Genomic DNA, 57,671 nt, shown 5'->3' with positions numbered 1-57,671 from the left:
TTGCTGTCCTCGGGCTGGCCCAGGAAAAAGGCCAGATCCAGCCCCTCGGTGGTCAGGTCGATGGTCCGGTCGGTCAGCCGCAAACGGATGTCGATCTCGGGATACTCGGCCAGGAATTCCGGCACGTTCGGCGCCAGCAACCGCCGCCCCAACCCCAGCGGCGCCGCCACAAAAAGCGAACCGCGCGGCGCCTCGGTCAGGTGCATGACCTGCGCCTCGGCCTCGTCCACCGCATCCAGCACCGCCACCGCCCCGGGGTAAAAGGCGCGCCCCTGCTCAGTAGGCGTCAGGTTCCGGGTGGTGCGCTGGAACAGCCGCACGTTCAGATGGTCCTCAAGCTGCGAGATCCGGGCCGAGGTCACTGCCGGCGAGATCCGCAAGTCGCGCCCCGCAGCGGACATGCTGCCCAGTTCATAGACCCGCACGAAGGTTCGGATATTATCGAGATAGGACATTGTTCCGGAAATTTTGATACAGCTTGGCAATATGCTGGAATACCGGAAAAAACGCGCTTTGCCTAGTCTGACGCAAACGGATCGGAGACCACCCTTATGTATGATCTAGCCGTGTTCTGGGATTGGCTGGCCTTTGGCGTGCGCTGGCTGCATGTGATCACCGCGATTGCCTGGATCGGATCGTCTTTCTATTTCATCGCCCTCGACCTCGGGCTGCGCAAGGCGCCCGACCTTCCGCCGGGTGCCCATGGCGAGGAATGGCAGGTGCATGGCGGCGGATTCTACCACATCCGCAAGTTCCTGGTCGCGCCCGAACGCATGCCCGAACACCTGACCTGGTTCAAATGGGAGAGCTATGCGACCTGGCTCAGCGGCTTTGCCCTGCTGATGATCGTCTATTGGGCGGGGGGAGAGCTGTATCTGATCGACCAGTCAAAGGCGGAACTGGCGCTGTGGCAGGGCATTGCGATCTCGGCGGCGACGCTGTCGATCGGCTGGCTGGTTTATGACCGGCTGTGCAAATCCGGCCTGGCCGAGCGCCCGACCCTGTTGATGGTGCTGCTCTTTGTCCTGCTGGTGGTGATGGGCTGGGCGCTGAACCAGGTGTTCACAGGTCGCGCCATGATGCTGCATCTGGGCGCCTTCACCGCCACGATCATGAGCGCCAACGTCTTCTTCATCATCATCCCCAACCAGAAGATCGTGGTGGCCGACCTGATGGCCGGACGCGCGCCCGATCCGAAATACGGCAAGATCGCCAAGCTGCGCTCGACCCATAACAACTATCTGACGCTGCCGGTCCTGTTCCTGATGCTGTCGAACCACTATCCGCTGGCCTTTGCCACCCAGTACAACTGGATCATCGCGGCGCTGGTCTTCCTGATGGGGGTGACGATCCGGCACTATTTCAACTCGCTGCATGCCCGCACCGGCAATCCCACATGGACATGGCTGGTTACCGCCCTTTTGTTCCTTGCCATCATCTGGCTCTCGACCGCACCGATGCACCAGCCGCTGGAAGAGGCCGAGGCGCAACCGATGACCGCGACCGAACAGCGGCTGGCCGCCGCGCCCGGCTTTGCCGAGGCGCATGACGTGGTACTGGGGCGCTGTTCCATGTGCCATGCCCGCGAACCGGTGTGGGAGGGCATCCTCTGGGCGCCCAGGGGTGTGCTGCTGGAAACCGAAGGCGATATCGCGCGCAATGCGCGGGCGATCTATCTGCAATCCGGCGTAAGCCATGCCATGCCCCCCGCCAATGTCACCTATATGGAACCCGAGGATCGCGCCGCGATCATCGCCTGGTACCGCGCCGCCACCCGCTGACGCGCCCTTGCCGCCCGGAAATGAAGCGACTGCGCAGGGCGCCTGCCTGCCCGTTCCCTTCCGGCGCGGCAGTTCCGCCGATCCTGGATTATGCCGTTCCGCTCCCCTCGCTCGCTGTGCTACACAGACAGCAACCGGCGAGTCATCCTTGGGGGGAGGCCCGTAATCCGTAAGGCCGAGCAGTCTGGAGCCGTGGCATGAAACTGACAGGCCCCTTGGGTGTGCTTTTGCGCGGTCTCGCCACCGCGGCCATTGCCCTTGCGCCCACACATATACTCGCCCTCGAAGCGGTGCTGACCGCGCCTGACGCATCGGAAGAGTTGCAGGATCGTCTGCGCCAAAGCTCGGCAGCCCTTTCGGCGCCGGCACGTGGCCAGGACAGCCCGCTGGAACTGCTGTCAGCGGCGCTCTCGGATTACCGTACCCTGGTTCAGGTTCTGTATGACGCGGGCCATTTCAGCCCGGTGATCCATATCCGTCTGGACGGGCGCGAGGCCGCCGGAATCGACCCGTTCTTCACACCTGAAAAGATCGGACGGATCGAGATCGCGGTCGATCCCGGCCCCGCCTTCCGCTTTGGCACAGCGCGCGTGGAACCGCTAAGTGCCGGAACGCGCCTGCCCGAAGGCTTCGCCACCGGCCAGCCCGCCACCACCGGCACCATCCGCGACGCGGCGCAGACAGGTATCACCGGTTGGCGCGAGGCCGGTTACGCCAAGGTCCGGGTCGGCGACCAGCGCATTCGGGTGCGCCATGCCCCCGCCGAACTGGACGCCGACATTCGCCTGTTACCAGGCCCCAAACTGCGCTTCGGCCAGATGTATGTGCAGGGCGACAGCGGCGTGACACCCGAGGCCATCGCGCGCATCGCGGGCTTCCCCAGCGGCGAGGTCTATTCGCCGGACCAGGTGCAACGGGTCGGTACCCGGCTGCGCCGTACCGGCGCCTTTGCGCTGGTCTCGGTCACCGAACACGAGACCCCCAATCCCGACGGCACGCTCGATTTCGACGCCACGTTCGAGGACCTGCCCAAGCGACGCATCACATTCGGCGCCGAACTGTCCTCGCGCGACGGGCTCGACCTGTCGGCGATCTGGATCCACCGCAACCTGTTTGGCGCTGCCGAGCGGCTGCGGCTTGAGGCGACCGTGCGCAACATCGGCGGCACCGAGGATATCGATGGACGCATCGGTTTCCGTCTTGACCGGCCCGACCGGCTGGGGCCGGATGACAGCATCTTTTATATCGGCGAGGCGGAACGGCGAAACCGCACCCATTACCAGATCACCCGCGCGGTGCTGGGCATAGGCGCGCGCCGCACTTTTTCGGACACGCTTTATGCCGAGGCCGGGATCGGCCTGAGCTATGGCGATGCGGACGACGCTTATGGCACCGGGCGCAAGTTCCGGTATCTGGGGCTGCGCACGGCCCTGGAATGGGACGAGCGCGACAACAAGGTCAGCGCCACGCGGGGCTTTTACATCAATGCCGGGCTGGACCCGTTCATCGGGTTGTCAGGCACAAAGTCGGGGGCCCGGCTGACCGCCGATGGCCGCGCCTATTGGGACTTCAACACCGAAGGCCGCTTCGTGCTGGCCGGGCGGTTGCAACTCGGTTCGGTCTTTGGTCCGTCGCAATCCGATATCTCGCCAGAGCTGCTGTTCTTCTCGGGCGGCGCGGGCACCGTGCGCGGCCAACCTTACGAGAGCCTGGGCCTGCCGGTCGGTGCCAATACCGCGGGCGGCAAGTCCTTTGTCGGCCTGTCGACCGAGATCCGGGGCAAGGTGACCGAAAAGATCTCGCTGGTAGGCTTTTACGATTTCGGCTCGGTGGGGGCATCGTCCTTCATCACCTCGGGATCGGACAGCCATGCGGGTGCCGGGCTGGGCATCCGCTATGACCTGGGCGGGCTGGGGCCGCTGCGGCTGGACCTCGCTTATCCGACCAGCGGCAAGACCGATGGCGGGCTACAATTCTATCTGGGGATCGGGCAGGCATTCTGATGAAACCGGTTGTGTATCCGCTGGCCTTCGCGCTCACTCTGTCCACGGCAGTGGCCGAAACCCAGAGTCTTGAAGAAAGCGGCGGCCTGCTTGTCGATTTTCTAGAAGACACCTTGTCGGGCGAGGGGCGCAACATCCGGGTGCGTGGCCTCTCGGGCGCGCTGAGTGCGCGGGCCACGATCGAGGAGATCACCGTCGCCGACGCCGACGGGGTTTGGCTGACCATCCGCTCGGCGGAACTGGACTGGAACCGGCTGGCGTTGCTGCGTGGACGCTTCTCGGTCAACACGCTCACCGCCGCCGAGATCGACATTGCCCGCCAGCCCCTGCCCGCGCCCGCCGAGGTCGAGCTTCCCGATGCCGCCGCAACCCCGTTTCAGGTGCCCGAACTGCCGGTCGCGGTGGAACTTGGAGAGCTTGGGGTCGAGACTTTGACACTGGGCGAGCCGCTGCTGGGCGTGGCAGCGACGCTGTCGATCGGGGGCAATCTGACCCTGGCAGACGGGGCGCTGGATACCGCGTTGAGTGTGACTCGGCTGGACCGGCCCGGCGACAAGATCGATCTGGTGGCGGGCTTTGCCAACGAGACCCGGCAGATCACACTGGATCTGACCCTGACCGAGGCGGCGGGCGGGTTGATCGCAACCACGCTGGGGATTCCCGATGCCCCCGCGCTGCTTTTCAATGCCAATGGCGCGGGGCCGGTCGACGATTTCACCGCCGATATCGGGTTGAGCAGCGATGCCGTCGAACGGATAACAGGACAGGTGCGGCTCCGCGGCACCGGAGATGAAAACGCCCCGGGCATCACCTTTGCCGCCGAGCTGGGCGGCGATGTCACGCCGCTGCTGGATCCCGCCTTTGACCCGTTCTTCGGCACCGACACCCGGTTCGCCATCAACGGCAGTTCGCTCGCTGACGGGGCGATGCGGATTGACCGGTTCGACCTCCGCTCGGACGCGCTCGACCTGAGCGGCGCGCTGGCCCTGGCCCCCGGCGGCACGCTGGACCGCGCCCAGATCAAAGGGCGCATCACTCCTCCCGATGGCACCCACGTGACCCTGCCCGTGCCCGACCAGCGGATCACGCTGGGCGCAGCGCAGCTGACGGGTCGCTATGACCGCAGCGAGGGCGATGGCTGGGTTCTGGACCTGAGCGCCGAGGCGCTCGACACGCCCGATCTGCGGCTCGACCGCGCCCGGATCGGTGCCAGCGGCACCCTGACCCCGGCGGCAGGTGGTCCCACCCTGGCCGGGCAGATCGACGCCGCGCTGGATGGGATGGCGTTTGCCGACCCGGCGCTGAACAGCGCCTTGGGCGAGGCCGTCACGCTGACGAGCGGTTTCGAACTGCCGCCCGAACAGGCGCTTTCGCTGACCGGTCTTGTCCTGCGTGGAGCCGATTTCACCGCCACTGCCGATGCGGTGATCGACGGGCTGACCTCCGGCTTTGAGATGGACGGAACCATGTCTCTGACCGCCGCCGATCTCGGCCGCTTCTCGGGGCTGGCGGGGCGCGATCTGGGCGGCGAGGCCGAGGCGCGGCTGACCGGGACCGGCGCACCTCTTTCGGGTAGCTTCGACTTCGTGCTGGACGTCGAGGGGCGTGACCTGAAAACCGGCATGGCCGAGGCCGATCCCCTGCTGGTTGGCACCAGTCGCCTGCATCTGGACGCGCTGCGCGACGACACCGGTATGACGGTGCGCGCGCTGACCCTCGATTCCGCAGCGGGACAAATCGAGGCCGAGGCAAAGGTGACCCAACCCGATGGCATTCTGGCGCTGGATGGCAACCTGCGGATCGACACGCCCGACCTTACCCCCTTCTCGGGGTTGGCCGGGCGGCCGCTGAGCGGCGCCGTGGTGGCCGAGATCACCGGCAGCGCCACCCGGCTGGGCGAGGAGTTCGACCTGACCGTTGATCTGAGTGGCCGGGGCCTCTCCAGTGGCATGGCTGATATCGACCCACTGCTGACTGGCGCGATCCGGATGAACCTCGACGCGCGCCGCGCCGGCGACGACCTGAGCCTGCGCCACTTCACGCTTGACGCGCCGGTGCTCAGCACCGAGGTGCAGGGCGAGGTGACCGGGTTGACCGGCGCGCCGGTCTTTGACGGCACCGCACGCATCATGGCCCCCGATCTCACGCCCTTCTCGGGGTTGGCCGGTCTGGAGCTTGGCGGGCAGATCCGCGCCGGGCTCGAGGGGCGCACCGCACTGAACGGCGAGAGCTTTGATCTGAGCCTCGCGCTCGATGGTGTCGACCTGCGCACCGGCATTGCCCAGGCCGACGCGCTGATCGCCGGACAAACCCGGCTGGAATTCGACGGCAGCCGCGATGCGGGCGGGATGGATATCCGCCATTTCGACCTGGACGGCAGCGCGCTCAGCGCCGAGGCCTCGGGCGCTTTTCGCGGCACCGGCAGCAACCTGCGCTTCGCCGCCCGGCTGGATGATCTCTCGCGGGTGACGCCCTCTGTATCGGGGCCGCTCAAGCTCAGCGGCACCCTGTCACCCACCGAAACCGGCCTGCGCAGCGATATCGAGTTGCTGGGCCCCGACAGTTCCTTTGCCCGGCTGAACGGTACGGTAGATACGAATGGTGCCGCAGATCTGGAATTTGACGCCGAACTGGCGCGGCTGGAGCGCTTTGTCCCCGATCTGGCCGGGGCGTTGAAAGCGGTCGGAACCGCCACCCGCACGGGCGGCATCTGGACGGTCAACGGCAACGCACGTGGCCCCGCAGGGATCACGGCGGATGTGGCCGGCACATTCGACGAGGGGCAAGGTACGGCAGACATGACCGCCCAAGGCCAGCTCAGCCTGGGCGCCGCCAACAGGGCGCTGGCCCCCAACAAGATCGACGGCACCGCGCGGTTCGATCTGGCGCTGCGCGGCAAGCCGGGACTGGGGGCGCTGAGCGGCACCATCACAACTGCCGAATCGGCGCTTGCGATCCCCGGTCTTGGCCAGACCATCACCGGCATCGGCGGTACTGTCACCCTTGCGAACAGTGCCGCCCGGATCGACATCCGTGGCGGCGTACGCGCCGGGGGCGGCTTTACCGTCACCGGCCCAGTCTCGCTCCTGCCGCCCTTTGACGGGCAGATCGCGGTGCGGCTGAACGATCTGGTGATGACCGACAACCTCTCCTTTGAGAGCGTGTTGGGCGGGCAGGTCACCCTGTCCGGGCCGCTCACCGGCAACAGCCAGCTGGCCGGGCAGATCGAGGTCGGAGAGACCAATATCAACCTTAACAACGCTTCGGGCGCGGTTGGCGCCGCCCCAATTCCCGAGGGCATGGTGCACCAGCAAGAGCCCGGGGCAGTCTACGCCACGCGCGAACGCGCAAAGCTGGTCGATACCGGCAATAGCGGTGGCGGCAGCTCGACCATGGCGCTGGACATCGCGATCAACGCGCCCGGCAAGGTCTATGCGCGCGGGCGCGGCCTGAATGCCGAGATGGGAGGGCGCATCCATATCGGTGGCACCAGCGCGGCGGTGGTCCCCTCGGGTCAGATCGCGCTGATCCGGGGCGATTTCAACATTCTTGGTCGCCGTCTGAAACTGACCAAGGGCGTTGTCACCCTGCAAGGCGACCTGACACCTTTTGTCGAGTTCGCCTCGACCGCAACCACCTCCGAAGGGCAGGCCACGCTCAGGATCATCGGGCCGCTGGACCAGCCCGAGGTCCAGGTGACTGCGGACCCCGACCGCCCCTCCGAAGAGGCGCTGGCCATGCTGCTGTTCGGCAACCAGTTCTCGCAGCTCTCACCCTTTGTGATCGCGCAGATGGCCGCCTCGCTGGCGACATTGTCGGGCCATGGTGGCGACGTCGCCAAAGGGGCAAGGGAAAAGACAGGTACAGACACGATCGAAATCGGTACTGACTCGGGCGGGGTTGGACGGCTGGGCGCCGGGGCCTATCTGAGTGACAATCTCTACACCGATTTCACCGTCAATATCGAGGGCGATACCGAGGTGAACCTGAACCTGGACGTGACCGACAATCTGACGCTCAAGGGCATGGTCGACAATTCCGGCGACACCTCGCTGGGCATCTTCTTCGAACGCGACTACTGAGTGATGCGGTTCACCACCCGGCCCGAGATCGCGGGCACCTTTGCCGTCGCCACCTCGACCCACTGGATCGCCTCGGCGGTCGGCATGGGGGTGCTGGAGCGTGGCGGCAACGCCTTTGATGCGGCGGCGGCAATGGGGTTTGTCCTCCAAGTGGTCGAGCCACATCTGAACGGCCCGCTGGGCGACATGCCGATGCTCATCAAGCCTGCCGGGGATGTGGTACCCACCATGGTCTGCGGCCAGGGCACCGCACCCGCGGGCGCCACTATCGCGCATTACCGCTCCGAGGGTCTGACCCGTATCCCCGGTTCGGGTCTCTTGGCCACCGTCATCCCCGGTGCCTTCGATGCCTGGATGCTGATGCTGCGCGACTATGGCACGCTGCCGCTGCGCGACATCCTGGAACCGGCCATCCACTATGCCCGGGCCGGGCATCCGGCCCTGCCCCGGGTCGCGGCCACCATCGCCGGTCTGGCGGAGTTCTTTCGCGAAGAATGGCCTAGCTCCTACGAGACCTGGTTGCCCGGCGGCAGCGCCCCGCGCGCCGGGGCGTTGATGCAGAACCCGGCTCTGGCCGACACCTGGACACGCCTTTTGACCGAGGCCGAAACAGCGCGCGGTCGCGAGGCGCAGATCGAGGCGGCGCGGGCGGCCTTCTATCGCGGTTTCGTGGCCGAGAGCATCGACCGCTACCTGCACCATGCCTGCGTGATGGACGCGGCGGGCGGACGCCGCAAAGGAGTGTTGACCGGCGAGGACATGGCCAACTGGCAGGCCAGCTACGAGGCGCCGATCTCGACCCGTTACAAGGACTGGACAGTGTGGAAGGGCGGGCCCTGGACGCAAGGCCCGGCGCTGCTGCAATCTCTGCATTTGCTCGAGGGGTTCGATCTGGACGCGCTCGACCTCAATGGTGCCGAATTCGTGCATCTGGTGACCGAGGCGATGAAGCTCTCATTCGCTGATCGAGAGGCCTATTACGGCGACCCCGAGCACAGTGACATTCCCATGTCGACATTGCTGTCGGCACGCTATGCCGAAAGGCGGCGCGCGCTGCTCGGCGGTCAGGCCTCGACCAAACAGCGCCCGGGGCTGGTGGAGGGATATGAAGGCTGGGTGGCGGCCGCGCTGCGACATGCGCAGGAAGTGTATGCCTCGGCCGGGGGTACCGGCGCGGGGGAACCCACCATGGCGCATCTGAGCCAGCGCAAGGGCGACACCGTGCATCTGGACGTGATCGACCGCTGGGGCAACATGGTCTCGGCCACGCCCTCGGGCGGCTGGTTGCAAAGCGCGCCGGTGGTTCCGGGGCTCGGGATGCCGCTGAACAGCCGCGCACAGATGTTCTGGCTGGAAGAGGGACTGCCAACCTCGCTGGCGCCGGGACGCCGCCCGCGCACAACGCTGTCGCCCACGATGGCGCGGGGACCGGACGGGACCGAGCTGGCCTTTGGCACGCCGGGCGGCGACCAGCAGGACCAGTGGCAGTTGATCTATTTCCTGCGGCTGGTGCATGGCGGGCTGAACCTGCAAGAGGCAATTGACGCCCCTTTGTTTCATACCAACCATTTCCAGAGCTCGTTCTACCCGCGCGAGGTTCAGCCCGGGCACCTGATGGTGGAACCGGCCCTGGGAGAAGCCGCAATTGCCGAGTTGCGCGCGCGCGGCCACCGGGTCGAGGTGGCCGAACCCTGGAGCGTCGGCCGCCTGACCGCCGCCAGCCGCCTGTCGGACGGCTCGCTGCGCGCGGCAGCAACCCCCCGCCTGATGCAGGCCTATGCGGTCGGACGCTGAGCGCCGGAATTCTGCAAGAATTCCGGGCCGTTTTCCGTGCCGGAAAACGGTGCCGCGCTAAGCGCGGCGGGGCGCACCCGCGGCATAAATCGCATCGATCACCTCTTGCACCCGGCGCGACATCTCCAGCGGAAAGACCTCGCCTTTTCCGCGGCTCGCCCGCACGAAAGCATCCACTTGCGCCTCGTACTGGTTCACACCCGGAAAGCGGAAGACCTGCCGCGTCTGCGCCTTCTGATCGTGCAGCACCACCTCGTCAAACCCGTAGAGACCGGCGTTGAACGGAGTTGGCACGTCGATCCAGCCGATCTCGCCAAAGAAGCGCATCGACTGGTAGGCGGCCATCTGGGTGGCCACATGGAAATCCAGATCGAACCCGTCAAAGCCAACCGTGGCGCGGGCAAGGATATCGGTGCCGAACTCGGGCGAATACGCGACCCGGGCCTCCGCCCGGCGCATCTCCCCTCCGGTCGCCAAGAGTGTCGTCATCACCGGATAGACGCCGATATCAGGCAGTGCGCCGCCCCCCAGCTCGGGCCGGTTGCGCATGTTGTCCGGGTCGGTGTTGTGATAGGAGAACCCGCCGGTGACCTGCCGCAACGCCCCGATGGCGCCGCTGGCGATCAAGTCGCGCACCTTATGCCATTGGGGGTGATACCAGACCATGAACGCCTCGGACACGACCCGGCCCGTGGCATCGCGCGCCGCGATGACGCGGTCGATCTGCTCGGCCCTCAACGCGATGGGCTTCTCGCACAACACGTGTTTGCCCGCCTCGGCCGCGCGGATCGCCCATTCGACATGCTGTGACGTGGGTAGCGGGATATAGACCCCGTCCACATCCGGATCGGACAACAGCGCATCGTAAGCGTCATACCAGCGCGCGGCCGAGAACCGCGCCGCCTGCGCCTGTGCCCTGCCAGCGTCGCGGCTGGCAATGGCTTGGATCACGCCGGTTTCCGATCGCGCAATCGCGGGCATCACCTGTTCGCGCGCGATCTTTGCCGTCGACAGGATACCCCAGCGGAACAAGGGGGCGTTCATGCGCTTTCCTCCATAAGCCGGGCCGCGCCGCTAAGCGCCGCGGCATCGTCAGCGATCAGACGTACCGGCACCCGGTCAAGGTGGTCGGCAAAACGCCCATCCGCCTCGAAAGCCGACAGGAATTCCGTCCGGGCCGCCGAACCAAGGATACCGCGCGCGGCCCCGCCTGCGAAATGGATGCCACGGAACGGCAGATACTGGAACACCAGCTCTCGTGCAAAAAGTCCCAGCAACCGCGCGGTCAGCGTCACCGTGGCCGCCGCCTGCGGGTCGCCGCCGGTGGCATAGTCCGCCAGGATGTCCTGTCCGCGCCGCTCCTGTCCTGACAGGATCTGGTGCAACCGCGACAGGCCCCGACCCGAGAACAGGCATTCGTTGGTGCGAAACCCGCCCGCCGCATCGCCAATCTGCGCGCGCAGTTCCTCGGCGATGGCCAGCGGCAGGCTGGCATGACCCAGTTCGGCCTCGACCACCGCGCCGCCCTTGAGCAGGCAGGTGTTGAAACCGGTGCCAAGCCCCGCCACCAGCGCCTGATCGTTCGAGGGCTGCGCCGCACCGGCGCGGATCACGTCAAGCTGCGCCGCCGTCAGCCCCGGCAGCGCATGGCCCAGCGCGACCAGATCGTTGATCAGCCGCGCCGGAATACCCCCCTGCCCCGGCAATGGCGCGGCCAGCTCTGCCGCGTCGAAATGCCAGTTCCGGTTGGTCAGCTCGGCCCGTCCACCCGCCACGGGTCCGGCCACCGCAACGCAGACACCGCGCAGGCCCGGCAAGGTGCAACCCTGCGCAAAGGCGGTCAGAACCTCGGCGAAAGAGCCATAAGCATCATTGGCGAACCGGGTCAGATGCACCAACTGCCCGGCGCTGGCCAGCGCGACGCGGGTATTGGTGCCCCCCACATCTGCCACCAGGACGGTCATGGTCACGCCTCGGCCTTCTCACCCGGGTGCTTGCCCAGGATGATCATGCCCAGCAGGTCGTCATCGGTCACCTTGTCCACGTCCACCGTACCCACCAACTGGCCGTTCTTCATGACGCTGGCCCGGTCGCACAGTTTCATCACGTCATGAATGTCGTGACTGATCAGGAAGATGCCGATCCCTTGTGCCTTGAGCTGTTCAATCAGTTCGGCAACCATCTGCGTTTCATGCGGGCCAAGCGCGGCGGTTGGCTCGTCCATGATCAGGATGCGGGCATCGAAATAGACCGCGCGGGCGATGGCGACAGACTGGCGCTGACCGCCGGACAGGGCCGAGACCGGCTCGTTGAACTTCTTGAAGTTGGGGTTGAGCCGCGCCATGATCTTGCGCGTCTCTGCCTCCATCGCGTCGTCATCGACCAACCCGAAGGGCGTCACCAACTCGCGCCCCAGAAACAGGTTCGAGCTTGCGTCGAGGTTATCCGCCAGCGCCAGCGTCTGATAAATCGTCTCGATATTGTAACGCCTTGCGTCGCGGGGATTGTGGATCTCTGCGCGCTCTCCGTTGATGCGGATCTCGCCCGAGTCCATGCGATAGGCGCCCGAGAGGATCTTGATCAGCGTCGACTTCCCGGCGCCGTTATGACCCAGAAGGCCCACGACCTCGCCCGGATAGAGATCGACGCTGACATGGTCGACCGCGTGCACGCCGCCGAACGAGATGCAGATGTCGCGCATCTCGACCAAGGGTGTTCCCGTTCTGTCAATCATCACCGTGCCCCCGTCTTTCTGCGATAGAGAATGTCGATCAGAACCGCCAGTACCAGAACCGCGCCGACGACGATGTTCTGCAAGGGCGCGTCGACCCCGACCATGGCCATGCCCGATTGCAGCGACTGCATGATCAGCGCGCCCAGGATGGCGCCGTGGATGGTGCCGAACCCACCCGCCAGCGCGGTACCGCCAATGACGGCCGCCGCGATCACGCGCAGCTCGTCCAGCGTGCCGATATCGTTCGAATGGTTGGTCAGGCGGGCCGAGGCCACCACCGCCGAGATGGCACAGAGCGCACCCATCAGGGCGAAAATCTTGACCGTCAGCAACCGCGTGTTGATGCCGCTCAGTTCCGCCGCATCCGGGTTGCCGCCGGTGGCGAAGATGTAACGGCCAAGCCGGGTGCGCCGCGCCAGCATGGTCATGCCCACCGCGATAAAGATCAGCAGAAGCACCGAGATCGGGATGCCATAAGCCTCGGTATAGCCCTCGGGCAGCGTCAGGCCTTGCGCGGCGAAATCGCGCTTGAGACGGGCCAGAGGCACCTCATAGGCGTTCAGGATGGCGACAAAGCCAAGGATCGCGCCCGAGATCAGTGCCGCCAGAACCCCCTCGGCCCAGAGCGGCTTGACCGGGAAGCCATGACGGAGCTTGTTCTTGCGGCTGGCCCACAGCCCGTAGAGCGCGGCGGCCAACGCCAGCAGACCGGCAACCCAGGACCAGGTGGCACCCAGCGTGCCATTGATGCCGCCGAACTTCATGAAGGTCGGGTCCAGCGGGCCGATGGTCTTGCCGCTGGTCATGTACCAGCCGACATTGCGCCAGATCAGCAGGCCGCCCAGCGTCACGATAAAGGCGGGGATGGTCAGATAACCCACCAGCCAGCCGTGAAAGGCGCCGATCAGCGTACCGACGAGGATGCCAAAGACAATCGTCACCCAGGGGATCAGCGGATGGCCCAGCCCCAGGCCCAGCATGTTGGGCAGGATCTCGGTCTGGGTCATTGCCATCACCGCCGAGCAGGTCGCCAGAAGCGCGCCAACACTCAGGTCGATATGGCGGGTGACGATGACGAACACCATGCCGGTGGCCATGATCGCGACCGAAACGGTCTGGATCGTCAGGTTGAAGATGTTACGCGGTGTCAGGAAACGGCCGCCGGTCACAAGGTCGAAGCCGATGCACAGGATCGCGAAGGCACCGATCATGCCGAGAAGGCGCAGATCAAGTTCCAGCGTCTGAACAAAGGATTTCTTGGGATGTGCCGGGGACAGCTCCGCCTCGGAATGAGTCATGGGATGTCCTGCGATTTTGGGGGTCTCACCCCAAAGGAGGGTGAGACCGGTCGTGTTGGGAAAGGATCAGTTGCAGGGTGCGGGACCGTTGGTCACGCCCTGGCACAGGGTTTCCTGGGTGATCCAGCCAGCGTCGACAACAACCGACAGGTTGTCCTTGGTGATCGGCAGCGGTTCGAGGAACAGGGCGTTCATCTTGGTGCCACCCGGCGAGGTCCAGTCATCGGCGCCGCCGATGGCGTTCATCTGGGTGCCTTCGGCCAGCGACACGGCGATGCGCGCAGCTGCACGGCCCAGATCGCGGGCGTCCTTCCAGACCGACACGGTCTGGGTGCCCTTGGCCACCCGGTTCAGCGCCGCATAGTCGCCGTCCTGGCCCGAGACCGGCAGGCCTTCCATGCCCTGCGCGGTCAGCGCGGCGACAACGCCGCCGGCGGTGCCGTCGTTCGAGGCGACAACCGCGTCGACACCGTTGTCGGTGGCGGTCAGGATCTGTTCCATGTTGCGCTGCGCGTTGGCGGGAAGCCAGCCGTCGGTATAGGCCTCGCCCACGATGGTGATGTCACCCTTGTCGATTGCGGCTTGCAGCACTTCCTGCTGGCCACCACGCAGGAAATCCGCGTTCGGGTCGGTGGGCGAGCCCTTGATCATCACGTAGCGGCCGGTGGGCGCGGCCTCGAGCACGGCGCGGGCCTGCATCCGGCCCACTTCGACATTGTCGAAGGTCAGGTAAAAGGCGCGGCTGTCTTCGATCAGGCGGTCATAGCCCACGACCGGGATCCCCTCGTCTGCCGCCGCCTGCACGGCGGGGCCGATGGCCTGCGCGTCCTGAGCCAGGATGATCAGCGCGGTAGCACCCTGCGCGATCAGGCTTTCCACATCCGAGAGCTGTTTTGCCGAGGAGCTTTGCGCATCCGCCGAGATATACTTGGCGCCCTTGGATTCCAGCTCGGCCTTGATCGCGGCCTCGTCGGTTTTCCAGCGCTCCTCCTGAAAGTTCGACCAACTGACGCCCACGACGACCTCGGCCGCCATGGCCACGGTTCCCAGCATGGCGCTGACGATCACCGCGGATGCGGTTGCATAGAGTTTCATTCTGTCCTCCCAAATCGGTTGCAGCCGCACGCCATTCCTTGCCTCGGGCGGGGCCGGTGCAGGGATCGTGTGTGATTTTAATTTGAATGTCAAATTAAATAAGTTAGGCTTGAGGCTCAGGACCTGTCGCAAAGGGCTTGGCCCGGCATCGTTCGCTGGCTAGGATCCCGAACCGGCGCTCCAAACTAACCAGGAAGGACATGCATAAATGGCTGTGATGCAACGGGAATATGGTCGCCGTACCCTGCTGCGCCAGATCCGGCACGCGGGTCGCATCCCCCGGATCGAACTGTCCGACCTGACCGGGATCAGCCGGGCCACGGTCACCACCATCACCGCCGAGTTGCTGTCGCATGGCCTGATCGAAGAGGTTCAGCGCGATGAGGCCGGACCGGATTCCCGCCGGGGTCGCCCGCGCGTCGATCTCAAGATTCGCGGCGCCGCGCATCTGGTGGCGGGGGTCAAGGTCTCGCATCATAAACTGTCGCTGGTGCTTCTGGATTTCGAGGGCGAACAGCTTGCTGCCGAGGAATGTGACCTGCCCGCCCCCGTCAACGCCCCCGAGGTGTTGGCCCAGGCAATCCGGGATGCGGTCAGCCATCTGGCAACCGTCGCCGGACGCCGCGCGGACGAGGTTTCAGGCGTCGGCATCGGCATCGCCGGCATCGTCGAGGCGACCGACGGATTTGTGCACTGGTCACCGTCTCTCTCGAACCGCAATGTCGATTTCGGCGCGCTGCTGACACGGACACTCGGCACCCCATGTTTCATCGACAACGACGCCAATCTGGTGGCGGTGGCCGAACAGACCTTTGGCCTCGGGCGCGAGCACAAGGATTTTCTGGTCGTCACCATCGAAAGCGGCGTGGGCCTTGGCATGGTGATCGGCGGCGCGCTTTATCGCGGTACGCGCGGCTGTGGCGCCGAGTTCGGCCATACCAAGGTGCAGCTGAACGGCGCGCTGTGTCGCTGCGGCCAGCGTGGTTGTCTCGAGGCCTATGTGGCCGATTACGCCCTGTTGCGCGAGGCGACGCTTGTCAGCAGTCTCTCGGCGGAGGGTGACGCTGGAACACGGGTCGAGACCCTGTTGAATGCCGCTCGAACGGGTGACGCCACCGCGCGCAGCATTCTGGACCGGGCAGGCCAGATCTTTGCCATGGGGCTGGCCAATCTGGTCAATATCTTCGACCCCGAACTGATCATCCTTGCCGGTGAACAGATGCAGCTCGACCATCTCTATGCCGATGCGGTGATCGATGCCATGCGCAAATCCATCGTGCAGGTGGACAAGGCCCCGCCCGAGGTGGTGGTGCATAAATGGGGCGACCTGATGTGGGCGCGCGGGGCGGCGGCCTATGCGCTGGATCAGGTGTCGGAACTGGCCTTGGATCGGCTGGACAAAGATGCGGCTTGAACTCCTCGCGCTGTCTCTCGCTGCCGCCCCCGCGCTGGCCGACCCGGTGTTTCGCTCTGTGCCGGTACCCGAGCATATCTATACTGGCGGATGGGAGCATTTCGTCGGCGGTGGGCTGGCGGTGTTCGACTGCGACGACGATGGTCTGCCGGAACTGCTGGCGGCGGGTGGTGAAAACCCGGCCACCCTGTTGCGCAACCGTTCTGACAACACGGCATTGCGGTTCGAGACCGAAACGCCCGAGGCGCTGGCCGAACCGGGCATGATCGGCGCCTATCCCCTGGATATCGACAGTGACGGCTACATCGACCTCGCGGTGCTGCGGGTTGGTCCGAACCAACTCTTGCGCGGCGGGTCCGATTGCAGCTTTGCCCCGTTCGAGGGGCTGGGTTTCACCAGCGGCGAGCGTTGGACCACCGCCTTTTCCGCCACATGGGAGGCGGGCGAGACGCTGCCGACGCTCGCCTTTGGCAATTATGTCGACCGAAGCAATCCGAACGGCCCGTTCGGCACCTGCGATGTCAACCTGCTCTACCGCCCCGAGGGCGACCGCTACGGCCCGCCTATCGAACTCACGCCAGGATTCTGCCCGCTCTCGATGCTGTTCAGCGACTGGGCGCGGCAAGGCCGGGCCGACCTGCGCCTCAGCAACGACCGGCATTACTATGTTTCGGACGGCGAGGAACAGATGTGGGCGATGGATGCCACCCCGCGCCTGCTCGGCCCCGCCGATGGCTGGATCAGCCACAAGCTCTGGGGCATGGGCATCGCCCAGCGCGACCTGGACCGCGACGGGAACCAAGAGGTGTTCCTGTCCTCGATGGGCGATCAGCGGTTGCAGCGGATGACCGGAAACGGCGCCGAATTCGCCGATGTTCCCTATGCCATGGGCACCACCGCCCACCGCCCCTATACCGGCGGCGACGGGCGGCCCTCGACCGGCTGGCATATCGGCATCGGCGATGTGCAGAATGACGGGCTGGACGATGTCTTCATCACCAAGGGCAATGTCGAACAGATGCCCGATGCGGCGATGGAGGATCCCAACAACCTGCTGATCCAGCAACCCGACGGCACCTTTGCCGAAGCCGGAGAGCGCGCCGGTATCGCCAGCCTGCATCGCGGGCGCGGCGGCGCGCTGGTCGATCTGAACGGCGACGGGCGGCTCGACATCGCCGTGGTCAACCGCCGCGCGCCGCTGGAGGTCTGGCAGAATGTCACCGCTGACACCGGCCACTGGCTGGCGCTGGCGCTGGAACAACCCGGCCCCAACCGCGACGCCATCGGCGCCTGGATCGAGGTCACGGCCGGTTCGGCCCCGCCGCAATTGCGCGAGATCACCGTGGGCGGCGGTCATGCCGGTGGTGCGGCGGGGTTCCAACATTTCGGGTTGGGCGCTGCACGAGACATCTCAATTCGGGTTATCTGGCCCGATGGCACCCAATCCGCCCCGCTTGAGGTCGCCCCTGGCCAATCGCTGACGGTGATCCGCGACGGCACATCCCTCGAGGCAAAGCCCTAGCCCCTTCATTTCGCCAAAAATACTCCCGCCGGAGGCATGGATTTTTCGAAGAAAAATCTATCGCGGCACCTTGAGACCGCTGGGGACAGTGTCCGGAATGCCAAGACGTCCGGTCAACGCAACCGGATCTGTCAGCGTATCGAGAAAGGCCAGCAGCGCATCGACCTCCGCTTCGGTCAGCCGGATCGGCTCCAACCGGTTCGCGTCGGCAATCGCCGCCATCTCGACCGGATCATCCAGAACCGCCTTGTCGCTGGCGAAACCACCTTCCGGCAATACCGCCGAGGCGATATCATAGGCCTCAAGGCTGGCCAGCGGGTCGAGATGGTGCTCGACCACCGCCCGCAGGCTGGCATAGGCACCGCTATGCCCATAGGGCGCGGTTGCCGCCACATTGCGCAGCGAGGGCGTGCGAAAGGCATAGGCATCGCCCGGATCACCCGTCACCCGCATCCGCCCGATATCGCGATTGTGGCGCTCGAACCGTGCCGCCTTACCCGGTCCGATCTGCGGCATGGCGATGGCGTGAAACCCGTGATCGGTCTGGAACTGGCCCGCATGGCAGGTCGCGCATTGCGCCTTGCCATAGAAGAGGTCCATGCCCGTTCTGGCCGCCTCGGGCAGCCCCCCCTGCCCCCGCAGGAAACGGTCGAACGGGCTGTCATCGGCGCGCCATTCGAACACCATGAAATCGGCAATCACATTGGCAATATCGGCAAATGTCACCGGGCGCGGCCCGATCACCGCGTCGAAGGCGCGGCGGTAGTCCGGGATCGCCTCGATCCGCGCCGCCAGGATCGCCCAGGCCCCGCCTGGGCCGGTGAGCCTGCCTTGCCGCACCGCCTGGGCCACGTCGTTTTCCGAGTAATGCCCGGCCATCTCGTCGCCCGAAAGCACCGGGAACATCGCCTGCGCGGCCAGCGCCGTGGCGAATCCCTGCTCCATATCCGCGCCCAGCGGCGTGCGGATGCCCGAGGGACGGGTCAGGTCGCTTTCCAGCCGGCCGTCGTGAAAGAAATGCGTGAACTCCGCCGCGCCGAGGTTGAACAGCGCCGGCGCGTTGCGCGGAATGCGTTGTTCGGGCGGGTTCTCCGGGTCGAGGCGCATATCGGGCCCGATCCCTACCGCGCCGTCGCCCAGGCCCAGCGACACCCCGTCCGAAGTGCCGAAGCGCGGATGGTGGCAACTGGCGCAGGCGACAGACCGGTTGCCGCTGAGGATCGGGTCATAGAACAGAAGCTGCCCCAGCCGTACCGCGTCCATCCCGGGTTCGGCAAACACAGCATCGGCGCGCGGCAGCGGATCGGCCAGCAGCGGGCTGGCCGCGATGGTCAGCAGCGCGATCAGCCGTCTCATGCCGGGTCCTCCTCGTAAATGCGCACTGTCGTGCGCTGGCGATAGGGCTGCTCCGGCGTCACCAGAGGACAGGGAAAACCCGGCGTGTTCACCGCGTTGGGATAGCCCTGCGGCTCCAGACAGAGGCCCGCAAAGGGCGCGTGGCTCTGGCTCGGCAGCGGGGTATGCTCTGCCGTCAGGTACTGGCCGGTATAGAGTTGCAGGCAGGGCTGGTCGGTCTCGATCTCCAACACCAGTCCGTTGCCGGTCACCCGCGCCTGCCCCCGGTCGAGCACGAAGTTCATGTCGAGCCCCTGTCCCTCCGGGTCCGCCTCGGAGATGCTGCGCCCGGCGCGGAAGTCAAAGGGGCACCCCATGACCGGGGCAACCTCGCCGGTCGGGATCTTGGCCGCGTCATTCGGCGTGTAGCGGCTGGCGGGCAGGGTCACGTGGAAATCGCGACAGGTCTCGGCTCCCAGCGAATAATAGGAATGCTGCGCCAGGTTCAGCAGGGTCGGACGGTCGCTGACGGCACGCATGTCATAGGTGAGCGCGTCACCCTCCAGCCGGATGGACACCGTCAGGTCAAGCCGCCCGGGGTATCCGCCCTCGCCATGCTCGGATACGAGTGTCAGGCGCACCGCGCGGGTGCCGTCCGCCTCCATATCCCACAGGCGCGCATGTAGCCCCTTCGGCCCACCGTGGATATGGTTCGGTGCCTCGTTGGCGGGCAGGTCGTACCGCACCCCGTCCAAAGTGAACCCCGCGCCCGAAATGCGGTTGGCCACCCGGCCCGCGATGATCCCCAAACTACTCGGGTTATGCGCATAGTCCGCAGGGCCGGCATAGCCCAGCACCACCGGCACCCGGGTTCCACGCAGCGGCACCTGCCAGTCCTGGGTGATACAGCCCCGGTTCAGGATCGCGACCGAAACGTCGCCATCCTCCAGCACGTGCCGCCGGATACCGCCCCGGTCAGACAAAGCGGTTCACGTGGTTTTCCAGCATCTCCTGCCGGCCCGAGCACGGTTGCGGGTCGATCTCGCCCGCCAGCACGCGGGCAAAAAGACTGTCCAGATCGCTCTCCAGGATGCCCTGACCATGGTCGCTGTCCCACCCGGCATAACGGTCGCGCAGCGCGGCCTCCAACCCGCCATCCTCGATCATCGCAGCGGCAGCTTTCAGCCCCCGCGCGCATATGTCCATGCCACCCACATGGGCCGCGATCAGGTCGGTTGCATCCAGCGACTGCCGACGAAGCTTGGCGTCGAAATTGGTGCCGCCGGTGGTGAACCCGCCCGCCTTCAGGATGTGGTAATAGCACAGCGCCACCTCGGGCACGTTGTTGGGGAACTGATCGGTGTCCCAGCCCGACTGGTAATCGTTGCGGTTCATGTCGATGGACCCCAGCATCCCCTCGGAGGCGGCCACCGCGATTTCGTGTTCGAACGAATGCCCGGCCAGGATCGCATGGCCCTGCTCCAGGTTCAGCTTCACCTCGCCCTCCAGCCCGTATTTGCGCAGGAAGCCGATGCAGGTGGCCGCGTCGAAATCATATTGGTGTTTCGAGGGTTCCTGCGGTTTCGGCTCCACCAGGATCGCGCCCTTGAACCCGATCTTGTGCTTGTAATCCACCACCATGCTCAGGAACCGGCCCATATGGTCCAGCTCGCGACCCATGTCGGTGTTGAGCAGCGTTTCATACCCCTCGCGCCCGCCCCAGAGGACATAGTTCTGCCCGCCCATCCGGTGGGTGGCGTCCACGCAGGTTTTGACCGTCGCGGCAGCATAGGCAAAGACGTCCGGGTCGGGGTTGGTCGAGGCCCCCGCCATCCAGCGGCGGTGGCTGAACATGTTCGCGGTGCCCCACAGCAGGCGGGTCTTGCGGCTTTCCATTTTCGCAAGGAAATAGTCGATGATTTCCTCGAAATTCCTCAAGGACTCGGCGAATGTCGCAGCTTCGGGGCGGATATCGGCATCGTGCCAGCAGAAATAGGGCACGCCCAGGATATCGAACATCTCGAACGCGGCATCGGCCTTCAACTTGGCGCGCGCCATGTCATCTTGTGGCTGCCAGGGCCGGATCAGGGTCTGGCCGCCAAATGGGTCGCCCCCCTCCCAGGCGAAGGAATGCCAATAGGCCACGGCAAAGCGCAGGTGATCCTCCATCCGCTTGCCCATGACCATTTCGTCAGGGTCATAGTGGCGAAACGCCAGCGGATTGGCGCTGTCTGCCCCCTCGTAACGGACGGGGGCGATATCGGCGAAGAACTCGGTCATGGCATGGCTTTCAGCTTGGGGTACGAAGCGGCGTAGTCCGCGTGGGCCTGGGCGTAAGCCTCGATCAGGTCGGTGCGGGGGTCGATGGTTTCGGCAATTGGCGGGTGGGTCATCACCTGAGCGGGATCGGCCCCGGTGACGCCGCAAATGGCGAGACGCGCGGCGCCCAGCGCGGCGCCGAAATCGCCCTGTTCGGGCAGGTCGAGCGGCAGGCCCAACGCTGTAGCCAGCAGTTCCACCCAATATCGCGAGCGGGTGCCGCCGCCGATGGCCAGAAGGCGCGGCAGATCGGCGCCGGTGGCTCGCAGGGCATCGAGACTGTCGCGCAAGGCGAAACTGACGCCTTCGACCACGGCGCAGGTCAGGTCGGTTCGGTCCTGCGCAATGTCGAGATGCAAAAAGGCGCCGCGCACAGCGGCATCGTTGTGCGGGGTCCGCTCGCCGGAGAGATACGGCAGGAAGCGTACAGGACCGGGCGCGCCCAACGCGCCCAGCTCGGCGGTCAGGGTCGCGGGCTCGGCGCCGGTGATCCGCGCCAGCCAGTTCAGGCTGTCGGTCGCGGCCAGGATCACGCCCATCTGGTACCAGCGCCCCGGCACCGCGTGACAGAAGGTATGCACGGCGCTGGCGGGATCCGGGTAAAACCCGTTTCGCGCCGCCAGCAGAACACCCGAGGTGCCCAGCGAGACAAAGCCGTCGCCCTCGGCCAATGCCCCCACACCGCAGGCGGCGGCGGCATTGTCGGCGCCGCCCGCCACCACCTGCACGCCATCGGGCAGGCCCAGGCCCGCGGCGAGGTCGCGGCGCACCGGCCCGACAATCCCAGTTCCCTCGCGCAGGTCCGGCATCTGGTCACGGCGCATCCCGCCCGCCTCGAGCAACCGGTCGGACCAATCTCGCGCGCCCACATCCAGCCAGGCGGTACCGGCGGCATCGGACATTTCGGACCCCAAGATGCCGGTCAGCCAGAACGCCAGATAATCCTTGGGCAGCAGCACCTTCGCCACGCGGGCAAAAGATTGAGGCTCGTGCTTTGCAAGCCAGGCCAGCTTTGGTGCGGTGAAGCCCGGGAACACGATGTTGCCGGACAGATCGCGCACCGCCTCCATCCTGTCCAGTTCCGCCGCCTCGGCATGGCTGCGGCTGTCATTCCACAGGATCGCGGGTCGGATCACCGCGCCCGCCTCATCCAGCAGTACCGCGCCATGCATCTGCCCGGACAGGCCCAGACCCGTCACACGTTCCATCGCAAGCGGATGGCGCTGCGCCAGCGAGACCAGCGCCGAACGCGCCGCCGCGACCCAGACGGCGGGCGCCTGCTCGCTCCACCCCGGGTGCGGGTGTTGGGCCGTCAGTGCCGCCTCGGCGCTTTCCAGAACGCTGCCGTCCGGCCTTACCAGCACCGCGCGCACCCCCGATGTGCCCAGATCGAGCCCTATGAACATGTCGCCTCCCCAGCCGTTGCCAGAGCTTTGCGCGATTTAATTTTGGTGTCAAATTAAAAAGAATGCCACCTTGCCCCGGATTGGTCACAGTCGCGTCGCAAAACCGTACCCCGGCAACGATATCGAGGCGCAAAGAGAGATTTTGCCATACCCCTGCCCGCACCCATGCTAGGACAGGGCCACCTGCGCGGATCAGACTAAGGAGAGCAGACCCGGTGCGCATCACGTTTCTCAGCCCACGCTCGAACCTTTCGGGCGGCCTGCGCGTGATCGCGATCTATGCCCGCATGCTACATGCGCACGGACATGAGGTGACCATCGTCACTCCGGCCCGGACCCCGCCCAGCCGCCGGCAGAAACTGCGCGCGCTGTTGCGCGGACAGACGCCCAACCCGCCAGAGCCACCCGGCCATCTCGACATTCTGGACCTGCCGGTGATCGAAACCGCGCGGGCCGATTTCCATGTCGACCCGGATGAAATCCCCGATGCGGATGTCATCGTGGCGACCTGGTGGGAGACCGCCTTTGCCGCCGCCGCGATGCCGCCCGAAAAGGGACGCAAGTTCTACCTGATCCAGCACCACGAAGTGCATGACTTCCTGCCCTGGCAAGTGTCGCGTGCAACCTATTACCTGCCGCTGACCCCCATTGTGATCTCGAACTGGCTGGACGGCATTCTGCGCCAAACTTATGGCCGCGACGACGCGCTGCTGGTGCCCAATGGCATTGACCTGACGCAGTTTCACGCGCCCGAACGGGGCAAGGCCACCCGCCCCACGGTCGGGTTTCTCTACAGCCCGCACCCGATCAAGGGGTCGGACACCGCGCTGACCGCCATTGCCCTGCTGCGGCAACGCTTCCCCGACCTGCATGTGGTGGCCTTTGGCGCCGAACCGGTGACGCCGGATATGCCCTTGCCCCCCGGAACCGACTATCACCTGCGCCCCGCGCAGGAGCGGATCCGCGACATCTATGCCGCCTGTGATGTGTTCCTTTGCGCCAGCACCGCCGAGGGGTTCTTTCTGCCGCTGCTCGAGGCGATGGCCTGCCGGACGCCGCTGGTCTCGACCCGCGTAGGCGCCGCCGAGGACCTGATCGAGCCGGGGGTGACCGGCTATCTGGCCGATGTGGGGGATGCGAGTGCCTTGGCCGAGGGCGCCGCAGATATCCTGTCGCTGCCCGATGGCGACTGGCGCGCCATGTCCGCACGCAATCACAAGATCGCGCAAGGGCAAAGCTGGGACCATGCCTGCGACCTGCTGGAAGCGGTGCTGAGCGGCGAGGGCCTGTCATGAGTGTCGATCTGGTTCTCATCGGCCGGAACGAGGGCGACCGGCTGATCCGCGCCCTGCGCGCTGCGCGCGGTCAGGCGCGCCGCCTGATCTATGTGGACTCGGGCTCGACCGATGGCAGCGTCGCCGCCGCCCGGGCCGCAGGCGCGTTGGTGGTGGAACTGGACATGTCCATCCCCTTCAGCGCCGCCCGCGCCCGCAATGCGGGGTTCGAAGCCGCACAGGCAACGGACCCGGCCCCCTTTGTACAGTTCATCGACGGCGATTGCGCGCTGGTGCCCGGCTGGCTCGCCGCCGCAGAAGCACGGTTGAGCCAGGACGACACGCTGGGCCTTGTCACCGGCTGGCGCTCGGAAATCGCGCCCGAGGCGAGCCTTTACAACCGCATCTGCGACCATGAATGGCGCCGTCCAGCTGGGCCGATCGTGGCTTGCGGTGGCGACATGATGGTCCGGGCCGAGGCCTTTGCGCAGGCGGGCGGCTTCGACCCCACGGTGATCGCCGCCGAGGATGACGATTTCTGCCTCAGGCTGGCGCGCGCCGGCTGGCAGCTGGAACGCCTGCCGCTGGAGATGACGCGGCATGACGCTGCCATGACTCGTTTTGCACAATGGTGGCGACGCGCCGTTCGTGCAGGCCATGGTTTTGCACAAGTTGGCCTGCGCCATCCGGGCCATTTTCGCACCGAACAACGCCGGGTGCTGGCCTGGGGCCTTGTGCTGCCACTGATCGCACTGCTCGGCGCCACGCAGAGCCCGGCGGTGCCGGTGCTGGTGGCGCTGCTCTATGCCCTGTCGTGGCTGCGCAGCGCCAAGAGCCTGCGCGCCGAGGGGATGCCCGCCACCGAGGCCCGCAAACAGGCGCTGCTGTTGACCCTGTCGAAATTCCCCAACCTGATCGGCATCGGCAAATACTGGCTGACGCATCTTGCGCGCCGCCGCCCGCGGATCATCGAGTATCAGTGAGACCGTCATGACCACGCCCCCCCTTCGCATCGGACTGATCGGCGCCGGCTATATCGCCGCCTGGCACGCGGATGCCCTGTGCGCGGTGCCGGGTGTCGAACTGACAGCCATCTGCGACCCCAACATGGCCCTGGCCGAGGGGCTGGCCGCCGCCCATGGCGCGCGTGCCTTTGGCGATCTGGACGATCTGATCGGGGCGGGCCTGTGCGACGGGGTGCATATCCTGACCCCGCCCGACCTGCATCACCCCTTGGCGCTGCAATGCCTGCGCGCGGGCCTGCATGTTCTGGTCGAGAAACCGGTGGCGCTGAACGCCGCCCAGACGCAAGAGATCGAGGAAGCCGCGCGCGCCGCTAACCGCCGCTTTCACGCCGGTCACAACTTCCTGGGCCTGCCTTCGTACACACGGCTGAAACGCGAGATCCGGCGCGGCGCACTGGGCCGCGTCTCGGGCGCCGAGATCCGCTGGTGCTATCCGTTCGGCCCGCTCAGGGCGGGACCGTTCGGCATCTGGCCGCTGCGCGATACCCGCAATCTGATGCTGGAATTCGGCCCGCATCTGATGAGCCTGGTAATCGACCTGTTCGGCCTGCCCGAGATCGAACATGTGGCGCTGTCCAAACCGGTAGCGTTGCCCGGGGCGGGCACCCGGCCGCAGGACTGGGGCATCCTGGCCCGGGCGGGCGAGGTCGAGCTGGTGCTGATCCTGTCGCTGGTCGAAACCGCGGATGACCGCTCGGTGACGATCCGCGGTTCCTCGGCGCGGGCGCGGCTGGACCTGGCCGCCGACACGCTGGTCATCGACGCCGAAAATACCGCCGATCTGGTGGCCAACCCGCTGCTGCGCCAGTTATCGCTTGCCCGTCAGCACCTGTTTCAGGGCAGCACCAACGCGGCCCGGCAACTGACCTCGTTCAACCGCAGATCGCCTTACGCGCTCAGCTTTCGTGGCCTCGCCCAAGGCATCTGGGAGCCGGTAGCGCGAAATGCCCCGGCCGATCCGCGCTGGTCGGGCAGTTCCGCCGTGGCGGTGATGACAGCACTTGATGCGGTGCTGGCCAAGGTGGACTGGCCCACGCCGGTGCCCGCCAAACCCAGCCGCAAACCGGCGCCCAGCGCGATGGTGATCGGTGGCACCGGCTTCATCGGCCGGGCGCTGACCCGCGAACTGGTGGCGCGCGGCAACGATGTGCGGGTGATCTCGCGCGGGCGGCAGGGACCCTTTGCCGATCTGCCCGATCAGGTCGAGACGGTCTCGCTATCGCTGCACGACACAGACGCGCTGACCCAAGCGATGGTGGGGATCGACACGGTCTACAACCTTGCGCGTTCCACCGACAGCAGTTGGGAGGATTGCCTGCAAAACGACGTTGCCGTGGCCGAGGGCATCGGCAAGGCGGCGCTGTCGGCAGGGGTGCGGCGGTTGGTCTATACCGGCACCATCGCCAGTTTCGACATGTCCGATCCGGCGGTGACGATCACCGATGCCACACCGCTGCCGGGCGAGATGGAGGACCGCAACCTCTACGCCCGCTCCAAGGCCGAATGCGAACGCCGCCTTTTGGCGCTGCACCGCAAGAGCGCCCTGCCGCTGGTGATCGCGCGGCCCGGTATCGTGCTGGGTGCGGGCGGGCCGCTGCAACATTGGGGGATCGGCCGCTGGCACGGCGCCGGGGCGGTACGGCTGTGGGGCAACGGGCGCAACCCGCTGCCCTTTGTGCTGATCGGCGATTGCGTCGACGGGCTGATCCGCTGCGCCGAGGCAGAGGGGATCGAAGGCCGCGCCTTCAACCTGGTCGGCCCGCCGATCCTGAGCGCGCGTGACTATTTCGACGCCATCCATGACCGGCTGGGCGCCCGTATCCGGGTGAGCGGCGGCAACCTGTCGCTGATGTATGCCACCGACTGGGTCAAGTTCCAGCTCAAGACCCGGGTTCTGGGGCGCAGCGGGCTGACCCGCCCCTCTCGCGCCGACTGGCTGTCGCGCGCGCATCAAAGCCGGTTCGACATCTCGGGCGCGCAAGCCGCGCTGGGCTGGCAACCGGTCAGCGATGCCGACGCTTTCCTGACAGGTGCTGTGGACGAGGCTGGGCTGCTGGGGTTCTGAGCCTAGCGCCCGCGCAACCGCAGCGCCCGCACCATGTGGCCGGGCAGAATCGCCGCGCAACGCGCGTAGCGCGGCGCAAGGCGCAGCGGATCGGTCAACATCCGCCACAACCATTCCAGCGCCAGTTTCCGCATCCACAGCGGCGCCCGGCGTTGGTGACCACCCAGAAAATCAAGCCCCGCCCCGACCGAGGCAAAGCCCACCCCGGGCGCCAAGGCCCGCCCGCGCAGCGCCAGCCGCTCTTGCCGGGGCGCGCCCAGCGCAAGGAAACACAGGCCGATACGCCGCGTGGCCAGTTCCATCAAGATCGTCTCGGCCGCCGCACCCTCGGGGTCGAAGCCGTATTCTGGGGCATGGGTCCAGGCAATGTCCAACCCAGGTGTCTCGGCCACAAGCACCCGCTTGGCATCCGCCAGCGCCACATCCGAACTGCCCACAAGCGCCACCGGCACCCGCTCGGCCGCGGCCAGCGCGCAAAGCGGGCGCACCAGATCCGAGCCCGGCATCAGTTCAACCGGGCACCGCGCCAGCCGCGCCAGCGCCACGATGGGGCGGCCGTCGGCCACCACCAGATCCTGCCCGGCATAGGCGCGGGCAAAGACGGGGTCGCTGCCCAGCTTGACCAGATGATCGAGGTTGATCGTCGCCAGGGCAAACCCCTCGCCCGCGCGAAACCGGCGCCCCACCTCGCCCATCAGCGCCTCGCGGGTCGGCATGTTGACCGTCACCCTGTCCTCGCCAAAACTGAATTCCATCGACCCGCCTCCGACTGCCCCTGCATTGATTAGCCGCCGGCGCGTCCTCAGGCCAGCCCCTGCTGCGAAAGCGAACCGATCCTGCCACCGGATCGCCGCATTCGCGCGCTACCCCGGGACAAGCGGGCGCTGCCCTGTTAGGCTTTGCCCATCCGCATGCGACCCATAAGGCAGGAGCAGATGCCCAATCCCGTCGCCTATCTGATGCTGATGCTGTGGCCGATTGCCTGCGCGTTCCTGTTCACGCGCCTGCCGCTGCAGCGCGCCATCATCTGGGGCATCCTGGGGGCCTATCTGATCCTGCCGCCGGTGGCCGAGTTCGACCTGCCGCTGGTCCCGTCGATGAACAAGGATTCCATTGCCGCTGTCAGCACCTTCCTTGCCTGCCTCTTTGTGGCGCGCAAGCGGGTGCCGCTGATCCCCGACAGCTGGCCGGTGCGGGTACTGCTGTTCAGCTTTGTCCTGTGCGCGGTGCCCACGGTGCTGACCAATCGCGAGCCGCTGATCTTTGAAATGGCGATGCAGGCCGAGCCGATCCGCTTTTTTACCAATTACGTGCCCGGAATGGGCCTGCGCGACCTGTTGTCGATCATCCTGAGCCAGCTGATCATCCTGTTGCCCTTCTTTCTGGGGCGGGCGCATCTGGCGGACGAGGCGGGGTTGCGCAATCTGGTGCTGGCCATGGCGGTGGCGGGCCTGGCCTATTCACTGCCCTCGATCTTTGAAATCCTGTTCGCCCCGGTGCTGAACATCTATATCTACGGCTTTTTCCAGCACGACTTTAACCAGATGATCCGCGAAGGTGGATTTCGCCCCATCGTGTTCCTGCCGCACGGATTGTGGCTGGCCTTCTTCATGACCACGGCGGTGCTGTCGGTGGCCGCTCTGACCCGCCACAGCCGCGCCAAGATGCGCGAGCGCTGGGCCGGAGCGCTGATCTACATGCTGCTGGTGCTCAACGCCTGCAAGAGCCTGGCTGCACTGGGCTATGGTCTCGCGCTGACGCCGGTGGTGCTGTTCCTGCGGCGCAAGGCGGTGCTGCGCATCGCGCTGGGTATCGCGGCGCTGGCCATCGCCTATCCGGCGCTGCGCAATATCGGGGTCATCCCGCTGGATGCGATTCTGGAACGTGCCGCCGCGATCAGCGCGGAACGGGCACAATCGCTGGAATTCCGCTTTACCAACGAGGAGCAATTGCTGGACCGGGCCCATCTGAAACCCTGGTTCGGCTGGGGCGGCTGGAACCGCAACCTGGTGCTGGATGACGAGACCGGACTGATCGTCACCATCCCCGACGGCGCCTGGATCATCGCTTTCGGCACCTTTGGCTGGGTCGGATACATTGCGAAAATGGGCCTTCTTGCCGCGCCGATTGCCATGATGACCTGGCAATCCCGCAAAATGAAATCGACCGAGATCTCGGATTTCGCCGCGCCGCTGGCCCTGATCCTGGCCGCCACGATGACCGACATGTTGCTCAATGACACGCTGACGCCGTTTACCTGGCTCTGCGCCGGGGCGGTGCTGGGATATGTGGAACAGCTGCGCCGCCCGGTGGCAGAGCCGGGGCGCCGCCAACAGGCCCGCGCGCCCGTCCTTGGCCGGCATGTCCCCAGCGACGAAACCCGGCCCGTTCTGTGACGCGGCCGCCCCAGAGCCGCCTGAAATGACCACCAATTGTCCCCATTCAGGCCACAAAATTCAGAAAGAACTGGGTTTGTTCCTAAACTTGGAGCGAACATATTCCAAACCCGCTAGACTTTGTGTCACGAATACAGGTGGTTAAGCGCGGTACGGGTGAGATTGTTAAAATTAGAGACTTTCCGCCCCCTGCGGCGCTCTCTAGATTGGGTGTGGGTAGGCGGGCTGATGTGAACGAACGGGATCGTTTGGTCTGGCCATGGCAACGCGTGAAGTAAAGTTCGAACAGGATGACATCGCCATAGTCGGTATGTCCGTCCATGTCCCCGGCGCCCAGTCGGCGGCGGAATTCTGGCAGAATCTGAAAGCCGGGATCGAATCGATCCGCGTCCTTGATGACGCGGCGCTGCTGGAGGCGGGCGAGCGCCCCGACCGGCTGGCCGATCCGAATTATGTGCGCGCGGCGGCGCCGCTGGACGGGTTCGACCGCTTCGACGCCGATTTCTTTGGCTTCTCGCCAAAAGAGGCGGCCATCCTCGACCCCCAGCACCGGCAATTCCTGGAAACCGCCTGGGAGGCGATGGAGGATGCAGGCCACCCGCCCGAGACCATCGCCGGGCCCATCGGCGTCTATGCCGGCTGCGGCATGGGCAGCTATTTCTATTTCAACATCTGCTCGAACCCCGGCCTGGTCGACGATGTGGGCATGTTCCTGTTGCGTCATACCGGCAACGACAAGGATTTCCTGTCCACCCGCGTCAGCCATGTGTTCGACCTGCACGGGCCAAGCATCAACATCCAGACCGCCTGTTCCACCTCGCTGGTCGCGATCCACTATGCCTGCAAGGCGCTGCGCGAGGGCGAATGCGACATGGCGCTGGCGGGCGGGTCCACCATCGAACTGCCGCAGGGGCGCGGGTACCTTTACAAGGAGAACGAAATCCTCAGCCCCGATGGCCATTGCCACGCCTTCGACCACCGGGCGCAGGGCACTGTGTTCGGCTCGGGCGCGGGCGTGGTTGCGCTGCGACGGCTCAAGGACGCGCTGGCCGATGGCGACCATATCTGGGCGGTGATCAAGGGCAGTGCCATCAACAATGACGGCGCCGACAAGGCCGGATATCTGGCGCCCTCGGTCGGCGGCCAGGCGCAGGCAATCAGCGCCGCGCTGCAGGCGGCGGATGTGCCAGCCGAGACCATTGATTACATCGAATGCCACGGGACCGGCACCTATCTGGGCGACCCGATCGAGGTCTCGGCCCTGACCCAGGCCTATCGCGAACAGACCGCCGAGAGCGGATTTTGCAAGATCGGCTCGGTCAAGACCAATATCGGCCATCTCGACACCGCAGCCGGGGTTGCGGGCTTTGCCAAGACCGCGCTGGCGTTGCATCACAAACAGATCCCGCCTTCGCTGGGATATGAGGCGCCGAACCCGGCGATTGATTTCGAGACCAGCCCGTTCCGCGTCAACGACCGGCTGACCGACTGGACCCCGCACAAGGGGCCACGCCGGGGCGCGGTGAACAGCCTGGGCGTGGGCGGCACCAACGCCCATGTCATCCTGGAGGAGGCGCCCGAGCGCGCCGCATCGGACGAAAGCGAGTTTCCGTTCCAGATCCTGTGCCTGTCGGCACGCTCGCGCGCCGCACTTGATGGCAATGCCAAGGCGTTGGCCGGCTGGCTGCGCGCCAATCCGGACGTCAATCTGGCCGATGTGGCCTATACACTGAAAGAGGGCCGTCGCGGGTTCGAGAAACGCCGCGTGCTGGTGGTCGAAACCGCCGAAGAGGCCGCCGACCTGCTGGAACAGGGCGATCCGCGCCGGGTGTTCACCCATGACGCGCTGGGGGCCGGGGCCGATGTGGTGTTCATGTTCCCCGGTGGCGGGGCGCAATATGCGGGTATGGCGCGCGATCTCTACGAGGTCGAGCCGGTCTTTGCCGAATGGATCGACCGGGGGCTGGAGCATCTGCAAAAGAGCCTCGATTACGATATCCGCGCCATCTGGCTGCCCGAGGGGGACACGGCCGAGGCCAATGCCCGGCTGCAACAGCCCTCGGTGCAGCTGCCGCTGATCATGATCGTGGAATATGCGCTGGCGCAGCTCTGGCTCAGCTGGGGCGTGCGGCCCGCAGCCCTGGTCGGCCATTCCATGGGCGAGAATACCGCCGCCTGTCTGGCCGGTGTGATCGGGTTCGAGGATTGCATCGACTTGGTGCTGCTGCGCGGACGGCTGTTTGACACCGTGGCGCCGGGCGGCATGCTGTCGATCTCGCTGCCGCTGGACGAGGTACAGGCGCTGATCGGCGAAGATCTGGACATTGCCAGCGTGAATGCCCCCCGCCTGACCGCCGTCAGCGGCCCACAGGCGGCTCTGGACCGGCTGGCCTCAGTGCTGAAGGCCCGCGAGGTCGAGTATCAGCGCATCCAGATCGACATTGCCGCGCATTCGCGAATGCTGGAGCCGATCCTGAAGGACTACGGCGATTTCCTGCACAGTCTCACCCTGAGCGCGCCGCAAATCCCGATCCAGTCGAACCGCACCGGCGCGGTGCTGACCGAGGCTCAGGCCACCAGCCCCGACTACTGGGTCGCGCAGCTGCGCAACACGGTGCATTTCGCCGATTGCATCGACGCGCTGTCGCAGGGCCGCGACCGGGTCTTCCTCGAGGTGGGGCCGGGCAAGGCGTTGAGTTCGCTGGCACAGATGTGCCCGGGCGTGACCCCGGGCCAGGTGCTGAGCTCGTTGCGCCACCCCGATCAGGAGATAGCCGACGATGCCTATTTCCTGGGCATGATCGGTCGGCTCTGGGCCTGCGGGGTCGAGGCCGACTGGCCCCAGATCTGGGGCGAGGCGCACCGCCGCCGCCTGCCTTTGCCGACCTATGCCTTTCAGCGCAGCCGCTATTTCATCGAGCCCGGCACCCGGCAGGTCGAGGCGCCGCGCGCCCTGCCCGCGCGCAGCGACGACCTGACCCAATGGGGCTGGCGTCCGGTCTGGCGTCCGCGTCTGGCTGATTGCGATATCGACACGGCCACCGAGCTGGCCGAGGCCGCGCCGCGCAACTGGCTGTTCTTCATGGACGAGACCGGGCTGGCCGAGGAAGCCGCGCAAAGGCTGGAGGGTGCTGGCCATCATGTCACCCGCGTCCGCTCGGGCGACAGTTATGCGCGCCTTGACGATGGCAGCTATACGCTCGCGCCCGAACAGGGGCGGATGGGCTATGACCTGTTGCTGCGTGATCTGGACGAGCAGCAGTGGTTGCCCGACCGGATCGGTCATTTCTGGCTTGTGACCGAGGCGGAGCGCTTTCGCCCCGGCTCGAGCTTTCATGACCGCAACATGGAACACGGCTTCTTTGGGCTGACCTGGCTGGCGCAGGCGCTGGGGCAGGTGGTCCTACCCGGACCGCTACATATCACCGCCTTCACCTCGGGCGCGGCGCGGCTGCGCGACGAGGGGCTGGTCTATCCCGAAAAGGCAAGCATCGCCGGGCCGATCGGAGTGCTGCCGCATGAAATGCCGGGACTGACCTGTGCGACCGTCGATATCGAACTGCCCGCCCGTCTGCGCCCGCCGCTTTTCGCGCGGCTGCGCGGCTCGGCGCCCGAACAGGACGAGGACCTGACCCCGGCGGTACTCGAAGAGCTGCTGGCCGAACCCGGCAACTCGATCGCTGCCCGGCGCGACGGCAAGCGGTACGCACGCAGTTACCGCCCCGCGCCACTGACCGATGCAGGGCCCGCGTTCCGCGATGGTGGCACCTATCTGATCACCGGCGGTTTCGGCGGTATCGGCCTCACGCTGGCCCGCCACCTGATGGACCACCACGGCGCCAACGTGATCCTGCTGGGGCGTGATCCGCTGCCCGCCGACCGCGCCGCCTGGCTGGCCGGGCACAGCCCCGCCGATCGCACCAGTCGCCGCCTGCGCGCCCTGGCCGAGCTGGAGGCGCTGGAGCGCGGCGAGGTCATGGCGATTGCCGCCGATGTGGCGAATATCGACCAGATGCGCCGCGCGCTGAGCCTGGCCGAGGACCGGTTCGGCGCGCTCACCGGCGTGATACATGCCGCCGGCCATATCGCCGACGGCCCCGCACTGGCCAAGACCGAGGCCGATCTGCACCGGGTCCTGTCGCCCAAGATGACCGGGCTGAGGGTGCTGGACGAGCTGTTCCCCGACGGGGTGCTAGAGCTGATGGTGCTTTGTGCCTCGTCCTCGACCGCCAGCCGCCCGGCGGGGCAGGTCGATTACGTGGCTGCCAACGAATATCTCAACGCCTTTGCCGACAGCCGGCAGGGCGGCGCAACCCGGGTGGTCGCGGTCAACTGGGGGGTCTGGGCCGATGTCGGCATGGCCGCCGATGCCCGCGCCGCGCGGCTGGGCACCGGTCACGACACCGCCCGCAGCCCGACCGGGTTGCCGCTGTTGCACGAGGCCGGGTTTGACGAGGCGGGCAACCGCCTGTTCGTCTCGCGGCTGAGCGCCGAGGATTGGGTGTTCGACGAACACCGCACCGCCGATGGCACCGCGCTCTTGCCCGGCACCGGCTATCTGGAACTGGCCGCCCAGGCGCTGCACGCCCAGGGCATCACGCATCCCTATGACATCCGCGATCTCTATTTCTTCCGCCCGCTCAGGGTGAACGGCACCCCGCGCGAGGTGGTAGTCCGGCTGGAAGACGCGCCGGACGGCGTTGCCTTTTCCGTCTGGAGCGCCCTGCCCGGTGGCGGCTATGCCCAGAACGCGCAGGCCCGGCTAGTGCCCGCGCCCGAAGCACAGGTCGAACCGCTCGACCTGGCTGCCATCGCTGCGCGCTGCCCCGAGGCACAGAGCGCCGCGCCCGACGTGGTGCTGCACAGCCCGCAGGAACGGCACCTGCAATTCGGCCCGCGCTGGCAGGTGCTGCGCGCCACTGCGCGCGGCACGGATGAGGGGCTGGCCCGGCTTGCCCTGCCCGAGGCCTATCGCGGCGATCTCGACAAAGGCTACCGGATGCATCCCGGCTTGCTCGATCTGGCCACCGGCTGGGCCATCGAACTGGCCGCTGGTTATGATGACACGGCGCTCTGGGTGCCAGTGTCCTACCGTGCGATCCGGGTCCATGCGCCGCTGCCTGCCGAGATTCGCAGCTGGATGCGCCTGACGGCGGATCAGGCCGCAGTGGCGGGGCATGCCTCCTTCGACATCACCCTGAGCGATGCCACGGGCGCCGTGCTGGTCGAGATCGAAGGGTTCCAGATGCAGCGCACCTCGGGCACCATCGACCTCAGCGATCCCGAACGCGCCGATGCGGATGCCGCCGCGCTGGGGCTGGAGCCCGCACGGAAATCAACGCCGCTCTCGCCCGAGGAACAGCGCCTGCACCACAACATCGCCCAGGGCATCCGCGCAGAGGAAGGCGCCGAGGCGCTGGTGCGCGCATTGGGCACCGGCCTGCCGCAACTGGTGGTCAGCTCGCTTGACCTGCCGCGGCTGATCGCCGAGGCCGATCAGGTCGCCGCCCCGGCGGAAACCGGGCAGAGCTTTGACCGGCCCGAGCTGGACACCGATTATGTGGCGCCCGCGACCGAGACGGAAAAGACCTTGGCCGGGTTCTTCGAGACCCTGCTGGGGGTCAGCAAGGTCGGCACCCAGGACAGTTTCTTTGACCTTGGCGGCCATTCTCTGATCGCGGTGCGCCTTTTTGCCCAGATCAACCGCGCCTTTGCGGTGGAGTTCCCGATCTCGCTGCTGTTCGAGGCGCCCAGTGTCGCCGCCATTGCCGAGCGGATCGACGCACGGCTGGGCCGCAGCAGCGCAGGCGACACCCCGGAAACAGCCGAAGCCGCCGCGCCCGAACTGACCCACGTGGTGCCGCTGCATCAGGCGGCGGGTGGCCATTCTAGCCCGTTCTTCGTGGTGGCCGGCATGTTCGGCAATGTCCTCAACCTGCGGCACCTGGCGCTGATGCTGGGTCGCGACCGGACCGTCTATGGCCTGCAAGCGCGTGGGCTGGTGGGCGATGCCGCGCCGCATGAAACCATCCCCGAGGCGGCGCGCGACTATATCGCCGAGATGCGTCAGGTACAGCCGCACGGCCCCTATCTGCTGGGCGGTTTCTCGGGCGGCGGCATAATCGCCTATGAGATCGCGCAACAGCTGCGCGACGCGGGCGAAGAGGTGGCGTTGCTCGTACTGCTCGACACCCCGCTGCCGCAGCGCCCACCCCTTGGCCCCCGCGACAAGGCCTTGATCAAGCTGCAACAATTCCGCCAGCGCGGCCCGCGTTACTTGGTCGATTGGGTCAAGGCGCGTTTTGCCTGGGAAGTGCAGCGTAGACGCGGCCCGGTTCAGGACGGCGGCGGCGGTGCCTTCAACAACACGCGGATCGAGGCGGCCTTCCTGCGCTCTGCTGCGGGCTATGCGCTACGGCCATGGGAGGGTGCGACGGTGCTGTTCCGGCCGCCGCTGGAACGGCTCTGGCAGGTGTCGGGCGGCAACTGGGTCAATCATGAGCGCCACTATGTCTATCCCGACAACGACTGGGGCCGCTGGATCGCCGAACTCGAGGTGATCGAGGTGCCCGGTGACCATGACAGCATGGTGCTGGTGCCCAATGTCTCGGTCCTGGCCGAGCATCTGCGCGGCCAGCTCAACGCCATCGACAGCCCCTGCGCCCTGCCGCATGCGGCGGAGTGATCCCATGACCAGCGCAACCGTCTTGACCGTCATCCTGAACTACCGCACGCCCGACCTGACGATCAGCGCCTGCGAAGCCGCCATGCGCGAGATGCAGGATCTGCCCGGCGAGATCGTGGTGGTCGACAATGCCTCGGGCGATGGCTCGTTCGAGAAGCTTTCAAAGGCCGCCACCGACTATGGCTGGCTGGCCAGCGGCAAGCTGCGGCTGGTGCAAAGCGGGCGAAATGGCGGTTTTGGCGCGGGGATGAACGTGGGCATGAACGCGGGTCTGTCGAACGGGGCCGCGCCTGATTTCTATTACCTCTTGAATTCGGACGCCTGGCCCGATCCGGGCTGCATCCGGGGCCTGCGAGATTTCCTGCTGGAAACCCCCGATGCGGGACTCGCCGCCAGCGCCGTGCGCGGCATCGACGATGATCCGCACCGCACCGCCTTTCGCTTTCCCACCGCCGCGGGCGAATTCGAGGCGGCCGCCCGGACCGGCCCGCTGAGCCGGTTGCTGCGAGACCGTATTATCGCGCCCCCCCTGCCCGAGCGGCGCACAAGAGTCGATTGGGCCTCGGGTGCCAGCCTGATGATCCGGCGCGAGGTGATTGCGGCAACCGGTGGGTTTGACGAACGCTTCTTTCTCTATTTCGAGGAAACCGACCTTTGCCATCGCGCCCAGGCCGAGGGCTGGAGCACGCATTACCTGCCTGACGTGGGCGTGGTGCATATCGGCTCGGCCAGTACCGGCATGAAAAGCTGGAACCGGACCCCGCAATACTGGTTCGATTCCCGGCTTCACTATTACCTCAAGACCCATGGGCGGGCCTATGCCGCCGGTGCCACGCTGGCGCTTGTGACCGGTGCTGCGATCTGGCGCCTGCGCCGTCTGGTGCAGGCCAAGCCGCAAGCCGACCCCGACCGTTTCCTGACCGATCTGGTCAGCCATGCGTTGCGCGCCGCGCTGGGCCGGTCAAGTACCGCCCCCACCCCAATTGCCGCCATTCCGGAGGACAGCAGATGAGCCTGACCCATGTCGTGATCGGAAACGAATCCCTGTTGATCGGATGCAGCGAGATGCTGCTCGAGCGCGGGCACCGCATCGCCGCCGTCGTTTCCACCGATGCCGAAATCGCCACCTGGGCGCGGGGCAAGGGCCTCGCCCATATGCGCGAGATCTCGGAACTGGAGCCGCATCTGGCGGGCGCCGGGTTCGACTGGCTGCTTTCCATCGCCAACCTGCGGGTAATCCCGCAGGCGGTGCTGACCCTGCCGCGTCGGGGGGCGGTCAACTTTCACGACGGACCGCTGCCGCGCTATGCCGGGCTGAACACTCCGACCTGGGCGCTGATGGCTGGTGAAACCCGCTATGGCGTGACCTGGCATCTGATCGAAGGCGGCATCGACGAGGGCGACATCCTGGCGCAACAGATGTTCGACATCACCGAGGATGACACCGCGTTCTCGCTGAACTCCAAGTGCTATGGCGCGGCGCTGGACAGTTTCGCACGGGTGGCCGACCAGCTGGAGCAGGGGCTCGAACGGCAGGCGCAGGATCTGAGCCAACGCAGCTATTTCGGGCGCGACGCCCGGCCTGCCGCCGCCGGGCGGCTGGACTTCACCAAACCCGCCGCCACGCTCGCCGCGATGGTCCGGGCGCTTGACTTCGGTGATTATGCCAACCCGCTGACCTGCGCCAAGATCGTGGCCGGTGGGCGGGTGCTGGCTGTTGGTCACGCCCTTGCCGAAGGCCGCTCGGGCGCGCTGCCGGGCACGGTTCTGTCCACCAGTGCCGACCGCCTGACCATTGCCTGTGGCGAGGGCGATCTGGTGCTGAGCGGATTGCGCCCGCTGGATGGCGCGCCGGTCGATCTGACCGCGCTGACGCCCGAGGGGCAACGCCTGCCCGCGCTTTCTGCCACCGAGAGCGCTGCGCTCGACCATGCGCTTGCCGCCGCGCTACCCGCCGAACGGCATTGGCGCCTGCCTCTCGCGGCGATGCGACCGTTGCCTGTGCCGCTGGCCAGCGGTGACATGGCCGGCACGCCGGCGCCGCACCGTCTTTCGGTTCCACACGGTCTGGGCGAAGCCGCTCTGATGGCCTCGGTCGTCGTCTGGGCCTTGCGGAGCAGCGGCGAGGACTATGGCGATCTGGCCTTGACCACCGGCGCCATGCAGCAGGCCGCCGCAAACGGCTATGTCAGCGGTTGGGTGCCTTTGCAGGCGGCGCTGACCTCGACCCGCGCCGACCTGATAGGCTGGGTCGAACAGACGGCCCAAGCCGCCCGCGCCAAGGGCGCGCCCCCCGCCGACCTGATGCTGCGCGACCCGCGCATTTCCCACCGGACCATACCACAAGTGGCGCTGGCGCTGGATGGCGCCGGGCCGGTTCCGGGGGCGGTACTAACCGTGGCGCTGGACCGGGGGCATGCCACGCTTTTTGCCGATGCCGCGCGGCTCGACCCGCGCCAGACCGAGATCCTGGCCCGGCGGCTGGAAACCGCGATGCATGCGATGGGCCGCGCGCGCGACACCGATACCGTCTCCGCGTTGCCGGTTCTGCCGGCGTCGGAACGCTCGACCATGATCAGCGACTGGAACCGCAGCGCCCGCGATTACGACCGGACGCTGACCATACACCATGCTTTCGAGGATCAGGCCGCCCGCACACCCGAGGCCCCGGCGCTGGTCTTTGAGGGGCAAACGCTCAGCTACGCAGCACTCAATGCCCGCGCCAATGCGGTGGCCGCCCGCCTGTGTGAAATGGGCGCCGGTCCGGGCAGCCATATCGGCATCTATCTCGACCGCGGCCCCGAGTTGTTGATTGCGGCGCTGGCCGCGCTCAAGGCGGGCGGCGCCTATGTGCCGCTCGACCCCGCCTATCCGGCCGACCGTATCGCGCACTACGTTAGCGACAGCCGCGCCGCGATCATCGTGACCAATGGCGCCCGCGCACAAAGCCTGCCCGACACGCAGGCGCAGATCCTCGACCTTGGCCCGCTGGCAAATGCCAGACAGCCCGAGAATGTCGATGGCGGTGCCAGCGCCGACGATCTGGCCTATGTGATCTATACCTCGGGCTCGACCGGCACACCCAAGGGGGTGATCGTCGAGCACCGCAATGTGGCCAATTTCTTTGCCGGGATGGACGACCGTATCGATCATGTCAATGGCGGCGTCTGGCTGGCGGTCACCTCGCTGAGCTTTGACATCTCGGTGCTGGAACTGTTCTGGACGCTGGCGCGCGGCTTCAAGGTGGTGCTGAGTTCCGACGAGAACCGCGCCGAAGTCTCGAAAGGCCCAATCGCGGTCAGTGACCGGCCGATCGACTTCAACCTGATGTATTGGGGCAATGACGACGGGCCGGGGCCGAAGAAATACGAACTTCTGCTCGAAGGCGCGAAATTCGCCGATGCGCACGGGTTCAACGCGGTCTGGACGCCGGAACGCCACTTCCACGCCTTTGGCGGCCCCTATCCGAACCCCTCGGTGACCGGCGCGGCGGTGGCTGCGGTGACAAAGAACCTGAGCGTGCGCGCGGGCTCCTGCGTGGCGCCGCTGCACCATCCCGCACGCATCGCCGAGGAATGGGCGGTGATCGACAACCTGACCGGCGGGCGCGCGGCACTTGGCATAGCTTCGGGCTGGCAGCCTGACGATTTCATCCTGCGCCCGGAAAACACGCCGCCGCGCAACAAGCCCGCCATGTTCGAGACCATCGAGACCCTGCGCAAGCTCTGGCGCGGTGAAGCGGTGGAGTTCCCCAAGGCCGATGGCAGCATGCATTCGGTCGTCACCCAGCCGCGACCGGTGTCCAAGGAACTGCCGCTCTGGGTCACCACCGCGGGCAACCCGGAGACCTGGCGCGAGGCCGGGTCCATCGGCGCCAATGTGCTGACCCACCTTCTGGGCCAGAGCATCGACGAGGTGGCCGACAAGATCCGCATCTATCACGCCGCCCTGCGCGAGGCGGGCCATGACCCGGCCAGTTTCAAGGTGACGCTGATGCTGCACACCTATCTGGCCGATACCCGCGAAGAGGCCGCGCGCATCGCGCGCGAGCCGATGAAGGATTACCTGCGCTCGGCCGCCGGGCTGATCAAGCAATATGCCTGGGCCTTCCCCGCGTTCAAGAAACCCAAAGGGGTGACCAACGCCTTTGAAATGGACCTAGGGGTGCTGAGCGGCGACGAGTTGGAGGCGATCCTTGATTTCGCCTTCGAGCGGTATTTCGAGGACTCAGGCCTGTTCGGCACCATCAACGATGCGGTTGCCCGCGTCGAACAGCTCAAGCGCATCGGCGTCGACGAGGTTGCCTGCCTCATCGACTATGGCATCGACCCCGCCGTGGTGCTGGAGGGGCTGAAACCACTGGCCGAGGTTTTGAGGCGGGTCCGCGCGCCCAGCGCGCTGGCCGAGGATGATTTCTCGCTCGCGGCCCAGATCGTGCGCCATGGGGTGACGCATATGCAATGCACGCCCTCGATGGCGCGGATGATCGCCATGAACGACGAGGCGCGCATGGCGCTTGGCCGGGTCAAACACCTGCTGCTGGGCGGCGAGGCGTTGCCGGGCGACCTGGTCGAGGATCTGCGCGAGGCGACTGGCGCCCGTATCCTCAACATGTACGGGCCGACCGAGACGACCATCTGGTCCACCTGCGCGCTGGTGCCACCCCGGGTAGAGGGCACGGTCGATATCGGCCAGCCCATCGCCAACACCACCGTCTATGTGCTGGACAGCAGCGGGCAACCCTGCCCCATCGGCGTGCCCGGAGAGCTGCATATCGGCGGCGAAGGGGTAACACGCGGTTATTGGCAGCGCCCCGAACTGACGGCCGAGCGGTTCCCGCGCGATCCCTTTGCCGCCGAGGCCGGTCTGACCGTGACCGCCGCACCGCAGATGTATCGCACCGGCGATCTGGTGCGTTGGCGGGCCGACGGGCAGCTCGATTTCCTGGGGCGCAGTGACCATCAGGTCAAGATCCGCGGCCAGCGGATCGAACTGGGCGAGATCGAGGCGGCAATGGCCTCTTATCCCGGTGTCACCGGCGCGGTGGTGATCGCCCGCGACATCGGCGGCGACACAAGGCTGGTGGGCTATGTCACCACCGGCGGGCCGGTCTCGGATGCAGCCCTGCGCGCGCATCTGGCCGCGCGCCTGACCGAGGTGATGGTGCCCGCCCATATCGTGACGCTCGACGCGTTTCCGCTGACGCCCAACAAGAAGATCGACCGCAAGGCCCTGCCCGAACCGGTGCAGCAGCGCGCCGCACCCAACGCCCCCTCGGAACCCGTCAGCGGCGCCGAGGCGCAGATCGCCGCGATCTGGTCGCGCATCCTGGGCGTCGGTGATATCCGGGCCGATGACAACTTCTTTACCCTTGGCGGGCATTCCCTGCTGGCGGTGCAGGCCCATCGCGAGATCCGCGCGGCGCTGAACGTGCCGAACCTTCCGATCACCGACATCTTCCGCTTTCCCACGCTGGGCGGGCTGGCCGCGCATCTGTCACAAGGCAGCACCCCGGACGCGCCGACACCGCCAACCGTCGACAGCGAGGAACGCGCCAGCACGATGTCGCGGCGGCGGGCGATGCGGGCCAACCGGCAGGAACGTGTTCGGTGACAGGGGAGGCGGCCACCGGGGCGCTGATGCTGGCGGCGCCGCTGCTGGATACGCGCGTGGCGCTGGCCGCGACCGACCCCGCCGGGCCGCATCAGGCCTATCCCGAAGAACTGGCCGCCCTGTCCCGCGCCACCGCCAAACGGCAGCGCGAGTTTGCCGCCGGGCGCGCCGCCGCCCGCCTCTCGCTGCGCGAACTGGGCGCCCCGGCTTTGGCGATCCCTATGGGAAACGACCGGGCGCCGGTCTGGCCACCGGGGCTGGTGGGCAGCATCACCCATACCGACACCGCCTGTCTGGCCACCACCGCATGGGAGGGCGAGATTCGCCTCCTCGGTCTGGACATGGAGCCCGACACGCCACTGGACACATACCTGTTGGAAACCGTGTGCACCCCCGCCGAACGCGACTGGCTGGCCAGGCAGGACATGGCCGGGCACTGGGCCAAGCTGATCTTCTCGGCCAAGGAATGCGCCTACAAGGCGCAATACCGGCTGAGCCGCGCCCTGATCGGGTTCGACGCCATCGCGGTCAGGCCCGATCCCGTCAGCCAGAGCTTTGCCGCCACCTTTCAGACCGATGTACCGCCCTTTTCCAGGGGTGAAACACTGCACGGGCGTTTTGCGCGCGGGGGCGGGCTGATTATCACAGTACTGGCCGTTGCCGCGTGAAATCCGAATGAGGTTACGCTAGAAAGCCCCCATGTTGCGCGCTGTTCTGCCCACCCTCCTGATCCTTGCGATTCTGATGGCCGGTCTCTGGTGGGGCTGGCTGCGCCCGCGCCTGCCCGACAGCGCCGTGGTGGATGCTGCCTATGCTCGACCGCTGCCACCGCCTGCGGGTGCGATGACAGTTTTTCACCTGGGCCACAGCCTGGTTGGACAGGACATGCCGGCGATGCTGCAACAGCTGGCCCCAATCGGGCATGACTATGCCAGCCAGCTGGGATGGGGCACCACGCTCAAGGCGCATTGGGAGCCGGATGAGGGGATCAATGGCTTTGAGCAGATGAACGACCATCCCCGCTATCGCCCCGCCGATACCGCGCTGCGCTCGGGCGACTATGACGCGGTGATCCTGACCGAGATGGTCGAGCTGACCGATGCGATCAGATATTTCGACAGCGACCGCTATTTCAGCAAATGGGCCGGACTGGCGCGCGAGGCCCGACCGGACGCACGAGTTTTTCTCTATGAAACCTGGCACTGGCTGGACGATCCCGATGGTTGGCTCAGCCGCCTGGACCGCGACCTGGTTGAACTCTGGGAAAACGAGATCCTGCTGCGCGACCTGGCCCGCAACCCCGACAACCCCGCCCATGTGATCCCGGTGGGTCAGGTCCTGTCCCGCTTCGTGCGCGCGCTTGAGGCGCGCGGCGGCGTGCCGGGTATCGACGGGCCCGAGGCGCTGTTCGGCACAGATGAGCAGGGTCGGCTCGACACCATCCACATGGGCGATCTGGGTAACTATCTGATCGCGCTCACCCATTACGCGGTGCTCTATCAGAGCTCCCCCGTCGGCCTTCCCCACCAGTTGAACCGGGCCGATGGCAGCCCCGCCCTTGCCCCCTCGCCAGAGGCCGCGCGCCTGATGCAAGAGATCGTCTGGCAGACCGTCACCAGCTATCCAAAGACCGGAGTCCCGCAATGAGCTGGATCACCAGCCTGATCGGCATTCTCTTCATCGGCCATTCGCTGTTCGGCCCCACCAACCCCCAGATGCTGTCACAGGTGCTGGAGGGGCGCGAGGTGCGGGTTGCGGCGCAAATCATCAACGGCGCGCCGCTGTCATATCAATGGGACAATGGCAGCGGTGCCGAGGGCGTAAACGCGCGCGAGGTCCTGCCCCGCGGTGGCTTTGATGTAGTGATCCTGACTGAAGGCATCCCGCTGGCCAACCAGATGCAGTATAACGACAGCATCGGCTCGGCCCGGCGCTATTACGATCTGGCCCTGTCCGCGAATCCCGACACCCGGGTGTTCCTGCAAGAGACGTGGCACGATCTACGATCGGGCAGCGGCATCGATATCGCCTATGACGAGGGCGACGACGTGCCGTGGCGCGAGCGGATCGAGGCGGATCTGCCGCGCTGGCAATCCATCGTCGACGGTGTCAATGCCACCCGCCCCGAGGGCGCACCACCGATGCAGCTGTTGCCCGCCGGACAGGCGATGCTGGCGCTGACCGATGCCATCGCAGCCGGGACCGTGCCGGGGGTCGACCGCATCGCGCAGCTCTTTTCCGACGATATCCATCCTAACGATCTGGGCTTCTATTTCCTGACCATGGTGCAATATGCCGTCGTGACCGGGGAAAGCCCGGTGGGCCTGCCCCGGCGGCTTCAGGATCGCTGGGGCAAGGCCTATGACACCCCCGATCCGGCGCTGGCGCAGCGGTTGCAGGAGGTGGCTTGGACCGTGGTGCAGGGGTTCGAGGCGCCCGAGCCACCCGCGCCGCAACCGGTGACCACCCCAGAACAGCCACTGAACGAACCCGCCACCGAGCAGGCAGGAGAGCCGGCCGAGCCGCGACAGGGCTTTGTCCCGCCGCCCGTGCCCGAGGGGCCGGTCCCGGTGGCGATCGGGCTGGCCGGGGTCAATGACTGGTCGGTCCAGCAACCGTTTCTTGACGTGTTCAAGACCGCCCGCCCCTGGATCGGCCACTTGCCCCGACAATGGGGTGGTGTCGATCATGCGCAGCTGCAAGAGGCCGGTTACCTTGACCCGAATGGCTGGGTGATGGCGATCCCGCCCGAACTGGGCTCGGTCGGGACGCTGATCCTGACCGACCTGCCCGAAGAGGCGGTCTCGACCGCCGGGCGCTATGTGCTGCGCTTTGCCGGGCAGGGCGTGGTCGAGGTTTCGGGCCGGGCCGAAAACGTACGCTATGGCAAGAACAGCGTCAGTTTCGATTTCAGCCCCGGTCCCGGATCGGTCGATATCCGCATCCAGCGCACCCATCGCGGCGGCGATTATGTGCGCGATATCTCGGTGGTCAAAGAAGAGCATCTGGACGCCTACCGGGCGGGCGGCCTGTTCAACCCGCTGTGGCTGGATCGGCTGATGGGCTTTCGCGCGCTGCGCTTCATGGACTGGATGCAGACCAACGACTCGCAGCAATCGGCCTGGGCCGACCGTCCCCGGCCCGACGAGTTCACCTGGGCGATGAAGGGCGTGCCTCTCGAGGTGATGATCGAGCTGTTGAACCGCACCGGCGCCGATGGCTGGTTTAACATGCCGCATCTGGCCGATGACGACTATATCCGCCGCTTTGCCGAGAGGGTGCGCGACGATCTGTGGATCGAACAGCGCGCCTATGTCGAATTGTCCAACGAGGTCTGGAACTGGCAATTCACCCAGGCGCAATGGGCCGAGGATCAGGCTCGCGCCCGCTGGAACAAGAAGGATCACTGGGTCAGCTACTATGCCGCCCGCGCGGTCGAGATGGCCGATATCTGGACAGATGTGTTCGCGGATCAGGCCGAGGCGCGGCTGATCCGGGTGATCTCGACCCAGACCGGCTGGCTGGGGCTTGAGGAGATGATCCTGGACGCGCCCATCTGGACCGCCGAGGAGCCGGGCCGCGCCAACCCCGCCAGCCATTTCGACGCCTATGCGGTGACCGGCTATTTCGGCGGCACGCTGGGATGGGAGGACCGGCTGCCGCTGGTCCGGCAATGGCTGGCCGACAGCCGCGCCGCGGCCGAGGCACAGGCCGATGCACAAGGGCTGAGCGGCGCGGCACGCGACGACTATGTCGCAAAGCACCACTATGACCTGGCCAGTGCGCTGGCCTGGGCCGAGCTGCGCGACGGTGCCGCCAGCGGCAAGGTCGAGGACACGCTGCTGGGGAACCTGAGCGAACGCCTGCCCTATCAGGCCGATGTCGCGCGTCGATATGGGCTGAATCTGATCATGTATGAGGGCGGCAGCCATGTGGTGGGCAGCGGACCGCTGGTGGACGATGCGGAACTGGCTGCTTTCCTTACGCATTTCAACTACACGCCCGAGATGGGAGAGCTTTATACCGACCTGGTCCGGGGATGGCACGCGCTGGGCGGCGGACTGTTTACCGCCTATGCCGATGTCTATCGGCCCAACAAATGGGGCAGCTGGGGTCACCTGCGCCATCTCGACGACGACAACCCACGCTGGGACGCGCTGGTGGAGTTTCTGAAGTGAGCCGCTGGCTGAGCATTATCCTCCCCGCCCATGACGAGGCAGCGTGGATCGGCGATTGCGCCCGCGCGCTCCTGGCCTCGGACCCGCTGCCCGCAGGCTGGCGGTGCGAAGTGCTGGTGGTGGCCAATGGCTGCACCGATGACACCGCCGCACGCGCGCGCGGCTTTGCGGACCAGGCGGCGGCGCGCGGCTGGGACTGGCAGGTACTGGAACTGGCCGAGGGCGGCAAACTGGGTGCGCTCACCGCCGGGGATGCGGCAGCGCGAGGCGAATTGCGCGCCTATCTGGATGCGGATGTGCATCTGGATGCTGCATTGCTGGCACAACTGGTCGCCGCGCTCGACACCGAGGCGCCCCGCTATGCAAGTGGCACCCCCCGCGTAGCCCCGGCAAAGAACCAGATCACCCGTCTTTACGCGCGGTTCTGGCAAGGCCTGCCCTTTGTCGCAACCGGCGTTCCCGGCTTCGGCCTGTTTGCCGTCAATGCTGCCGGGCGCGCGCGCTGGGGGAATTGGCCCGATATCATCTCTGACGACACCTTTGTACGGCTGAGTTTCACACCGCAAGAACGCCTGCGTGTGAAGGCTGGCTATGACTGGCCCATGGTCGAGGGTTTTGCCAATCTTGTGCGTGTACGGCGGCGGCAGGATGCAGGCGTGGCCGAGGTTGCGCGGCTCTATCCGCATCTGCCGCAGAACGATGGTACACCCACTCTGGGCCTGCACGGCCTGATCCGGCACCTGCTGCGCGACCCGCTGGGTTTCGCCGTCTATGCAACCGTGGCGCTCACGGTGCGGACGCCGCTTTACCGGCCCCGGTCCCGCTGGGACCGGGGCCGGTAAAGCGGCGGGGCGCCAGAAAATTCGACGAATTTTCTGGGCTTACTCCTCGAAGGTCGCGACCAGATCAGCCAGTTTGCGGGCCTGATCGTCGATGGCGTGTCGCGCCAATACGCGTGTGCGACCTGCCGCGCCCATCTCCCTCAACTGCACCACCGGTGTTTCGGCCAGCACGGCCAGCGCCTCGGCCAACGCGGCATCGTCGCCGGCGGGCACCATCCAGCCGGTTTCACCCGGCAGCACCAGTTCCGGCGTACCCGCCACATAAGTCGCCACCACCGGTCGCGCCGCCGCCATCGCCTCCATCACCACCATGGGCAATCCTTCGGCGAAACTGGGCATTACCAGCGCATGTGCCCGCTCAAGCGCCGCGCGCACGCCATCCTGATCCAGCCAGCCAGTCAGCGTGATATTGCCCTCAAGCCCGGCCTCGGTGATCGCCTTTTCCAGCGCCGGGCGCATCTCGCCATCGCCAACCAGGTCCAGATGTACCTGTGGATGGCGCCGCACCAGACGCGCCATGGCCCGTACCAACACCATCTGTCCCTTTTGTTCGACAAACCGACCGATCGAGACCAGGCGCAGTGGCCCCTCGGGGACCGGTTGCGGATCGTCAAAGGCGTCGGGCTCGATTCCGCAATGAACCACATGCAGCCGGTCCCAGGTGTCGAATCCCGCCCAACGGCAGAGCTGACTGCGTCCGAACTGACTGACCCCTACAGCAAACCGCGCAGCGTCAAGCTTCTCCCCAAGGCTGAGCGCGCCCGGCGCATCGAATTCCTCGGGCCCATGCACGGTAAACGAATATCCCGGCCCGCCCAGCGCATGCGCCAGCATTGCCACCGTGGCGGAATTGGTACCGAAATGGGCATGGATATGGCCCGCGCCCGCCGCCTGACAGCGGGCCACGACCTCGACCGCCTCGGCCAGATAGATCAGGTGGCGCGCCATCCCGCTGGATGAGACACGCCCGCAGCGCAGTGCCTGCCGCAAGGCCGCAAGGCTTCGCCCCGGTGCGTTCAGAAAACGGCGCAACAAGGCACCACCCAGCCCCAACGCCCCCCTGTCGAGCACATAGGTGGTCTTCGCCGCCTCTGCCCGATCTCTCGCATCAACCAGTGGTGTGTCTGCCCGGCGCATCGCCAGCCGCAAGACCTGATGCCCCTGTCGCTCCAGAGCCTGAATCTCGCGCCGGATGAAACTGTGCGAAGGCTGAGGATATGTGTTCAGAACATAGGCGATGATCACGAGAACGGTTATCCGGTTGAGAAACGTTCCGTCAGTCCTAACCCGATGAACCCATCGCTGCCTAGCGGTGGACCACAACCCGACACCCGGCAAGCCATCGCCTGTGGATCCCGGGCCACAAGCACAACGCGGCAGGGCGCGCTCCAATTGACCCGCCCGTCCCTCGTCCCTAGCGTGGCGACAATCCGGCCCGATGTGCCGCCAACAGAGATCCTGCATGTCCCGCCTTCTTTCCGCCTTTCACGGTTCCGGCCTGATGGCCCGCGTCCTGCGCAGCGCCTCGTGGCTGATGGTTGGCTATGGCGGCAGCCAGGCACTCAGGCTGGCGGCGAACCTGCTGATGACCCGGCTTCTATACCCCGAGGCCTTTGGCCTGATGACGCTGGTCACGGTGGTTGTGGTCGGCCTGAACCTGTTTTCCGATGTCGGCATCGGCCCGGCCATCGCACAGAACCCGCGCGGCGACGACCCCGATTTCCTGAACACCGCCTGGACCATCCAGGTGGGGCGGGGTATCGGGCTGTTCGCGGTGGCCTGCCTGCTGGCGGTGCCGGTATCGCGAATATACGACGAACCCGATCTGACCACCTATCTGCCGGTGGCGGCGGTGGCGCTGCTGATCTCGGGCTTTTTCCCGACCCGGATCGAAACCGCGCACAGGCACCTGATAGTCGGGCGTCTCACCGTGCTGGACCTGATCAGCCAGCTGATCGGCATTGGCGCCATGGCGGCGCTGGCGATTGCCACACGCTCGGTCATGGCGCTGGCACTGGGGGGTGTGATCACGGCGCTGGCCAAACTGGTCCTGACCCATTTCCTGTTGCCGGGTGACACCAACCGGTTCCGCTGGGAACCGGCGGCCCGGTCCGAGCTGATGCGGTTCGGCAAATGGATCTTCCTGTCCACCGCACTAACCTTTGTGATCAGCCAGGGCGACCGGGCGATCCTGGGCCGCTACCTGACGATGGAGATGCTGGGTATCTACAATATCGGCTATTTCCTGGGCAGTTTCCCGATCATGCTGGGGATGGCCGTGGTCGGGCGCATCATGCTGCCGGTCTATCGCGATCATCCTCCCGATACCGATATCGCCAACTGGCGCCGGCTGGCACGGTTGCGGGCAGGTGTGACGCTGGGTGTCGGGATGCCTCTGGTAGCAGTGGCGCTGGCCGGTCCACAGCTGGTCGACCTGCTCTATGACCCGCGCTACCAACTGGCCGGGCCAATGGTGACGCTGATTTCACTTGCCTTCATCCCGCAACTGATCGTCGTGACCTATGACATCGTCGCGCTGGCGCGGGGAGACAGCCTGTCCTATTTCACGCTGATGCTTGTGCGGGCGCTGATGCAGGTGGGCGCGATCCTGCTGGGGATCTGGGCCTTTGGTCTGCTGGGGGCTATCCTGTCGCTGGCGGCGGCGACGCTCGCCACCTATCCCGCCGTGTTGTGGCTGACTGGCAAATACGGCGCCCGCGACCTGCGGCACGACATCATCGCGATTGTGCTGGGCGGGGCCGCCGCGGCCACCGTGATCCGGTTTCATTGGGCCGAGATTGCGCCGCTGGCGGCGCTCTAAGCGCGACGCCTATTCCGCCGGGGTCTGACGGCGACGGAACAGGGACGTTACCCTAGACCAGAGCGAGGGTGCCCGTCTTTCAGTATCGAGATATGGCACCGTCACCACCGGACGAAAGCCCAGTTCACGCTCCAGCTGTGCAGCGCTGCGCAGGACCGGGTGGCGCATCTCCATCAGCACGGCAAGCGCAAAGGCGACGACGAAACTGGCGGCCGCGCCAAGAATGGCTTTTTTCTTGCGGCTTTCGGTGACGGGATAATCGGGGATCGCGGCCTCTTCGATCACGGTCAGGCGTTCAGCCTGACGTTCGGCCTCGATGAGAAAGCCCATCTCGGCCTCGCTACGGCGGGTCGAGACCTGATTCAATTGGTCCTGCAACTGCTCCAGCCGGCGATCATAGGTGCCCAGCATGCGCTCGACCTCGGGGCTGGTCTCGATCTGGGATTCCAGGTCGCGCTTGCGGCTGTCCAGCAACGCCCGCTGCGCGTCCAGCGTGGCCAGCTGCTCGCGATAGTCCTTCTTCAGCCGCTCTGCGGTGGCGGGGCGTTCGCTCTGATCGGCCAGTTGCATCGCGCGCTCGATCTCGATCCGCTCGCGCGCGATGTCGAGCAAGCCACCGTTGATGGTGGCGATTTCATCGCGCCGGGCATCCAGAACGCCGGGCAGCGCCAACTGGTTGTGGCTGCGGAAATCCTCGACCTCGCCTTCAAGCGCCTCTATATCGGCCTCCAACGCTGCGGCCTGCTCATCGAAAAAGGCCAGCGTGGCACGGGCATTCTCGATCCGCGTGCGCTTGCTTAGTTCGACGGTGCGTTGGCCGAATTCATGCGCCACCTGTTGCGCCAGTACGGCGGTTGGCATCCGGGCGGTGATGGTCAGAACCGAGATGGTGCCGTCGTCAGAGAACCCCTCGCGCGCGGCGGCGACGCCCTCGATCCGGACAGCGGTGCGCAGCATATCCACCTTGGCCTGCGGCTTGAGCGCGGGGATATCGGCATAGATACCGTATTTGTCGATGATCTCCAGCATGGTGCCACGGGTCGTCAGGACCTGCTGGATCAATTGCAGACGCCGCGCCGAGGATCCCTCGACCGTGCTGCGCGCCAGTTCGTCGGAGACCACCGGGCGCGCGATCTGGATAACTTCATAGGCCTCGTATTCGTGTTTTTGCATCATGGCGAGAACCAGCGACAGCGTGGTCCCGATCACGATGACAGCCAGCATGAACCGCGCACGCCTGCGGATCATGTCCAGGATGTCTTCCAAAGAATAGATCGGCCCCATGCCTGTCACTCAACTCGCTGATACCAAACCATGCCTGTATGCAGTGGCAACAGACCATGGCATACCGACGAAAATAAGGCAGTTCCGGGCAAAAACGAAGGTCAGACCGCGTAGTTTTCAGCGCCCGAGCCGCGCGCTCGGTTCAGGAGGACACCCAAAAGCGGTGTTGTCTCGCCGATCACCTGCTGGCAGCGGCGGATCTGCTCGGCGGTCGTCTGGGTACCGTCGGCGACCAGCAACACCCCGTCGAGCCGTGGCAGGAAGGCCGCCAGATCGTCATGGGCCAGGATCGCTGGCAGATCGCAGATCACCACATCCGGGTTCAGATCGGTCTGGATCAGATCCAGCACCTCGCCACAGGCTGGCGCTTGCAGCAACTCCGAGGCATCGCCCGAAATGCCGGCGCCCAGCCCCACGGCCAGCGTGCCGCTGCACCGGGTCAGGTGGTCGAGATAAGAGACATCGCCGCGCAGCAGGGCGCGCATGTCCCCCCTCGCAGTCAAACCCAGCGCCCCCGCCAACCCCGGCTCGCGCATGTTCATGTCCAGCAGCACGGTCCGGCTTTCCGGTACCCGCGCGATACTGAGCGCGAGATTCACGGCCGTAAAGCTGGCACCGCAGCCACGCGTGGGGGCCACCACACCAATCCGGTGCCAACCGCGCGCCTTGAGCGTCTGCAACAGGCGGGTGCGCAAGACGTCGAACGCCTTGGCCGCGGGGTCCGAGCGATGAAGATTGACCAGCGGCATCTGACCAGCCTGTCGACGCCCCAATCCCAGCGGCGTCGCGTGCAGACGATCCCACGGTTCGGGCAAAGTGGCGGGCAGCATCCCGGTCGGCGCAGGTTCGGCGATGGGCTGCGCCTTTGGGGGGAGCACCTTTTCGACCCGTGGCGCTGCCGCATCGGCCCGCAAGGCGGCCTTGCGGCGGAACGGACGCTCTGCCGCGCTACGCTTGCCGATACTGGTGGTCTGGTCGTTCATCAATGCAACCGTTTCAGTTTCCGGAGCCAAGTCCCTGTCATGATACGCCATAATTAGGCTCCCAAACTATGAATTCACACCTAAACTCAGTACCCGGTACGGCGCACCACAACCGACGTGGTCCGCAGCAGCAGGGAAAGATCGCCCGTCAGGGACAGGCTCGCCGCATATTCGGCATCGGACTTGGCCCGGTAGTCAAAGCGGGAATTGTTGCGCTCGGACACCTGCCACAGGCCGGTGATTCCGGGTCGCAGCGCGAAATAGCTGTCAGCTGCGCCGTAAAGCGGCAGTTGATCGGGCATCATCGGGCGCGGTCCGACCAGGCTCATATCGCCCTTGAACACGTTCCACAGCTGCGGCAACTCGTCGAGAGAGGTGCACCGAAGGAAGTTTCCGACCCGAGTAATCCTCGGGTCATTCTTCAGCTTTTGCGTGGCGTCCCATTCGGCGCGCATCGCCGGGTTTTCTGCCAACATCCGTTCCAGCCGGGCATCTGCATCCATCACCATGGTGCGCAGCTTGAGAATATGGAACTGCTTGCCGTTGCGGCCCAACCGGGGCTGGCGATAGAAAGCGCTGCCCCCTTCCAGCCGCAGCGCCAGCGCGCACAGCCCGATGATGACAAGTGCAACCGGAAGAGTAAGGAGAATGAAGGCTACATCCAGGCACCGCTTGCCCACCTTCGCATAGACGCCCTTGACCGGAGAAAAGGCTTCCACCCGCTTCTCCAGAGGTGCGTTCGTGTCGGCAGGCAGCAGCGCCGCTTCCAGCGCACTCCTGGCCCGAATGGGCTGGCCAGATACCACCGGCACCGGAACCGCCAGCGAAGCGGTGTGGATATAGTCCTTCATGTCCCCCCCTACGTGGGATACCTGGAGCGAGTGTCCGGCGCTGAACCCCTGCGCCGCGACCTCGCAGACAACTCTTTACTTACAGGCGGGACCAGGCAGCTGGCCCCGGTTCATTCGGCGGTGTCCCGACCCCGGCTTGCCGTGCCCTACGCACGGTCAAACCGGATATCAACTTGGCAAAGTTCCGCCATACTTCTGCCATGTTCGAACCTAGCATCTGTCTGGATAATTTTAAGAAATTCCGCGTCAACAGATTGTTTCCGCCAACAACCGCCTAGAATTTCGACTATTTCCAGTTTTGGCGCGAACCAATGGATCGCACGGATACGGATTGTCTCTAGTTTGGCAACCATCCACATCGGGAATCGGGACCAGCCCTTACAGAGATCGATCTTAGCAAATCCGTTCGGGAATGTGTCGAAAACATGGCGGCACTTTCATGCACCAGCTTTGTTTCCAGGTATTTGCCGGTACGTCACGCCCGCGCCCGAGGAACTTACCGCCACGCTCTAGGGTAGATCAGCAAGGGCCGACCGCTGGTCGCTGCCAGCCCTTTCCAGCTGCAACAACTGTTGGCATCCGGCGGCGACACTGTCGACCTCGCCCGCGTCCACAAAGGAGAGGAGCCGCGCCAGCGCCTGTCGCCGGCAAATCGGATCAAGCACCCCCACCGGGCCCGGCAAGCTGACGGGCATGATCGAGAAAGACGAGACCGTTTCGGGCTGCGCGCCAAAGCTGAACTTGTAGGCTTCGTTTCCATGGCCGAAATCATAGACCTCGTAGCCCCGGTCGATGGCCCAGCCGATTGCCTGTGAATGCAGCAGCGGACCGATGAAATTGCCGGTTACCGTTTCGTCCCTGCCGGCAAGGATGAAATGCACCCGTTTCATACGATGGTCCAGGATGTGACCCAGTGCGCCGATCACCCGCCCCTCGCATCGCAGGACCGGCAGGTAAAGCAGGCCCAGCCGGCTAGCCGTCGTAAGGACGCGAAGGTAGTTCTCCGCCAACAGCCGCGCTATCCGGGCGCCCTTGACCGGTGCCCATTTGCGCATCCACAGCCGCAGCATCGCACCAATATCCGATTTCAGCGCTGAACCCGGATCGTGGCTCAAGGTGTAGTCGCCGCTGACCAAGTAGCGCCGAGAATAGCGGCGGATTTTCTGGCGGGTGTTCTTGCCGGGACCGTTGGTCAACCAGGTCTCGTAATCCCCGGGAAGCGTCACGCGGGGACAGATGAGGGTGTCGGTCTGCCCGTTGTTGATAAGATGCTGCCTAGCGCTCACCGAATAGGCCGTGCCTGCAAAAGCGGACATGAACTTGGCCGAACGCGACCGCGAACCATCATATCGCAAGGACATCCGCGCCCAGGGCTGCCGCCGCAAGGCCTCGGCCAGCGCGTCGACCGCGATATCCTCGTATCCCGGTTCGCAGAGAAAACCGGTATACTCGCTCCGAACCAGTCGGCCACCCGCCTCGATCTCGGTCTGGAACTCTTGCCGACCGCGGCTCCAGCGCAGGCGGTAACTCAGCGGCAGTACACAGACCAGGCGCGGGCCATGCCAGACGGCCATAACCCGCCAGCGTCCTGGATTGTCGGCAAAGACCTGCGCCAACCAGTCCCAGGACAGAAATACGGTGCCTTCGGGGTCGCGCGCCTCCAGCGCACGCCATCTGTCGCGCAGGGCGAGGAATGCCTCATCCCTTTCGACCGGCTCGACCCGGAGCCTGCCGCTTGCCGAAACACTGGCCGCGAAATCCGGTGCACCATCCATCGTCATGCGCTTTTGAGCGAGCGTCCTTCCCTGAGGATCGCCCGGAAACTGTCGACGGCTGCGTCGAAATTACGTGCAAGCGGCGCGGTCACCGGCGATTGCGCGGCGAAATAGGCGCCGACCCTGCATATCTGCATGGCGAACTCGGGATGCACCCCGGCATCGTCATATCTACGGACCCGCTCCTTGGACAACCAGCCGCGTTTCCTCGCCTCTTTCACGATCAGCTTGAACCGCTGCGCGCAATGAAAGGTCAGGTAGACCGAGAGATAGTCCAGATAGGCGTCGATCCGGTGACCGCAGCCAGGATCGAAGGCATCTATCATCACATCGACCATCTGATCGGGCGCGATGGGCCAGGCCTCGTCACCGATGAGCCAGGCAAAATCCTCGGCCCCATGGCGCAGGCCGCAATACTCGAAATCGAACCACCTCAGCTGCCCGGTACGGTCCAGCGCCGCATTGCCCGAGCGGCAATCCCACTTCACGAATTGCCGGCCTGAACAAGCCAGACGCCCAGCGGCGGCCGCGCGGTCGAACCGAGCGTCGATCCCCATCGAATAGGGCTGCAACGCATCCACCGCATCGACCAGACTGGCGGCCCATCCGTCATGTGCACCAAGACGCGGTAACGTCTTGTGCAAGTCGGTACGCCGCGCCGCGCACTGGATACGAAAGATCGCCGCGACCGCCTCTGCGGCAAGGTCCAGCTGGTCCTTGCCCTCGTGCCGCACGATTTCCCGGTTCAAGCGACGACGCCCCACATCCGACTGGAACATGACTTCGCCCACCAGGCCAAGGCATTCGGGCAGGTCATCGCATTGCGCATGCAGACGCTCCAGAACGAATGCCTCCAGATGAGTACGCCGGACATCGGGGCGCAACGTTGCGATGACATCCATCTCGTCGAAATGAAGTCGAAAGCTGGAGCGCCCCTCGCCGCCGGGCGCGGTCACCTTGCGGACCGGGCGACCGAACCGCGCCTGGGCCGTTTCGACTATGCGGTTCAGCCGGTCGAAAGTGCCAGTGTCTGCCATGCCCTCGTTCCCTTTTACCCGTCCCCTCGATACATCCACACGTCTTTCAGCCGGGCCAATGCCCCCTTTCGATAACATGATGCCCGATTCGCCCGCAGCATTCGCGGCGATCGGCCCGCCATTGCAGTCTCCTCGCGCTCCAATCCCGCGACCGTGCAAGGATTGTTCCCGGACCGGTTTCAGGCCCGATAAATCTGCCTTGAATTTGCCATGAATATGCCTGTCCTTGGCATGTTTCAGCAGCACGCCGCATCCGCGAAACATTCGGCCGAGACCGGCGGTCGATGTCGGCCCGACGGCTCGCGGTCAGCGCCGCAGACCCAGCGCCGCGCCCACCGCCGGATGCACGGGAAGCACCTGATGATCCGCCTGCATCCGCGCCAGTCTCGCACGCGCCCAATCGGGAAACGTCGCACCGCGCCCTGTCTCTTGACTGACATTCATGATCAACGCTTCTTGCGTGGCGCAAAGCGCACTGTCCCGGTCCGCATACATCTCGCCGAAATAGATCAGCCGTTTGGCATCATGGTCGAGCAGGCGGAACCGCAGGTGGAACGCTTCGCCCTCAAGCAGCTCGCGTCGGAATTGAACATGCGATTGCAGAATATATGGGCCGGCCCCGGCGGTTTCGACATAGGTCTTGCCAAGCCCCAGTTGCTCTTCGAGCATCACGTCCAGGGCCTGATCGAAGGCCACGCCGTAATAGCCGACGTTCATGTGCCCGTTATAGTCGATCCACTCCGGCCGCACAACGAAGCCACGCACTTCGACCGGCGCCGGATAGGGGCCGTCATGGCCGCTCTGCGGGGTCATTTCAACCATCGCGCTCAATCCTCGAATATCGCCACCGCGCGGGTGAACCCCGCGCTTGCGCCTTTGATCTTGAACGGAAAACAGGAAATGGTGAAGCCCGAGGGCGGCAGCTGGTCCAGGTTCGCCAGCTTTTCCATGTGGCAATAGCCGATCTCCATCGAGGCGCGGTGCCCCTCCCAGATGATCGAAGCATCGCCACTTTCGGCATAGGCCCGCGCGGTCAGGGGAAAGGGGGCGTCCCAGGACCAGGCATCGGTTCCGGTCACCCGCACGCCGCGTTCGGTCAGATAGAGCGTCGCCGCGCGCCCCATGCCGCAGCCCTTGATCAGGTAATCCGGCTGACCATAGCGCGCGCCCGCCGAGGTATTGACCACCACGATATCGAGCGGTTGAAGCACATGCCCGATGCGTTCCAGCTCGGCCTCGACATCTTCGGCGCTGACAACGTAACCATCCGGGAAATGGCGAAAATCCAGCTTGACCCCGGGGTTGAAACACCACTCCAGCGGCACCTCGTCGATGGTGATCGCCCGCTCGCCGTTGTTCATCGTCGAATGGTGGTGATACGGCGCGTCCAGATGGGTGCCGTTATGGGTCGCAACGCGGAGCCGCTCCACCGCCCAGCCCTCACCGCCCGGTAGATCCTCGCGTTTCAGCCCCGGAAAGAAGGACATCACCTGTTCGGCGGTCTGATCATGGGTGAGATACTCAATCTCGGGCAACATGATCGGCGGGTCGGAAACGATACCGGTTTCCAGTGGCACGGAGAGATCGACAAAGCGACGGGACATGAGCACTCCTCTGGGCATGCCCGGCGCAAGTTAGGCGGCCCCGCAACGCCCGACAAGACGCAAAGGGGGCGCTGCCCCCTCGGCCCTGCGGGCCTCACCCCCGGAGATATTTTTGACCAGAAAGAAGCATATGCGCGGTGCCGCTTCTTTCTGGTTCAAAATACTCCGGAGCGCGAGGCGGAGCCTCGCAATGGACCTACTCTGCCGCCAATGCCTCGACCTTTTCGACCTTTACGGCGGAGTATTTGAACTCTGGTATTTTTCCGTAAGGGTCGAGGGCTGCGTTTGTGAGGATGTTTGCGGCGGCTTCGACATAGGCGAAGGGGAGGAAGACGTTGTCCTGGGCGATGGCGCGGTCGGCGCGGACCATGACCTGGACGCTGCCGCGCCGTGTGGTGAGGCGGATCATGTCGCCGGGCTCGATGCCCATGGCGCGCAGGGTGGCTGGGTGCATC

At 65.8% G+C, this 57,671-nt stretch carries 38 protein-coding genes (1 of these 38 running past the window's edge); 18 read left to right on the top strand and 20 right to left on the bottom strand.

From position 1 onward, the window contains the following. A protein-coding gene (locus tag AC2FNA_RS19150; protein ID WP_496829276.1) for a LysR family transcriptional regulator crosses the window boundary here: on the bottom strand, positions 1 to 455 show its 5' portion. The gene continues 469 nt to the left of window position 1, outside the view; the window shows 455 of its 924 coding nt (coding positions 1–455); the start codon lies at positions 453 to 455; its stop codon lies beyond the left edge, outside the window. 96 nt (positions 456 to 551) lie between these two features. Between AC2FNA_RS19150 and AC2FNA_RS19145 the strand changes: the two genes are divergently transcribed. From AC2FNA_RS19145 to AC2FNA_RS19130, 4 genes are all read left to right on the top strand, one after another. Next, complete coding sequence (locus AC2FNA_RS19145) at positions 552 to 1,781, top strand: urate hydroxylase PuuD (RefSeq protein ID WP_496829274.1); 1,230 nt, start codon at positions 552 to 554, stop codon at positions 1,779 to 1,781. A gap of 197 nt (positions 1,782 to 1,978) precedes the next feature. Beyond that, positions 1,979 to 3,784: an autotransporter assembly complex protein TamA gene (locus AC2FNA_RS19140; protein ID WP_496829272.1), complete on the top strand. Its 1,806-nt coding sequence runs from the start codon at positions 1,979 to 1,981 to the stop codon at positions 3,782 to 3,784. Further along, the gene (locus tag AC2FNA_RS19135; protein ID WP_496829271.1) at positions 3,784 to 7,866 is read left to right on the top strand and encodes a translocation/assembly module TamB domain-containing protein; all 4,083 of its coding nucleotides are present in this window, start codon (positions 3,784 to 3,786) and stop codon (positions 7,864 to 7,866) included. The genes AC2FNA_RS19140 and AC2FNA_RS19135 overlap by 1 nt, the downstream gene beginning before the upstream one ends. 3 nt (positions 7,867 to 7,869) lie before the next feature. After that, on the top strand, positions 7,870 to 9,660 hold the full coding sequence (locus AC2FNA_RS19130) for a gamma-glutamyltransferase family protein (RefSeq protein ID WP_496829269.1): 1,791 nt from the start codon (positions 7,870 to 7,872) through the stop codon (positions 9,658 to 9,660). Positions 9,661 to 9,717: 57 nt separating this feature from the next. On the opposite strand, the gene AC2FNA_RS19125 is transcribed toward AC2FNA_RS19130, so the two are convergent. The 5 genes from AC2FNA_RS19125 to xylF all read right to left on the bottom strand — a co-directional run bounded on the left by AC2FNA_RS19125 (position 9,718) and on the right by xylF (position 14,745). Continuing rightward, positions 9,718 to 10,704 (bottom strand): Gfo/Idh/MocA family protein, encoded by a 987-nt coding sequence (locus AC2FNA_RS19125; protein ID WP_496829267.1) that lies wholly within the window; start codon positions 10,702 to 10,704, stop codon positions 9,718 to 9,720. Beyond that, complete coding sequence (locus tag AC2FNA_RS19120) at positions 10,701 to 11,624, bottom strand: glucokinase (protein WP_496829338.1); 924 nt, start codon at positions 11,622 to 11,624, stop codon at positions 10,701 to 10,703. The genes AC2FNA_RS19125 and AC2FNA_RS19120 overlap by 4 nt, the downstream gene beginning before the upstream one ends. A 2-nt stretch (positions 11,625 to 11,626) precedes the next feature. Next, on the bottom strand, positions 11,627 to 12,394 hold the full coding sequence (locus tag AC2FNA_RS19115) for an ATP-binding cassette domain-containing protein (RefSeq protein WP_496829265.1): 768 nt from the start codon (positions 12,392 to 12,394) through the stop codon (positions 11,627 to 11,629). Further along, positions 12,394 to 13,692, bottom strand: coding sequence for a sugar ABC transporter permease (locus AC2FNA_RS19110; protein WP_496829263.1), 1,299 nt, complete (start codon positions 13,690 to 13,692; stop codon positions 12,394 to 12,396). The genes AC2FNA_RS19115 and AC2FNA_RS19110 overlap by 1 nt, the downstream gene beginning before the upstream one ends. Positions 13,693 to 13,758: 66 nt before the next feature. Next, positions 13,759 to 14,745, bottom strand: a complete 987-nt coding sequence (xylF, locus tag AC2FNA_RS19105) for a D-xylose ABC transporter substrate-binding protein (protein WP_496829336.1) — start codon at positions 14,743 to 14,745, stop codon at positions 13,759 to 13,761. Between the two features lie 250 nt (positions 14,746 to 14,995). Here xylF and AC2FNA_RS19100 point away from each other — a divergent pair, with 250 nt between their 5' ends. Then, positions 14,996 to 16,201, top strand: coding sequence for an ROK family transcriptional regulator (locus AC2FNA_RS19100; protein WP_496829261.1), 1,206 nt, complete (start codon positions 14,996 to 14,998; stop codon positions 16,199 to 16,201). After that, positions 16,191 to 17,723: a CRTAC1 family protein gene (locus AC2FNA_RS19095; RefSeq protein WP_496829259.1), complete on the top strand. Its 1,533-nt coding sequence runs from the start codon at positions 16,191 to 16,193 to the stop codon at positions 17,721 to 17,723. Before AC2FNA_RS19100 ends, AC2FNA_RS19095 begins: the two co-directional genes overlap by 11 nt. Before the next feature lie 57 nt (positions 17,724 to 17,780). On the opposite strand, the gene AC2FNA_RS19090 is transcribed toward AC2FNA_RS19095, so the two are convergent. Genes AC2FNA_RS19090 through xylB form a run of 4 tightly spaced genes read right to left on the bottom strand, consistent with a single transcriptional unit; the run spans position 17,781 to position 22,783 of the window. After that, on the bottom strand, positions 17,781 to 19,079 hold the full coding sequence (locus tag AC2FNA_RS19090; protein ID WP_496829257.1) for a cytochrome-c peroxidase: 1,299 nt from the start codon (positions 19,077 to 19,079) through the stop codon (positions 17,781 to 17,783). Continuing rightward, the gene (locus tag AC2FNA_RS19085) at positions 19,076 to 20,041 is read right to left on the bottom strand and encodes an aldose epimerase family protein (protein WP_496829255.1); all 966 of its coding nucleotides are present in this window, start codon (positions 20,039 to 20,041) and stop codon (positions 19,076 to 19,078) included. The genes AC2FNA_RS19090 and AC2FNA_RS19085 overlap by 4 nt, the downstream gene beginning before the upstream one ends. Next, positions 20,034 to 21,338 (bottom strand): xylose isomerase, encoded by a 1,305-nt coding sequence (gene xylA / locus AC2FNA_RS19080; RefSeq protein ID WP_496829253.1) that lies wholly within the window; start codon positions 21,336 to 21,338, stop codon positions 20,034 to 20,036. The genes AC2FNA_RS19085 and xylA overlap by 8 nt, the downstream gene beginning before the upstream one ends. Then, positions 21,335 to 22,783, bottom strand: a complete 1,449-nt coding sequence (gene xylB, locus AC2FNA_RS19075) for a xylulokinase (RefSeq protein ID WP_496829251.1) — start codon at positions 22,781 to 22,783, stop codon at positions 21,335 to 21,337. Before xylB ends, xylA begins: the two co-directional genes overlap by 4 nt. 215 nt (positions 22,784 to 22,998) lie before the next feature. Here xylB and AC2FNA_RS19070 point away from each other — a divergent pair, with 215 nt between their 5' ends. From AC2FNA_RS19070 to AC2FNA_RS19060, 3 genes are read left to right on the top strand one after another with little or no spacing between them, the layout of a single operon-like run. Beyond that, complete coding sequence (locus AC2FNA_RS19070; RefSeq protein WP_496829249.1) at positions 22,999 to 24,078, top strand: glycosyltransferase family 4 protein; 1,080 nt, start codon at positions 22,999 to 23,001, stop codon at positions 24,076 to 24,078. Further along, positions 24,075 to 25,040, top strand: a complete 966-nt coding sequence (locus tag AC2FNA_RS19065; RefSeq protein WP_496829247.1) for a glycosyltransferase family 2 protein — start codon at positions 24,075 to 24,077, stop codon at positions 25,038 to 25,040. The genes AC2FNA_RS19070 and AC2FNA_RS19065 overlap by 4 nt, the downstream gene beginning before the upstream one ends. A 7-nt stretch (positions 25,041 to 25,047) precedes the next feature. Beyond that, positions 25,048 to 27,147, top strand: coding sequence for an NAD-dependent epimerase/dehydratase family protein (locus AC2FNA_RS19060; protein ID WP_496829245.1), 2,100 nt, complete (start codon positions 25,048 to 25,050; stop codon positions 27,145 to 27,147). A gap of 2 nt (positions 27,148 to 27,149) precedes the next feature. Here the strand turns inward: AC2FNA_RS19060 and AC2FNA_RS19055 are convergent, their stop codons facing one another. Then, positions 27,150 to 27,902 carry a WecB/TagA/CpsF family glycosyltransferase gene (locus AC2FNA_RS19055; RefSeq protein WP_496829243.1) on the bottom strand — a complete coding sequence of 251 codons (753 nt, stop codon included), beginning with the start codon at positions 27,900 to 27,902 and terminating at the stop codon, positions 27,150 to 27,152. A 180-nt stretch (positions 27,903 to 28,082) separates the two neighbouring features. Between AC2FNA_RS19055 and AC2FNA_RS19050 the strand changes: the two genes are divergently transcribed. The 8 genes from AC2FNA_RS19050 to AC2FNA_RS19015 all read left to right on the top strand — a co-directional run bounded on the left by AC2FNA_RS19050 (position 28,083) and on the right by AC2FNA_RS19015 (position 46,861). Then, complete coding sequence (locus tag AC2FNA_RS19050; RefSeq protein ID WP_496829241.1) at positions 28,083 to 29,543, top strand: hypothetical protein; 1,461 nt, start codon at positions 28,083 to 28,085, stop codon at positions 29,541 to 29,543. Positions 29,544 to 29,802: 259 nt separating this feature from the next. Then, positions 29,803 to 36,228: a type I polyketide synthase gene (locus AC2FNA_RS19045; RefSeq protein ID WP_496829239.1), complete on the top strand. Its 6,426-nt coding sequence runs from the start codon at positions 29,803 to 29,805 to the stop codon at positions 36,226 to 36,228. A gap of 4 nt (positions 36,229 to 36,232) precedes the next feature. After that, complete coding sequence (locus tag AC2FNA_RS19040) at positions 36,233 to 37,240, top strand: glycosyltransferase family 2 protein (RefSeq protein ID WP_496829237.1); 1,008 nt, start codon at positions 36,233 to 36,235, stop codon at positions 37,238 to 37,240. Next, positions 37,237 to 41,841 carry a MupA/Atu3671 family FMN-dependent luciferase-like monooxygenase gene (locus AC2FNA_RS19035; RefSeq protein WP_496829235.1) on the top strand — a complete coding sequence of 1,535 codons (4,605 nt, stop codon included), beginning with the start codon at positions 37,237 to 37,239 and terminating at the stop codon, positions 41,839 to 41,841. The genes AC2FNA_RS19040 and AC2FNA_RS19035 overlap by 4 nt, the downstream gene beginning before the upstream one ends. Beyond that, complete coding sequence (locus AC2FNA_RS19030; RefSeq protein WP_496829233.1) at positions 41,838 to 42,509, top strand: 4'-phosphopantetheinyl transferase family protein; 672 nt, start codon at positions 41,838 to 41,840, stop codon at positions 42,507 to 42,509. Before AC2FNA_RS19035 ends, AC2FNA_RS19030 begins: the two co-directional genes overlap by 4 nt. 31 nt (positions 42,510 to 42,540) lie before the next feature. Continuing rightward, positions 42,541 to 43,488, top strand: a complete 948-nt coding sequence (locus tag AC2FNA_RS19025) for a hypothetical protein (protein ID WP_496829231.1) — start codon at positions 42,541 to 42,543, stop codon at positions 43,486 to 43,488. Then, entirely contained in the window at positions 43,485 to 46,019 is a 2,535-nt protein-coding gene (locus AC2FNA_RS19020) for a hypothetical protein (RefSeq protein ID WP_496829230.1), read from the top strand. The genes AC2FNA_RS19025 and AC2FNA_RS19020 overlap by 4 nt, the downstream gene beginning before the upstream one ends. Then, complete coding sequence (locus AC2FNA_RS19015; RefSeq protein ID WP_496829228.1) at positions 46,016 to 46,861, top strand: glycosyltransferase family 2 protein; 846 nt, start codon at positions 46,016 to 46,018, stop codon at positions 46,859 to 46,861. Before AC2FNA_RS19020 ends, AC2FNA_RS19015 begins: the two co-directional genes overlap by 4 nt. A 39-nt stretch (positions 46,862 to 46,900) precedes the next feature. Here AC2FNA_RS19015 and AC2FNA_RS19010 read toward each other — a convergent pair whose 3' ends face one another. Continuing rightward, on the bottom strand, positions 46,901 to 48,106 hold the full coding sequence (locus AC2FNA_RS19010; protein ID WP_496829226.1) for a glycosyltransferase family 4 protein: 1,206 nt from the start codon (positions 48,104 to 48,106) through the stop codon (positions 46,901 to 46,903). Between the two features lie 217 nt (positions 48,107 to 48,323). Here AC2FNA_RS19010 and AC2FNA_RS19005 point away from each other — a divergent pair, with 217 nt between their 5' ends. Next, positions 48,324 to 49,682 carry an oligosaccharide flippase family protein gene (locus AC2FNA_RS19005; protein WP_496829224.1) on the top strand — a complete coding sequence of 453 codons (1,359 nt, stop codon included), beginning with the start codon at positions 48,324 to 48,326 and terminating at the stop codon, positions 49,680 to 49,682. Positions 49,683 to 49,691: 9 nt separating this feature from the next. Here AC2FNA_RS19005 and AC2FNA_RS19000 read toward each other — a convergent pair whose 3' ends face one another. The 8 genes from AC2FNA_RS19000 to AC2FNA_RS18965 form a co-directional block, all read right to left on the bottom strand. Then, on the bottom strand, positions 49,692 to 50,930 hold the full coding sequence (locus tag AC2FNA_RS19000; RefSeq protein ID WP_496829222.1) for a GumC domain-containing protein: 1,239 nt from the start codon (positions 50,928 to 50,930) through the stop codon (positions 49,692 to 49,694). Positions 50,931 to 51,067: 137 nt separating this feature from the next. Beyond that, entirely contained in the window at positions 51,068 to 51,949 is an 882-nt protein-coding gene (locus AC2FNA_RS18995; RefSeq protein WP_496829220.1) for a CpsD/CapB family tyrosine-protein kinase, read from the bottom strand. An 86-nt stretch (positions 51,950 to 52,035) separates the two neighbouring features. Continuing rightward, positions 52,036 to 52,800: a sugar transferase gene (locus AC2FNA_RS18990; protein ID WP_496829218.1), complete on the bottom strand. Its 765-nt coding sequence runs from the start codon at positions 52,798 to 52,800 to the stop codon at positions 52,036 to 52,038. Positions 52,801 to 53,309: 509 nt separating this feature from the next. Further along, positions 53,310 to 54,581: a GNAT family N-acetyltransferase gene (locus AC2FNA_RS18985; protein ID WP_496829216.1), complete on the bottom strand. Its 1,272-nt coding sequence runs from the start codon at positions 54,579 to 54,581 to the stop codon at positions 53,310 to 53,312. Beyond that, positions 54,578 to 55,612: a hypothetical protein gene (locus AC2FNA_RS18980; RefSeq protein WP_496829214.1), complete on the bottom strand. Its 1,035-nt coding sequence runs from the start codon at positions 55,610 to 55,612 to the stop codon at positions 54,578 to 54,580. Before AC2FNA_RS18980 ends, AC2FNA_RS18985 begins: the two co-directional genes overlap by 4 nt. Positions 55,613 to 55,918: 306 nt before the next feature. Then, the gene (locus AC2FNA_RS18975; protein WP_496829212.1) at positions 55,919 to 56,434 is read right to left on the bottom strand and encodes a thioesterase family protein; all 516 of its coding nucleotides are present in this window, start codon (positions 56,432 to 56,434) and stop codon (positions 55,919 to 55,921) included. 5 nt (positions 56,435 to 56,439) lie between these two features. Then, positions 56,440 to 57,216 carry a cyclase family protein gene (locus AC2FNA_RS18970; RefSeq protein ID WP_496829210.1) on the bottom strand — a complete coding sequence of 259 codons (777 nt, stop codon included), beginning with the start codon at positions 57,214 to 57,216 and terminating at the stop codon, positions 56,440 to 56,442. Positions 57,217 to 57,412: 196 nt separating this feature from the next. Next, the coding region (locus AC2FNA_RS18965; protein ID WP_496829208.1) for a molybdopterin dinucleotide binding domain-containing protein at positions 57,413 to 57,671 on the bottom strand (259 nt) is incomplete at its 5' end.

It is taken from the genome of Ruegeria sp. YKSD163 (assembly GCF_059612905.1).
The sequence above is the reverse complement of the archived record's forward strand: the minus strand, read 5'-3'. Positions and strand labels throughout refer to the sequence as shown.

Coding starts and splice junctions, on each gene's coding strand:
- AC2FNA_RS19025 (WP_496829231.1), top strand. CDS start 42,541: ATGTTGCGCGCTGTTCTGCCCACCCTCCTGATCCTTGCGATTCTGATG.
- AC2FNA_RS19110 (WP_496829263.1), bottom strand. CDS start 13,692: ATGACTCATTCCGAGGCGGAGCTGTCCCCGGCACATCCCAAGAAATCC.
- AC2FNA_RS19045 (WP_496829239.1), top strand. CDS start 29,803: ATGGCAACGCGTGAAGTAAAGTTCGAACAGGATGACATCGCCATAGTC.
- AC2FNA_RS19020 (WP_496829230.1), top strand. CDS start 43,485: ATGAGCTGGATCACCAGCCTGATCGGCATTCTCTTCATCGGCCATTCG.
- AC2FNA_RS19065 (WP_496829247.1), top strand. CDS start 24,075: ATGAGTGTCGATCTGGTTCTCATCGGCCGGAACGAGGGCGACCGGCTG.
- AC2FNA_RS18970 (WP_496829210.1), bottom strand. CDS start 57,216: ATGTCCCGTCGCTTTGTCGATCTCTCCGTGCCACTGGAAACCGGTATC.
- AC2FNA_RS19135 (WP_496829271.1), top strand. CDS start 3,784: ATGAAACCGGTTGTGTATCCGCTGGCCTTCGCGCTCACTCTGTCCACG.
- AC2FNA_RS19035 (WP_496829235.1), top strand. CDS start 37,237: ATGAGCCTGACCCATGTCGTGATCGGAAACGAATCCCTGTTGATCGGA.
- AC2FNA_RS19005 (WP_496829224.1), top strand. CDS start 48,324: ATGTCCCGCCTTCTTTCCGCCTTTCACGGTTCCGGCCTGATGGCCCGC.
- AC2FNA_RS18975 (WP_496829212.1), bottom strand. CDS start 56,434: ATGGTTGAAATGACCCCGCAGAGCGGCCATGACGGCCCCTATCCGGCG.
- AC2FNA_RS19090 (WP_496829257.1), bottom strand. CDS start 19,079: ATGAGACGGCTGATCGCGCTGCTGACCATCGCGGCCAGCCCGCTGCTG.
- AC2FNA_RS18990 (WP_496829218.1), bottom strand. CDS start 52,800: ATGAAGGACTATATCCACACCGCTTCGCTGGCGGTTCCGGTGCCGGTG.
- AC2FNA_RS19145 (WP_496829274.1), top strand. CDS start 552: ATGTATGATCTAGCCGTGTTCTGGGATTGGCTGGCCTTTGGCGTGCGC.
- AC2FNA_RS18980 (WP_496829214.1), bottom strand. CDS start 55,612: ATGGCAGACACTGGCACTTTCGACCGGCTGAACCGCATAGTCGAAACG.
- AC2FNA_RS19095 (WP_496829259.1), top strand. CDS start 16,191: ATGCGGCTTGAACTCCTCGCGCTGTCTCTCGCTGCCGCCCCCGCGCTG.
- xylB (WP_496829251.1), bottom strand. CDS start 22,783: ATGTTCATAGGGCTCGATCTGGGCACATCGGGGGTGCGCGCGGTGCTG.
- xylF (WP_496829336.1), bottom strand. CDS start 14,745: ATGCTGGGAACCGTGGCCATGGCGGCCGAGGTCGTCGTGGGCGTCAGT.
- AC2FNA_RS19040 (WP_496829237.1), top strand. CDS start 36,233: ATGACCAGCGCAACCGTCTTGACCGTCATCCTGAACTACCGCACGCCC.
- AC2FNA_RS19055 (WP_496829243.1), bottom strand. CDS start 27,902: ATGGAATTCAGTTTTGGCGAGGACAGGGTGACGGTCAACATGCCGACC.
- AC2FNA_RS18995 (WP_496829220.1), bottom strand. CDS start 51,949: ATGAACGACCAGACCACCAGTATCGGCAAGCGTAGCGCGGCAGAGCGT.
- AC2FNA_RS19120 (WP_496829338.1), bottom strand. CDS start 11,624: ATGACCGTCCTGGTGGCAGATGTGGGGGGCACCAATACCCGCGTCGCG.
- AC2FNA_RS19060 (WP_496829245.1), top strand. CDS start 25,048: ATGACCACGCCCCCCCTTCGCATCGGACTGATCGGCGCCGGCTATATC.
- AC2FNA_RS18985 (WP_496829216.1), bottom strand. CDS start 54,581: ATGACGATGGATGGTGCACCGGATTTCGCGGCCAGTGTTTCGGCAAGC.
- AC2FNA_RS19050 (WP_496829241.1), top strand. CDS start 28,083: ATGCCCAATCCCGTCGCCTATCTGATGCTGATGCTGTGGCCGATTGCC.
- AC2FNA_RS19000 (WP_496829222.1), bottom strand. CDS start 50,930: ATGATCCGCAGGCGTGCGCGGTTCATGCTGGCTGTCATCGTGATCGGG.
- xylA (WP_496829253.1), bottom strand. CDS start 21,338: ATGACCGAGTTCTTCGCCGATATCGCCCCCGTCCGTTACGAGGGGGCA.
- AC2FNA_RS19140 (WP_496829272.1), top strand. CDS start 1,979: ATGAAACTGACAGGCCCCTTGGGTGTGCTTTTGCGCGGTCTCGCCACC.
- AC2FNA_RS19130 (WP_496829269.1), top strand. CDS start 7,870: ATGCGGTTCACCACCCGGCCCGAGATCGCGGGCACCTTTGCCGTCGCC.
- AC2FNA_RS19100 (WP_496829261.1), top strand. CDS start 14,996: ATGGCTGTGATGCAACGGGAATATGGTCGCCGTACCCTGCTGCGCCAG.
- AC2FNA_RS19115 (WP_496829265.1), bottom strand. CDS start 12,394: ATGATTGACAGAACGGGAACACCCTTGGTCGAGATGCGCGACATCTGC.
- AC2FNA_RS19125 (WP_496829267.1), bottom strand. CDS start 10,704: ATGAACGCCCCCTTGTTCCGCTGGGGTATCCTGTCGACGGCAAAGATC.